Below are 57671 nucleotides of genomic sequence, written 5' to 3'. Positions count from 1 at the left end.
CCGTTCAGCAAAGAATTGCAGATCGTCGGCACGTTCATCCAGCACCGCCTGGAAGACATACTTCAGCATGCTTTCGGCCAGCCCGGCAACGTCGTCCAGGGTAGCAAAGGCGACTTCCGGCTCAATCATCCAGAATTCCGCCAGGTGACGGCTGGTGTTCGAGTTTTCGGCACGGAAGGTGGGGCCAAAGGTATAAATTTTTGACAGTGCACAGGCGTAGGTTTCGCCGTTCAACTGGCCGGATACGGTCAGGAAGGCTTCTTTACCGAAGAAATCCTGGCTGAAATCGACCGCACCTTTATCGGTGCGCGGCAGGTTTTCCATATCCAGCGTGGAGACGCGGAACATTTCACCGGCACCTTCGGTGTCAGAGGCGGTGATCAACGGGGTAGAAACCCAGAAATAACCGTTCTCGTGGAAGTAGCGGTGGATAGCCTGTGCCAACGTGTGGCGAACGCGGGCAACCGCGCCAATCAGGTTGGTACGTGGGCGCAGGTGGGCAACTTCACGCAGGTATTCGATGCTGTGGCGTTTGGCCGCCATTGGATAGGTGTCCGGATCGTCAACCCAACCAACCACCTTGATGGCCGTGGCTTGCAGTTCGAAACTCTGGCCTTCACCCGGCGATGGCACTACGGTACCGGTCACTTCAACGGAACAGCCGGTGGTCAGGTGTAACACTTCGTCCTGATAATTCGGCAGAGAATCATTAACGACGGCCTGTAACGGATTAAAGCAGGAGCCGTCATAAACGGCGAGGAAGGAGATACCAGCTTTAGAATCTCTCCGGGTACGTACCCAACCGCGCACGGTGACTTCACTGTCAACCGCAGCACGACCTTGCAGTACGTCGACTACAGGCACTACGCTCATAGATTTCTCTCTTATAAGTTTTTCAGAAATAGGCTAACAACCCAAGAATTTGGGGATGTTGCTATGTTACTTGCCGCGTTGCAGAGCACAAGCAGAAATCATCAGAATGGGACAACATTTATTGCAGTGGGATAAAAAACAGGAGGTATATAAAGGAAGAGAGGGATCGCTGGTGAGAAATGCCACACGGTTTGTATCACCGGTTGGCTCCTGTTCCTTAATGCACCTCCGTACAGTTCCCTCTCCCAGAGGGAGAGGGGGCACCTTAACTGGCTTTCTTCACCAGTGGCAGATCGAAGGCTTTGCGCAGTGCTTTGACAAACGCAGGGTCCTGGCAGATGGTTTTGCCTGGGCTATCGGACAGTTTAGCCACCGGCTTGCCTTTACACTCGACCAGCTTGATCACGATATTCAATGGCTTGACGCCGGGGATATTGCAGGTCAGACGCGTGCCGATACCGAACGCCAGGTTGATACGCCGATCAAAGTGGCGATACAGCGCCAACGCCTTATCCAGATCCAGATTGTCTGAAAACACCAGCGTCTTGCTCATGGGATCGATACCCAATTGCTGGTAATGGGCAATGGCTTTTTCACCCCATTCGATCGGATCGCCAGAGTCGTGGCGCAACCCTTGATAACGCTGGGCAAACTGCTTGCCGAAATCACGCAGGAACGCATCCATGGTGATACAGTCGGTAAGGGCTATGCCGAGCTGATCGGGATATTCATCCAGCCAGGCCTGCAAGGCGGCACGCTGGCTGTTGGCCAGCACCGGGCTAATCTGTTGATGAGCCTGGAACCATTCATGGGCTTGTGTGCCAACCGGTATCAGATCCAGTCGATGCGCCAAATCGTAGTTACTGGTGCCAACCAGATAGGGGAATTCGTTTTTCAACGTGCTGACAATGGCTTGTTGCACATCGCGGGAGAAGCGACGACGGCTGCCAAAGTCCATCAGCTTGAAGCGTGAGATATCAATATCTCCGCTCAGTTGCTTGAACTGTGCCAGGTTCTGGCGCAACTGGCTGATTGCCATCTCTGGCGTGGCCTGTGGAGAGCGCTGGCGGTGCACGACTTCGCTGATCACTGCCAATAACGGCACTTCCCACATAATCACTTCGCGCCAGGGGCCAGCGATACGGATATGCAATTTGCCGTCGTGATTGCTAATGCTGACCTGTTGCGGATCGTAGCGAAACTCCCGCAGCCAGCTCAGGTAATTCTGATGGAAGAAAGGCAGGCTGGAGAGATAGCGGTGTTCGGCTTCGGTTAGCGCCAACTCGCTCATCATGGCAACCTGCGCGCGGATCTCGTCGGCATATTCGCCTAGCAGTTCGTCGCCACGGCAACGAAACTCCGCCGCAACGGTAATTGCGGGGTAGCGATGGAACACTGCTTGCTGCATATGAAGCTTGTAGGCGTCAGTATCAAGCAGTGAAGTCAAAATCGGGGAAGCGTATAGAGTCATATCGCGTTACAGCATCCTCGTCAGGCGCGTGTCCAAATCCGGATAATCAAAAAAGTGGGGGGAGTATACCCGGATTATCCTGTTATTGAAGCCTCATCACACCACAAATGGCCTGAACGGGTCGAGGATAAAACGTGCCTTTATTTTACTGGGGGCGCAACCTCAGACAGAAAAAGCCATTTAATCCAATAAACTGAATGGCTTAGTTGATTTACTCATAAAAATTATGAGGTTAATTATTTTAAACACCGATTCAGATAAAACCGGTTGGCGTATAAATACTGACCCGATTGCGCCCGCTCTTCTTACAAAAATAGAGCGCTTCGTCGGCCTGCTTGATGGCTGGATGCAGTTCTGCCAGGTTGCCTACGGCAGCGATGCCACAGCTGATGGTAAAGCGCACCCGTTTTCCGTTGACCAACTCCAGGCACATCTGTTGGGTTTGCTCACGCAGGGCTTCCATCATGCTGCGGGCATTTTCCAGGGAACAGTGACCGAGCAGCAGGGCAAACTCCTCACCGCCATAGCGGCAAAAGATATCGCTGGAACGGAAGGTGTTACTTAACGACTGGGCGAACATCACCAGCACTCGGTCGCCGACATCGTGGCCATAGGTATCGTTAAGACGCTTGAAGTTATCGATATCGATCAGACAGAACGCCAGCGGATAGCTACTCTGGGCGAGCATCTCACACTCGAGGAAAAATTTGCGGCGGTTATAAATGTTGGTCAACGGATCGAAGAATGACGAGACTTCCAGCTCTTTGATTAGCTGTTGCTTTTCGTTTTCCAGCGCGAGCTTGACCTGATTGTATTGTTTGAGCTGGGTGATGGCATCACTGATGGCGATCAGCTCTTTGCTGTAAAAAGCGTCGTTGTCATCAATATTCGTATCGCCTTGTGACAGGCGCAGAATATTTTTATGCGTTTTGGTCAGCCAGCGGGTAATGTTGGAACAGAAGATCATGGAAGGCAGCAGGATGAACAGGGCAATCAGCCCACTCAGAGAAATCATGCCGTAGATGGCCGTCTGGCTATCATACTTTTTGGCTTCGGAAGCGGCCATCTCCAGCTCAAAGCTGCGCTCATAGAGTCTTTGGGAAAGCTTGTCCATCTCCTCGATATAGCTGGCGATCAGGTTGATGTCATAGACGGTATTGTGGGTAATGGCTTGATATAGCCCGTCTGAAATGCTGCTGATCCGGTTGTTGGAGATGTTACGCAGTATCTCATCCACCAGTTCGGCAATCTGCGGATCGTTATAGGCCAGCTTTAAGAACGCCAAACGGGTACCGAGCGGGGTGAATACCCCGGTCAATTGGATGGCCTTCAGATAAGCATTCTTGCGTTCCAGGCTGCTGAGATTGACGTCGATAATCTGATCGATCAGTTCGGTCAGCGACATATTCAGCCGATTATTAAGGCGAACAGCCTCCAAAAACAGAAAAGAGTCCGCATTGATCAGCCGGGTGTCGTAGGTATAGCGGTAGAAGGCTTTGGTGGTCTGGACGATATAATAGGCGCTGTTGATATTGAACAGATTGCTGTTGGCAGTGTCGACTTGCGTGACCTGACGTGAATCGTTATCCAGCAGCCTTTCCATCCAATCGAGCATGGACAGTATGGCAATCTTTTGCCGAATGCCCAGGCGCAGGGCGAGATCGGCGTCAACATTGGATTTAACAATCGCGATTTTTTCACGCGCCTGTTTATCGGCCTGTTGCCATTGGGCTTGGGTCACGGATTTATCCGCCAGGCCTAATCTTTTTAACCGGTGTGCCAGCAGCGTAGCCTGAAAGGCCTCGGCCACTTCTTTGGTTCTGCTGATTTTATACAGATTTTCCAGACTTTGGTGATAGCTAGCCCGGGCTTTTATCAGCCCATTGGCGATAAAAACCGCAAAAGACAGCATGATGGCAAAGGTGAAGAAATAGATAAGGTATTTTACTTTCATGCCAATCCGTTTCTCCTACTGGCTCTTGGATAATTATATCATTGCTAGCGCTGGTTTTCCTCCGCAATTCGGTTGCCAACGGGGATGGAACCGCGCCTGTTAAAGCATAAAATGCTGAGTTTGACGTTAAGCGAAGCGCCAGGGTAGCTGGAGCATAGCAAACAACAGCGAATGTCTGCGTGAGTCGCGTGATTTCTTGGTGCGATTTGCTGCCATTTCTGGGTTTTTTTTATAGCTGTGATACAGTTTATTCACAATCGGGCCATTGAGATACCACGTCGTCCTGCACGGCGGTACGCTCCGAGTCCGGGATCTGTAACTCACTGAGACGTCAAAGGGTTTTTATGACACAACAGCCACAGGCGAAGTATCGCCACGATTATCGCGCCCCAGATTATACCATCACCGATATCGACCTGGATTTTGAACTGGATGCAGACACCACGCGCGTGACCGCCGTCAGCCAGATCAAACGGCAGGGTGCCGCTGGCGCCCCGTTAACGTTGAATGGCGAAGACCTGACTCTGGTGAGTATTCAAGTGGATGGGCAGCCTTGGAGCGCCTATCGTCAGCAGGAAAACCAACTGGTCATTGAACAGCTACCGGCTCAGTTTACCCTGACGATCGTCAACGACATTCATCCAGCCAAAAATAGCGCGTTGGAAGGGCTATACCTGTCTGGCGAAGCGCTGTGTACCCAATGCGAGGCCGAAGGCTTCCGCCATATCACCTTCTATCTGGATCGCCCAGACGTGCTAGCCCGTTTTACTACCCGCATCGTCGCCGATAAAGCACGTTATCCTTTCCTGCTGTCGAACGGCAACCGGGTGGCTGAAGGTGACCTGGCAGACGGCCGTCACTGGGTACAATGGCAGGATCCGTTCCCGAAACCTAGCTATCTGTTTGCGCTGGTGGCGGGGGATTTTGACGTGTTGCGTGATAGCTTCACCACCCGTTCTGGTCGTAAGGTGGCCTTGGAGCTGTTTGTCGATCGCGGCAACCTGGATCGTGCCGATTGGGCCATGACCTCGCTGAAAAACTCGATGAAGTGGGACGAAACCCGCTTTGGCCTGGAATACGATCTGGATATCTACATGATCGTCGCCGTGGATTTCTTCAACATGGGGGCGATGGAGAACAAAGGGTTAAATATCTTTAACTCGAAGTATGTGCTGGCCAAGGCCGAAACCGCCACCGACAAGGATTACCTGAATATTGAAGCGGTGATTGGCCACGAATATTTCCATAACTGGACCGGCAACCGCGTGACCTGCCGTGACTGGTTCCAACTTAGCCTGAAAGAAGGGCTGACGGTGTTCCGCGATCAGGAGTTCAGCTCCGACCTGGGCTCCCGTTCGGTCAACCGCATCGATAACGTACGGGTGATGCGTGGGGCGCAGTTTGCCGAAGATGCCAGCCCGATGGCGCACGCGATCCGGCCGGATAAAGTGATCGAGATGAACAACTTCTACACCTTGACGGTGTATGAGAAAGGATCCGAAGTGATCCGCATGCTGCATACGTTGCTGGGAGAACAACAGTTCCAGGCGGGGATGCAGCTCTATTTCGAACGCCACGACGGCAGTGCGGCCACCTGCGATGATTTTGTACAGGCAATGGAAGATGCTTCCAACGTCGATCTGTCGCTGTTCCGCCGCTGGTACAGCCAGTCCGGCACGCCGCTGCTGACGGTGCGTGATGACTATAGCGCCGAGGATCAACAATACCGCTTGCACGTCAGCCAGAAAACCGCGCCGACGGCCGATCAGCCAGAAAAACTGCCGTTGCATATCCCGCTGGATATTGAGCTTTACGACAGCGAAGGCAACGTCATTGCCTTGCAGAAAGACGGTTCACCGGTCAATAACGTGTTGAACGTCACCGCCGCCGAACAGACTTTTGTGTTTGATGGCGTCGCGCATAAGCCGGTTCCTTCGCTGCTGCGTGAGTTCTCGGCACCGGTCAAGCTGGATTATCCGTACAGCGATCAGCAACTGACCTTCCTGATGCAGCATGCACGCAATGAGTTTTCTCGCTGGGATGCCGCGCAGAGCCTGCTGGCCATCTACATCAAGCTGAACGTGGCCAAATATCAGCAGAAGCAGCCATTGTCGCTGCCGCTGCACGTGGCAGATGCCTTCCGGGCGGTGCTGCTGGATGAGAAGCTGGATCCGGCCCTGGCCGCGCAGATCCTCACGCTGCCATCGGAAAACGAAATTGCCGAGCTGTTCGCCATTATCGATCCACAAGCCATTTCGGCGGTGCATGAGGCGATCACCCGTTGCCTGGCTAAAGAGCTGGCCGATGAGTGGCTGGCGGTGTATCACGCTAATAAAACCGATGGGTACCGGGTTGAGCACGGCGATATTGCCAAGCGTTCACTGCGTAATATTTGCCTGCATTATCTGGCCTTCGGCGATGCAGAACAGGCCGACAGGCTGGTGGTGCAACAGTTCCAGCAGGCCGACAACATGACCGATTCGCTGGCGGCACTGGCCGCGGCGATGGGGGCACAGCTGCCTTGCCGTGATGCCTTGATGGCCGAGTTTGATGAGCGCTGGCATCACGATGGTCTGGTGATGGACAAGTGGTTCATCCTCCAGGCCACCAGCCCGGCGGCAGACGTACTCGGTAAGGTGCGTGCGCTGCTGCAACACCGTTCATTCAGCCTGAGTAATCCAAACCGCACCCGCTCGCTGATTGGTGGATTCGCCTCGGCTAACCCGGCGGCGTTCCATGCAGCAGACGGCAGCGGTTATCAGTTCCTGGTGGAGATCCTCAGCGATCTGAACAAGCGTAACCCACAGGTTGCCGCGCGGCTGATTGAACCTCTGATCCGCCTGAAGCGCTATGATGCCTCTCGTCAGGCGTTGATGCGTCAGGCGCTAGAGCAGTTAAAAGGGCTGGAGAACCTGTCTGGCGATCTGTTTGAGAAGATCACCAAGGCGCTAGACGCGTAAAAAGCAAGGGGACGGCATTTGCCGTCCCCTGATTAATTCGCCACCCGGCGGGAGTTCTCGACAGCTTGCGGTGGTGCCAACACTCTTGCCAATACCTCTGCTTCCAGCTCCGCCAGTTTTGCCGAGCCTTTACGACGTGGCCGTGGTAAATCGATGGTCAAATCCAGCCCGATACGTCCTTCTTCGATTAACAGCACCCGATCGGCCAGCGCGATCGCCTCACTAACGTCATGCGTGACCAGCAATACGGTGAAACCATGCTGTTGCCAAAGCGTTTCGATCAGCCCCTGCATTTCAATACGGGTTAACGCGTCCAGTGCCCCCAACGGTTCATCCAACAGCAATAGCCGTGGGCGATGGATCAACGCACGGGCCAGGGCGACACGCTGTTTCTGCCCGCCAGACAGCGCGGCTGGCCATTCATTGGCACGATCGGCCAGCCCAACGGTGGTTAACGCCTGCAATGCAGCATCACGCCAGTTGCCGCGCAGGCCAAGCCCCACGTTATCGATCACCTTTTTCCACGGCAGCAGGCGAGCATCCTGAAACATCAGACGGGTATCGTCTTTGGCGTGGCTGAGCGGGGCATTCCCACTCAACAGTGTCCCGCTGTTGGCCGTTTCCAGCCCTGCGAGCAGGCGTAATAAGGTGCTTTTACCACAGCCGCTGCGGCCAACCACGGCCACAAACTGGCCTGCGGTGATGCGGAGTTGCAGATCGTCCAGCACGGTGCGATTGCCATAACGCTTGGTGATGGCTTCCAGGGTAATGGGGGTGCCTTGCGGGATGCGAGTCGGTGCCGTCATTATGCTTCTCCTGATTTCAGTTGATAGGCCGGATGCCAGCGTAACCAGACACGTTCGAGCAATTGTGCGCAGGCATCGGCCAGTTTGCCGAGCAGGGCATATAGAATGATGGCGACCACCACCACGTCGGTCTGTAGGAATTCACGGGCATTCATCGCCAGGTAACCGATGCCCGAGTTGGCGGAGATGGTTTCGGCGACGATCAGTGTCAGCCACATAAACCCGAGGGCGAAACGCACGCCGACCATGATCGAAGGCAGAGCGCCGGGTAGCACCACCTGCGTGAACAGGCCAAAGCCGCTCAGGCCGTAGCTGCGTGCCATTTCCAGCAAGCCACGATCGATATTCTTGATACCGTGATAGGTATTCAGATAGATCGGGAATAGCGTACCCAGAGCCACCAAGAAGATTTTGGCGGACTCGTCGATGCCGAACCATAAGATCACCAGCGGGATCAGCGCCAGATGCGGCACGTTACGGATCATCTGTACCGAGCTGTCGAGCAGACGTTCTCCCCAGCGGGACAGGCCAGTAATGAATCCCAGCACCAGGCCAATGCTGCCACCGATACTGAAGCCAATCAGCGCGCGCCAACTGCTGATGGTCAGGTGTTGCCACAGCTCGCCACTCTGGGTTAAAGCCCAAAAGGCAGCCACTACGGCGCTCGGCGCGGGTAAGATACGGTTAGATAACCAGCCAGCCTCAACGGAGATCTGCCAGCCAATCACCAGCGCGACCGGCAAAGCCCAGGGGGCTAGCCGGTGCAGAATTTGTTGTGCACCGATCGCCATCACTGTTCTCCTCAGCTTTGTGACACTTTTTGTGGGACATAGATATTGGCGACCACTTCACCCTGCGGTTTGATCGCACGCAGTTGGGTCGGTAGTTCGCTGGCCGCCAGATCGAGATGCGGGAACAGCAGTTCACCTACGCGATAGGCCTCTTCCAGATGCGGGTAACCGGAAAGAATAAAGGTATCGATACCCAGATCGGCATATTCCTGAATGCGTTCCGCCACCGTTGGGCCATCTCCCACCAAAGCCGTGCCAGCACCGCCACGCACCAATCCGACACCGGCCCACAGGTTAGGGCTGATTTCCAGATTGTCTTTCTTGCCGCCATGTAAGGCCGCCATTCGCTGTTGGCCAACGGAGTCGAAGCGGGCAAAGGCTTTCTGTGCATCCGCAATGGTTTGATCATCCAGATTGGCGATCAAACGATCGGCCGCTTGCCAGGCTTCTGCGGTGGTTTCGCGCACGATGACGTGCAAACGGATACCGAAGCGGACTTTACGCCCCAGGGCTGCCGCTTTGGCTCGTACTTCCTCTATTTTTTCTTTTACCTGGGCAGGGGGTTCTCCCCAGGTCAGATACAGTTCAACCTGCTCGGCTGCCAGATCCTGTGCCGCCTCTGAAGAACCGCCAAAATACAGCGGTGGGCGAGGTTGCTGCACCGGGGGAAACAACAGCTTGGCGCCTTTCACCTGAATATGCTTACCGGCGAAATCGACGGTTTCACCTTCCAGCACTTTGCGCCACACATGGGTAAATTCGGCGGAGGCCTCATAGCGTTCGGTGTGGTTAAGGTGCAAACCTTCCGCTGCCAGCTCTTCCGGATCGCCACCGGTCACCAGATTGAAGAGGGCGCGGCCATTGGAAAGGCGATCCAGCGTGGCGGCCTGCCTGGCTGCCAACGTCGGGGAGATGATACCAGGGCGAAGGGCCACCAGGAATTTCAGCCGTTGCGTGACAGGAATTAATGACGCGGCAACCAGCCAAGAATCTTCGCAAGAGCGCCCCGTTGGGATCAGCACGCCGCCGAAACCGAGCCGGTCAGCAGCCTGGGCGATCTGCTGAAGATAACCGTAATCGACCGCACGTGCCCCTTCCGAACTTCCCAGATAGTGGCCATCTCCGTGAGTCGGTAAAAACCAGAATACGTTAATGCTCATAGGGTTCTCTCCTGATTATTGTGCGGCTGGATGCCAGACGCGTTGAGAAATATCGACCTGCACCGGAACCAACCGGTTGGCGAAAAAGAGATCGGCGGTTTTTTGCTGGGCAGCAATGGTGGCGTCCCCCAAGGGTTTGATGGCCGTTGGCGGGCGATGATCCAGATAGCTGGCAATCACCGCTTCCGGTAAGCCCATCGCCTTGGCCAGCAGGGTAATGCTCTGCGCCCGATCGCTATGCGTCAGCGCATCTGCCTGGGTCAGTACCGCCAGCACCTGCTGGATGAACGGGCCGTTGGCTTCGGTATAAGGGCGAGCGGCCAGGTAGAAAGAGCCGGTCTGGTTCAATTCGCTGCCATCGGTCAATACCCGCACACCGCCTTGCAGCAACGCGGCAGAATAGTAGGGATCCCAGATCACCCAGGCATCGACGTTGCCCTGTTGGAAGGCTGCTCTGGCATCGGCGGGCGTCAGATAAACCGGTTGGATATCGGTAAACTTCAGGCCGTCCCTTTGCAGTGCCCGCAGCAGCAAGTTGTGTGAGCTGGAGCCTTTCTGGAAGGCTACTTTGTGGCCTTTCAACTCGGCGACGCTGTGGATCGGGCTATTTTCCGGCACCAGGATCACTTCCGCCTTGGGTTTTGGCGGCTCTACGCCGACGTACAGCAGGTCGGCCCCGGCAGCTTGGGCAAAGATTGGCGGGATATCGCCGGTGCTGCCCAGATCGATGCTGCCGACGTTCAGCGCCTCGAGCATCTGTGGGCCCGCCGGGAATTCGATCCAACTGATGTTGGTCGTGGGGAAGCGTTGTTCCAGCAATTGATGGGTTTTGGCCAACACCAGACTCACCGAGCCTTTTTGGTAGCCGATACGAAACTGAGCAGGCGCGTTATCTTGTGCGACGACGGTATTGGTCAGCGCCAGCGCCATGATGGCGGCCAGCGCACCGGTGCTAAGCCAACGGCGGAAAGAGAGTGGCATGATGATTTCCTTAGGCGGTTAGGCAGTTTGCCGGGTTAACAGAGAGGCGGCGGTGTTTAGCGCCGGCGGTTTACGGCGGCTGAGCGCCAGATAAAAACTGTCCAACGCTTCGTTCAGACGCGCGGCCACCCCATCGGATAGCTGGGCCTGTTCACCGTTAAGCACTATCTGGCCGTCATCGGCAAACACGCCGTGCAGCACTTCCTGGGCTTTCAGCGCCGTTAGTACCGGTTTCAACGCATAGTCCACCGCCAGCATGTGGCCGATGGAGCCGCCGGTGGCCAGCGGTAGAACCACTTTGTGTTCCAGCGCTCGTTCAGGAAGCAGGTCGAGTAAGGTTTTCAGCGCGCCAGAAAACGATGCCTTATAAACCGGCGTGGCGATCAAGAGGCCATCCGCAGCGGCCAGTTGCGCGGCAAAGGCTTTAATATCAGGGCTGTTAAAATTGGCGCGCAGCAGGTCTTCAGCCTGGAAATCGTGCAGGGTATAGGGGATCACTTCTACCTGCTGCTGTTGTAGCCAGCGTTGGCTCAGTTGTAACAGCGCCGCCGAGCGTGAGGGGAGCCTTGGGCTGCCAGCCAGAGAAATAACGCGCATCGCCACTCCTTATATCGAAAAGTTATCAATGTTAAATTAATGTTCGAAAAGTGTTTTAAAGCTAACAGCAAAAGGGGGCGTTATTTAAATCTCTTTTTTTGATTTTGATATGCGCAAAGGGGGAAAAGCAGGGAAGTAGCTCCATACAAGGGAAACGATTGCGCTAAACGCGCTTTTTTTGCCTTTAATCAATTCCAATTGGCGAGGGGATACCGGATAATACGCCCCCGGTCGACAGGCCTATCCTGCTGACTTGAGGTTGTCGCTAAATAACCGCAACACCTGTATCCACATCAGGCACAGCGATTTACTTGCGACCTCAAGTCAGCAGGATATCACCGGGAAATCAGGAGAGTACATGTACTACCCCATCGTCAGGAAAGCCTTGTTCCAGCTCGATCCCGAGCGCGCACACGAATTGACCTTCAGTCAACTGCGACGTATTACCGGCACCCCACTAGAGTTTCTTATCCGTCAGTCGGTGCCGAGCAAACCGGTGAGCTGCATGGGGCTCTCCTTTAGCAACCCATTAGGTTTGGCTGCCGGTCTGGATAAAGACGGCGAGTGCATTGATGCCTTTGGCGCGATGGGCTTTGGCTTTGTTGAGGTCGGTACCGTTACACCGCGTCCGCAAGCGGGCAATGATAAACCGCGTCTGTTCCGCCTGGTCCCGGCCGAAGGGCTGATCAACCGCATGGGGTTCAATAACCACGGCGTAGACAATCTGGTTGAAAACGTTAAAAAATCCCATTTTGGCGGCGTGCTGGGGATCAATATCGGCAAGAATAAAGACACGCCGGTCGAGCAGGGCAAAGACGATTATCTGATCTGTATGGATAAGGTTTATCCGTATGCCGGCTATATCGCGATTAATATCTCATCACCCAATACTCCGGGATTACGATCCTTACAGTATGGTGAAGCGCTGGACGATCTGCTAGCGGCGATAAAAAATAAGCAGGCCCAATTGCAGGCTCGCCATCACAAATATGTGCCGGTTGCGGTAAAGATCGCGCCGGATCTTTCAGAGGAAGAACTGATCCAAATAGCGGACAGTTTAGTGCGTCATAATATAGATGGGGTCATTGCCACCAATACCACCCTCGATCGTAAACTGGTTCAGGGATTGAATTACTGCGATCAGGCAGGGGGATTAAGTGGCCGTCCGGTACAGTTACGCAGCACCGAAGTGATCCGTCGTTTGTCGCAGGAGTTGCAAGGGCGCTTGCCGATTATCGGCGTTGGTGGAATTGATTCCCTGACGGCGGCACGGGAAAAAATGGAGGCCGGGGCAACTTTGGTACAAATTTATTCCGGTTTTATCTTCCACGGACCGCGTTTGATTAAAGATATCGTTACCCATATCTAATATTTTGCCTTTCATTTTCGACCGGGGGTTTATTTCTGCCCCCGGCTCGTCTATATTTTGTTCGGTAGCGGAATTATCCGATGTTTAAGCAACCTTTCTGGTGATAAAATCGCCCTTTGCGTAATACTGCGTTGGCATGTGGTGAGAAGGATAAGTAATGAAGATAAAACCTGATGACAATTGGCGTTGGTATTTTGACGCTGAGCACGATCGACTGATGCTCGATTTAGCCAATGGTATGATCTTCCGTTCACGCTTTCCGGCAAAAATGCTAACCCCGGATGCCTTCGCTGAATGCGCATTCTGCGTCGATGATGCGGCGCTTTATTTTGATTATGAAGAACAGTGCAAACAGATAAAGCTCAGCCATGAACAACGTGCCGAGTTGGTATTAAATGCGCTGGTGGCCTTTCGTTTTCTTAAACCTCTGATGCCCAAGAGCTGGCATTTTGCTCAGCAACACTATCCGCTACGCCCTAAAAATGGCGAGTTGGCGGCGGTGAAGGTGATGGATAGCGGTGTCGATGCGCGTCTGCTGGTGGTGGAAGCCGGGGATAATGCCAGCCTGTGCTTGCTGGCACAAAATCAGCTGGTGTTGGCTGGGCGAACCATGGTGCTGGGGGATGCGATAAAAGTGATGCACGATCGCCTGAAACCCTGCATCCCGGATGAACAGTCTGCCCCGGCTTACGACAGGGCAGTGTAATAAGCGTTACGCCAGCTTCACATCGCTTTTAGGAATACAGCTGCAACAGAGGATGGTGCCGTTGGCAGCCACTGCGCTTTTCTTTAGCGGCGCAACTTCGCCCTCCACCAGCGTTATCTTGCAACTACCGCACAGACCAGCCCGGCAGGAGTAAGGGATGCGAATGCCTTGCTGCTCCAACTGTTCTAACAAGATCTGCTGGTTATTACCGGCAAACACCTTTCCTTGATATTCAATGCTCACGCTGGTGGTGCTGTCCTGCGGTGCTTGCAGGCTTTCGACGACCTTGCCAGCCCCATAAGGTCGCGGCGGTTTGGTTGACAACACTTCAACACTATCGCCGACGCGGATAATACCGCTGTTACGGGCAATCATGTTTTGACCAAAGTCGACGTCACCATTATCGGCAGTGCGGAACTGTTGCAGCGTACTCAACGGCTCGCCGCTCGGGTGCTTGCGGCCACGCTCGACGCTGACCGTGGTCAATACGCAGCGGCTGCAGGGTTTTACCAGATCGAACATCACGTCGCCGACGCGGATCACCTGCCACCCATCTTCTGCCCAGGCCGGGCTACCGGTCACCACCAGGTTCGGGCGGAACTGCTCCAGCCTGATGCTGCTCGGGCAACGTTGTTGCAGATCCTGGAATGAGGCTTCATTAATCAGCAGATAAGGGTAACCGTCGGCAAAGGAGAGCGGAATTTCCGGGTGTTTCTTTACCCTGCGGGTTAATTCAGGCCCAACCCAGCGTAGCTGGACCTCGCGCTGAAAATAACCGCTTAACCAACTGTTGATGGCCATCGGCGCGATCAACGCGGTGAAATGGTTACCCCACACCTCGGTCGGCTGCGCATCGGGTGCGAAATCAATGAAGCGGATCGCCGCGCTTTCACCGTCCGGCGCGGTCAGAAACAGACCATCGGCCAACAACGCCGGGGTAAACAGCACCATCTGCGGGTATTGGCGGGCGGTGATGAAGGTACCGTCTGGCTCGGTGATCATGAAGGAGCGATCAAAAGCCAGGCCGTGACTGGCCACCTGGGCGTGAGAAAGCTGTAAACCCCGTAGTGATTTGACCGGATGAACGTAAAGTCGGGAGAGCGTGATCACCCCTGCCTCCGTGCGATAAATGAAATAGAAGGGAGCAACTTTATGACAAGCGGTCTGGATTAGCTATAATGCGCAACAATTTTCTTTTTGGTGATAAGCACGATATGAACACTCTGTTTGCCAGCACGGCGCGTGGATTGGAAGAACTGTTAAAAAGCGAACTGGAGCGGCTTGGCGCTCACTCCTGCAAAGTGGTGCAGGGGGGAGTACATTTTCAGGGTGACGATCGTCTTCTGTACCAAAGCCTGCTCTGGAGCCGCCTGGCCTCACGTATTCTGTTGCCGCTGAATGAATTTCGCGTGCACAGCGATTTGGATCTGTACCTCGGTGTGCAGGCCATTGACTGGCCATCGATATTTGGCCTGGATAAAACCTTTGCGGTGCATTTCAGCGGCCTCAATGAAGAGATCCGCAATAGCCAATATGGCGCGTTGAAAGTCAAAGACGCCATTGTGGACAGCTTTACCCGCAAGCTCAACGATCGGCCAATGGTAGAGAAACAGCAGCCGGACATTCGCGTGAACGTTTTTCTGCAGCGCGATATGGCCAGCGTAGCGCTCGATCTGAGCGGCGAAGGTTTGCACCAGCGCGGCTATCGCGATCTGACCGGCCAGGCTCCGCTGAAGGAAAACCTGGCGGCGGCGATTGTCCAACGTTCCGGTTGGCAGCCAGGGACGCCGATGCTGGACCCGATGTGCGGCTCCGGTACGCTGTTGATCGAAGCGGCGATGATCGCCTCCGATCGTGCGCCTGGCCTGCATCGCCAACATTGGGGCTTTACCGCCTGGAACGGCCACAATGCCGAACTGTGGCGTGAAGTGATCACCGAAGCGCAGGTCCGGGCGAAACGTGGTCTGCAGGAAACCCCGTCACGCTTCTTCGGTTCGGATATCGATCGCCGCGTCATTGAAATGGCGAAGGGGAATGCCCGCCGCGCTGGCGTGGCCGAATTGATCACCTTTAACGTTAATGACGTCAGCAAACTGACCAATCCACTGCCGGAAGGCCCGGTAGGCACGGTGGTCAGCAACCCGCCATACGGTGAACGCCTCGAGAGCGAACCGGCACTGATTGCGCTGCACAATATGTTAGGGCGCATCATGAAGAGCCACTTTGGTGGCTGGCAGCTTTCGCTGTTCAGCGCCTCACCAGAATTGCTCAGTTGCCTGCAACTGCGCGCCGAGCGCCAGTTCAAAGCGAAAAATGGCCCGCTGGATTGCGTACAGAAAAACTACCAACTGGCAGAAAACCCACAGGGTGCTGGTGGCGTACAGGTGGCGGAAGACTTCGCCAACCGTCTGCGCAAGAATCTGAAGAAATTGGACAAATGGGCAAAGCAGCAGGGAATTGAGTGCTATCGCCTGTATGATGCCGATCTGCCAGACTATAACGTGGCGGTGGATCGCTATGGCAGTAAGGTGGTGGTACAGGAGTACGCGCCGCCGAAAACCATCGATGCGCAGAAAGCCCGCCAGCGCCTGTTTGACGTGATTAACGCCACGTTGGCGGTGTTAGAGCTGCCTTCGAATCAGCTGATCCTGAAAACCCGCGAACGCCAGAAGGGCAAGAATCAGTATGAGAAGCTGGCGCAGAAGGGTGAGTTCCTGCTGGTAGAAGAGTTCAATGCCAAGCTGTGGGTCAACCTGACGGATTATCTCGATACCGGGTTATTCCTCGATCACCGCATCGCTCGCCGTATGCTGGGTGAAATGAGCAAAGGTAAAGACTTCCTCAACCTGTTTGCCTACACCGGCACCGCGAGTGTACATGCCGGGTTGGGGGGCGCACGTAGCACCACCACGGTGGATATGTCGCGCACCTATCTGGAATGGGCAGAAAAGAACCTGCGGGTTAACGGCCTGACGGGTAGACAGCACCGCTTGATCCAGGCAGATTGCCTGTCCTGGCTGCACAATGCCGACGAACAGTTCGATGTGATCTTTATCGATCCGCCGACGTTCTCCAACTCCAAGCGTATGGAGAACACCTTTGACGTACAGCGCGACCATCTGGCGCTGATGAAAGATTTACAACGGATACTGCGGCGTAACGGAACCATCATGTTCTCCAACAACAAACGCGGTTTCCAGATGGATCTGGCAGGTCTGAATGCACTGGGTCTGGAGGCGAAAGAAATTACCGCCAAGACGCAGTCAGAAGACTTTGCCCGTAACCGTCAGATCCACAACTGCTGGCTGGTCACCCACGCCGGCGAAGGAAAATAATTACTATGTCGTTAATCAGCATGTCCGGTGCCTGGCTCTCTTTCAGCGATGCACCTTTGTTAGACAACACCGAAATTCATATTGAAGACAATGAACGCGTCTGCCTGGTTGGGCGCAACGGGGCCGGTAAATCGACCCTGCTGAAGATCCTCGGAAAAGAGATCCCATTGGACGATGGGCGCATCATTTACGAGCAGGATCTGATTGTGGCGCGTTTGCAGCAGGATCCCCCGCGCAATATCGGCGGCACAGTGTTCGACTTTGTGGCCGAAGGCGTGGCGGAGCAGGCGGAACATCTGAAGGCGTATCACGCCATCTCGCATCAGGTGGAGCTGGATCCGAGTGAAAAGAACCTGACGCGTATGGCACAGGTCATGGAGATCCTCGATCACCAGGGCTTATGGCAGCTAGACAGCCGTATCAGTGAAGTCCTGTTGCAACTGGGCCTGAACGGTGATGCGGAACTGTCCTCTCTTTCCGGTGGTTGGCTGCGTAAAGCGGCACTGGGCCGGGCGTTGGTCAGTTCACCGCGCGTGTTGCTGCTTGATGAACCTACCAACCACCTGGATATCACCACCATCGACTGGCTGGAAGGGTTCCTGAAAGAGTTCCAGGGCAGCATCGTCTTCATCTCGCATGACCGTTCGTTTATCCGCAATATGGCCACGCGCATTGTCGATCTCGATCGCGGCAAGCTGGTGTCATGGCCGGGTAACTACGAGCTGTACCTGGAAAGCAAAGAAGAAGCGCTGCGGGTCGAAGAGCTGCAGAACGCCGAATTTGACCGCAAACTGGCGCAGGAAGAGGTTTGGATCCGTCAGGGCATCAAGGCGCGCCGTACGCGTAATGAAGGCCGGGTGCGCGCTCTGAAGGCGTTGCGTAACGAGCGTTCACAACGTCGTGAAGTGATGGGCACCGCCAAGATGCAGGTGGAAGAGGCTGTGCGTTCGGGCAAGATTGTGTTCGAAATGGAAGACGTCAATTATCAGGTCGCCGACAAAGTGTTGGTCCTAGGCTTCAGCGCCCAAGTGCAACGCGGTGACAAAATCGCGCTGGTGGGGCCAAACGGCTGTGGTAAAACCACCTTGTTGAAATTGATGCTCGGTCAACTGAAAGCCGACAGCGGGCGAGTGCACTGCGGCACCAAGCTGGAAGTCGCTTATTTTGACCAACACCGTGCCGAACTGGATCCAGAACGTACGGTGATGGACAACCTGGCGGAAGGGAAGCAGGAAGTGATGGTCAATGGCCGTTCGCGCCATGTGCTGGGCTATCTGCAGGACTTCCTGTTCCACCCTAAACGGGCAATGACGCCGGTCAAAGCGTTGTCTGGCGGGGAGCGTAACCGCCTATTGCTGGCCAAGTTATTCCTCAAGCCTAGCAATTTGCTGATCCTCGATGAACCAACCAACGATCTGGACGTCGAAACGCTGGAACTGTTGGAAGAGATGATCGATAGCTACCAGGGCACCGTATTGCTGGTGAGCCACGATCGTCAGTTCGTTGATAACTCGGTGACCGAATGCTGGATTTTCGAAGGCAATGGCGTGATCGACACTTACGTCGGGGGCTACTACGATGCACACCATCAACGTGCCACCGCCAAGCCGATCCGCACGGTTGCCGCCAGCCAAACCAAGGCTGTGATGGAGAAAAAAACCGAGCAGCCCAAGAAATCAGCGGCCAAACTGAGTTATAACCTGCTGCGTGAACTGGAGCAGTTGCCACAACGCCTTGAACAGTTGGAAAAGGATATTGAAGCCTTGCAGGCGCAGGTGAGCGACGCAGGATTCTTCTCGCGCCCGCACAGCGAAACCCAGCAGGTGCTGGCCGATCTTGCCACCGCTGAGCAGGCACTGGAACAAGCCTTTGCCCGTTGGGAAGAGCTGGAAGCAATGAAAAACGGCTGATTGGAAACAGGGTTGCCCGCACGCTGCTGCTGTGGGCAACCCAGGCTGTACCGATGAGCGACACGGTTAAGGAGGATAATGGTGTGTTCCCACGAAAGTCATAAGCAGCAGAGTCATGCGATGCATGGCGAGCATCAGCAGGATAACCTGATACTGTGCCCACAATGCGATATGCTGGTGGCACTGCCACCTTTGCAATCAGGCTCCAAGGCCGTTTGTCCCCGTTGTAAAACGACACTCAGCGCCCGCTGGGCAGAACCGCGCAAACAGCCGATTGGCTTTGCCCTCAGCGCGTTATTCATGCTGGTGTTAGCCAATATATTTCCGTTTATCAATATGCGCGTTGCCGGTCTGGGCAATGAAATCAAACTGATCCAAATTCCTCAGGTGATGGTGGCAGAAGACTATGCCAGCATGGCCACCCTGTTTATGGTGTTTGTACAACTGATCCCGGCGTTTTGCATGTTGGCGATTATTCTGTTGTGTGCCAGGGTGCGGCTGCCACGACAATGGAAGGTCTGGATGGCCAAGGTGCTGTTCCAGCTGAAGACCTGGTGCATGGTCGAGATCTTCCTGGCTGGCGTACTGGTCAGCTTCGTTAAACTGATGGCCTATGGTGATATCGGCATTGGTGCCAGCTTTATCCCTTACTGTCTGTTTTGCCTGCTACAGGTGCGAGCCTTCCAATGTGTCGATCGTCGCTGGCTGTGGCAGGATATTGAACCGGCCCCGTTGATTGAACAACCGTTGCAGATTGGGCGTACCGGATTGCGGCAAGGCGTTCGTTCCTGCTCCTGCTGTACGGCCATCTTGCCCGCCCAGCAGTCCAAATGCCCGCGCTGTCACACTGTGGGCTATGTACGCCGTCGCCACAGCTTGCAATGGACGATGGCGTTATTGGTTACCTCGATCATATTGTATATTCCGGCGATGCTGATGCCGATTATGATCACCGAGGCGTTGGGCAATAAAATGCCGTCAACGGTCATGGCCGGGGTAGTGCTGCTATGGGGCGAAGGGTCCTATCCGGTGGCGATGGTGATTTTCATTGCCAGTATTATGGTGCCCTCGCTCAAGATGTTGGCGATTGGCTGGCTTTGCCTGGATGCCAATGGCAAAGGCAAGGCCAATGCCGATAGCGAACGTATGCATCTGATTTATGAAGTGGTGGAGTTTGTTGGCCGTTGGTCAATGATCGACGTGTTTGTGATCGCCGTGCTTTCGGCGTTGGTACGTATGGGACAGTTGATGAGCATTTATCCAGACATTGGTGCGCTACTGTTCGCCATGGTGGTCATTCTCACCATGTTTGCTGCTATGGCGTTTGATCCCCGTTTAACCTGGGATCGCGCAAATGAAACAACAAAAAAGGAGCCGCAAGGTGACGGAAAGTAATCATGGCGTCGCGGATGTTGAGAAGATCAAGCGCTGGTCGCCGGTGTGGATCATTCCCATTGTCACGGCGTTGATCGGGGCGTGGATCCTGTTTTATCACTTCAGCCATCAAGGGCCGGAAGTGACGTTGGTGACGACCTCTGCCGAAGGGTTGGAAGCGGGAAAAACCAAGATCAAAAGCCGCAGTGTGGATGTTGGGACGGTGGAAAGCGTCACCTTGAGCGAAGACCTGAGCAAAGTGCTGGTGCAGGCTCGCCTGAATTCCGGCATGGAAAAGCTGCTGCGCGATGACACCGCCTTTTGGGTTGTGAAACCCCAGATTGGCCGCGAGGGTATCTCCGGGTTGGGAACCTTGTTATCCGGTGCCTACATTGAATTGCAACCGGGCAACAAGGGCAAGGCAGGCAAAGAGAATTACAAGTTGCTTGATGCTCCGCCACTGGCCTCGCCAGATGCTAAAGGGTTGCGCGTCATACTGGACAGCGATAAATCCGGCCAGTTGAACGCTGGCGATCCGGTGCTGTTCCGTGGCTACCGCGTCGGCTCAGTGGAAACCAGCTATTTCGATCCCAAGCTGCGCGCCATGCGCTATCAGCTGTTTATTTCTGCGCCTTATGATCAACTGATCACCAGTAACGTGCGGTTCTGGAAAGACAGCGGCGTTGCCTTCGATATGTCCGCACAGGGTATGCGTGTGGAAATGGGATCCTTGGCGACGCTGTTCAGTGGCGGCGTGAGCTTTGACGTTCCAGAAGGTTGGGATCGTGGCGACGCGGTGAAAGAAAAGGCCGAGTTTGCCCTGTTCGATAACCAGCGCAATATTCAGGATTCACTGTATACCGAGCATACCGATTATCTGGTGTTCTTCTCCGAATCGATCCGCGGGCTGCAACCGGGTGCTCCGGTCGAGTTCCGGGGTATCCGCCTGGGTACCGTAGGGCAAGTGCCATTCTACAAAGAAGGTATGCGCCAGCGGTTGGATAACGATTACCGTATTCCGGTCCTGATCCGTATTGAGCCTGAGCGCTTTAATCAACAGTTGGGCAAGAACTTCGATATCGCGCAGCATTTGAAAGATGCTGAGTCGCGTGGCCTGCGTGCCGCGCTGAAGTCCGCCAACCTGCTGACTGGTGCGTTGTATATCGATCTGGACTTCTATCCACAGGAGAAAGTGTGGAAGGGGCCGCGTGAGCTGTTCGGCTATCCGCTGTTGCCAACCACAAGCGGTGGCTTGGCGCAGATCCAACAGAAGCTGATGCAGACGCTGGATAAGATCAATTCGATGCCGATCAATCCAATGATCAACGAAGCGACCAAAACGTTGGCAGAAAGCCAGAAGACCATGAAAGAAACGCAGAAAACCATGCAGTCGCTCAATGACATCATCAGCAGTAAAGAGATGAAGGCATTGCCTGAAGATATGCAGAAAACCCTGCAAGAACTCAATCGCAGCATGAAAGGGTTCCAGCCAGGTTCACCGGCCTACAACAAAATGGTTGGTGATATGCAACGTCTCGATCAGGTGCTGCGTGAGCTGCAACCGGTGCTGCGTACCCTGAACGATAAGAGCAACGCCCTGGTATTTGAAGCCGCGGGCAGTAATGACCCTCAGCCGAAGAAGGCCAAAAAATGAAAAAGTGGATCCCGGTAGTTCTGGCACTGATGCTGAGTGCCTGTAGCAGTACGCCCAACAAGACTTACTATCAGTTACCGGCGTTGGGGACCCCGGCTCCGGTGAGTGGTACCCAGGCGTCACGCCAGCTGTGGCTGGAGCACGTTAGCGTGGCGGATTTCCTGGCGCAGAGTGGGGTGGTCTACCAGACTAACGACGTGCAGTTTGTGATTGGGCAAAACAACCTGTGGGCCAGCCCGTTGGATCAGCAATTGCAACAGACGTTGGTGACCAACCTGGGCAGCGCTTTGCCGGGGTGGGTGGTGTCATCACAGCCGATGAGCAGCGATCAGGATGTGCTTAACGTCACTATCAGCGGCTTCCATGGCCGCTACGATGGTAAAGCGATCGTTCGGGGTGAATGGGTGCTGAGCCATCAGGGCAGGCTTATCAAGCGGCCATTCAACCTGGAATTGAAACAGGGTGAAGATGGCTATGACGCCTTGGTCCGCACCTTGGCTCAGGGCTGGTTGCAGGAAGCACAGGAGATTGCCGCACAGGCAGCTCGCCTTTAATCATAACTTGTAATAATTCGTTCTAAAACCATCCCGGTGAGGCAAAGCAAAAGCCTCGCCGGGATTTTTTTAGTTTATTATCATGGATTTATATCCTGGCTAGCAATATCAGCCACTTAGCTTATGCGCCGTGCATAGCTCACAAATATGACAACGGTATGAAATTTGAACGTTGATCTTCTCGCCATTTAGGGCTATTCCTTAAATGTGGCTGTATTTCGTGCGGCCATTGTTTTCTTTCCACAAAGTAACAACGAGGGAAATGAGGCATGAAGAGACAGAAAAGAGATCGTTTGGAACGGGCTGAATCACGTGGTTACCAAGCAGGTATTGCAGGGCGTTCAAGGGAACTTTGTCCCTACCAATCTTTAGACGCCCGGGCTAACTGGCTGGGAGGTTGGCGACAAGCCATGGAGGACAGGGCTGTGACCGCTTAAGCGGCTCTCTGTCATGAATTAAGGAATGACCTCCGCCAAACAAGCGGAGGTTTTCGTTTTAAGCGTACAATTATTCCTGCCAGCGTTTTAGCAAAATACTCGCGTTGACTCCCCCAAAACCAAATCCGTTCGACAGGGCATAGGTCATGGCCATCGGTTCCGCCTTATTGGCTACCAGATGTAAACCTGCGGCGGCGGGGTCAGGGTTATCCAGATTCAGGGTGCCCGGAGCGATTTGATCGCGCAGCGCCAGAGCGGTGAAAATGGTTTCCAGGCCACCTGCGGCCCCCAGCAGATGGCCGGTGGCCGATTTGGTGGAGGTGATGGCAATATGCCCATCGGTGCCGAACAGATGTTTGATGGCGTTGATTTCACCCAGATCGCCAACCGGGGTTGAGGTGGCGTGCGCGTTCAGATGCTGAACCTGATCTGGCGTGACGCCAGCCTGTTTCAGCGCAATCTTCATCGCTCGATAGGCACCGTCGCCATCTTCGGCCCCGGAAGTCATATGGTAGGCATCCGCACTGGTGCCGTAACCGACAATCTCTGCTAACGGCTTGGCGCCGCGTGCCAACGCATGTTCCAGCGTCTCTATCACCAACATCCCGGCACCTTCACCCATCACAAAGCCGTCGCGGGCACTGTCAAACGGGCGTGACGCTTTGGTTGCGGCATCCGCAGGCGTGGTTGACATGGCTCGGGCAGCGGCAAAGCCCCCCAGGCTAACGGTATCGATAGCGGCTTCCGTTCCGCCGCATAAGGCGATATCGGCTTCATCGTTGCGGATCATCCGCACCGCATCGCCAATGGCCTGTACGCCTGCTGCACAGGCGGTGACCGGTGCGCCAATCGGCCCTTTGAATTGATGCTTGATGGAAACATGGCCGGCGGCCAGGTTAACCAAGAATGAGGGAATGGTGAAAGGAGAGAGGCGCTTTGGCCCGCGGCTATCCGTGGTGCGCACCGCATGGGCGATAGCGGGGAAGCCACCAATGCCGGAGGCGATCACGGTGGCCGTCCGCTCCTGTTTCTCCTCACTATCGGCGTTCCAGCCAGCCTGCTTGATGGCTTCGTCAGCGGCGGCCATTGCCAGCAGAATGAAGCGGTCCATTTTCTTTTGGTCTTTCGGTGCCACGCTCAGGTCTGGATTAAAACCGGCAGCGGCATCCTGCTCCAGCGTGGGCACCTGGCCGCCGATCTTGACCTGCAAATCCGCCACCATCTCTTCGGACAGTGGGCCGATCCCTGACTGACCAGCCAACAGGCGTTGCCAGATCGGCTCTACGCCGCAACCCAAAGGAGAGACGGCCCCCATACCGGTGATAACTATACGACGACTGCTCATAGTGACTCCTTGGATGATTCATTAAGTAAGGCGTAGTGATGCTGCATCAGAGAAGCACGGCGTGACATGGCTTCTCCGGCCGCAGGACCTGCCGCCAACGTGATGTGCTGTAGGGCGATAGGCTGCTGGGTTAGTGCATCGATTAATTGAGGCTGTATCGGTTGACCGCTGCGCCGATCAACCAGTTCCGCGCTGTGCGCCCCTTCGGTCAGATGGGTATTGCCCCACTGGAACAACGTCACCAACACCGGGAAGAAATCCTTGCCGCGATCGGTGAGCAGATATTGATAGCGTACCGGGCGTGTCTGGTAGCGTTGCTTATACAGAATGCCGCTTTCCACCAGAAATTTAAGCCTGCGGGTCAGCAGCGTGGGGGATAGCCCCAGGCTTTGCTGAAACTCGTCAAATTTGCTCAGGCCATGAAAGGCATCGCGCAGGATCAGGATGCTCCACCATTCCCCCACGCGCCCCAACGAACGGGCGATTGGGCAGGGGGTCGTTGCAAAACTGGTTTTTTTCATGCTGCCCTCTTAGTGGATACATTTATTGTAGTCACTGAGCGGCGATTAAACGACCGGAACAGTAATAACACAGGGGAAATAAACGGCGACCGAGAGAGGCCGCCGTAAGGCGTTAGAACGCCGCAGCGTCCTTGAACAGGCCCACTTTCAGATCGCTGGCGGTATAGATCACTTTGCCATCGCACAGCACTTCGCCATCAGCCACGCCCATAATCAGCTTGCGGATGATCACGCGTTTGAAGTTGATGCGGTAGGTGACCTTTTTGGCGGTTGGCAGTACCTGGCCGGTGAACTTCACTTCGCCGACGCCCAGCGCACGGCCTTTGCCTTCGCCGCCCATCCAGCCGAGGTAGAACCCTACCAACTGCCACATGGCATCCAGACCCAGGCAGCCTGGCATGACCGGATCGCCAATAAAGTGGCAATCGAAGAACCACAGATCCGGATTGATATCGAGCTCAGCTTCTACGTAGCCTTTATTGTGGCTACCACCGTCTTCGGTCATCTTGACCACGCGGTCCATCATTAACATGTTGCCTGATGGCAACGGTGGGCCACCGGCGCCAAACAGTTCGCCACGGCCCGATGCTTCGAGATCTTGTTTCGTATAGGATTCGCGTTTATCTACCATGTTCTCAGTAAACCTTATTTTGATGAAGGACGCAGATTAACGTACACGTGTACGCTGAACAAGTCCGATCAGCCACGGCTGAACCAGTTAAGCCAGCGCAATGGCCACGGCAACGGACGCCGTTCTGGCAACATAGCCTGTGCAATTCGCTCCTGGATGGCGGCCAGCAGGCTAGGCTGCTGCTCATCGGCGAACGGATAGCCGGTCAATAACGGCAAGGCTTCCGCAACGCTATCTACCGCCCACAGATGGAATTGCCCTTCACGTACCGCTTCGACGACGTCTGGGCGCAGGCAAAGGTGCCGCACGTTGCTGGCTGGCAGGATCACGCCCTGTTTACCCGTCAGGCCGCGGCGTAGACAGACCTCGAAGAAACCTTCGATTTTTTCGTTAGCGCCACCGATTGGTTGCACATTACCAAACTGGTCAACGGAGCCAGTTACGGCGATTTGCTGGGTGATCGGCTGCTGTGACAATGCGCTGATCAGGGCGCAGAGTTCCGCCAGCGAGGCGCTGTCCCCGTCAACTTCGCCGTAAGATTGCTCAAAAACGATCGAGGCGGAGAAGGGGAGTTGCTGATCGAGATCCAGTTCGGCGATCAGGAACGCCTGCATGATCATCATGCCTTTGGCGTGCAGGTTGCCTCCCAGCTCGGCTTTGCGCTCCACATCGGTGAATTCGCCATCACCCAGGTGAACCACGCAGCTGATGCGTGAAGGTTCGCCAAAGCTGCGCGGATGTCCTGGATAATCCAGCACCGACAGACCGTTAATCTGACCAATCACCTCACCTTCGGTTTCGATCATGATCTGACCCAGTTCAATCTCGTCCTGCATGCGTTCTGCCAGATAGCTTTCACGCCACTCGCGGGCATTTAGCGCCGCTTCTAACGCTTTAGCGGTGATCTGTTCCTCTTCGGCATACAGAGCGGCCTCAGACAGCTGCTGGCTGACCCACAACGGCGATAGCGGCAGGTTACCCTGGTCACCGGTATAGCGCACCGCCTGGACCATCAGAGGCTGCCAGGCGTCGGCTGCCAGCGGTGGTAATTGCTGCTCGGCGACCACGCTATTGATATAGCCGCACCATTGCACCATATCGTCTGGCTCGGTGAGCTGCAGATCGTCTTCATATTCACCGTAGACGGCCTGCTCGCAGACTTCAGGCTCCATATCGTGGAAATCAGCCAGGCCATGGCGATCGCCCACCACAATCAGACGTAACTCCAGCGGCATAGGAGGGATGGAGACCGGCAACGGCCGGGTTTCATCTGGCGTCAGCCACTGGAATTGGCGCTGGGTAATCATCTGCTTGAGACGCAGCCACAATAGCGGTTGTGCCAAGAGGGCTCGCGCCGACAGGATCAGCACGCCGCCGTTAGCCTGATGGACCAGGCCCGGCTGTAAGGCGATCGCACCGTTGTGCATTCTGACGCAGCCAAATAACTGCTCTGGCTCAACCCATTCCTGGTAAACGCAAGCCCCGCCGGCGGCAAAAGGTTCATCGCCGCGCATGGCATTTTTAATGCTGACGGTGTCGCCTTCAATCACGTAGTGACTGCCTTTAACGGTATTCTGCGGTTGCAACTCTTCTGCCGCTCGGGCGATCAACGCCAGATACTCACGTGTTTCCTGTGCTTTCAACAGCATAAAACGTGGCAGAGACAGCGGATGCAAAAACAGCGTCAGCGCATTCTCCAAACGGGGCTGGATTGCAGAAAAGGCCACGGGTGCCAATTGAGCAGCGGAATCGAAAATCGCCTGATAAGGCGTAGCAGCAGGCAACAGAGATTGCCATTCAAGTCGGTTATTGGTCAAAGTGTTAGATGCAATCGTCAAAAAGGGAAAGCGCGATTATACAAGAATAACGCCAGCTTGATACCTCCAGAGTCATTGTTGAGCATCGGAGTTTGACATTGCCCGATGACTGTGCAAAAAACAGTCAAAAACGGAGGGTAATTGCCGAGGAAAAGTTGGCTAAAGCTGTTATGCTTATTAAAGTTACACGGTCACAGCAGAGTTCACGATGAAATATCAGCAACTGGAAAATCTGGAGAGCGGTTGGAAATGGAAGTACCTGGTGAAAAAGCACCGGGAAGGTGAGGCGATCACCCGCTACATTGAAAACAGCCTTGCTCAGGAGGTCATTGACGAACTGCTGAAGCTGGAAAATGAACCGGTAAAAGTGCTGGCGTGGATAGATGAGCACATGAATCCGACGCTGGATAACCGGATGAAACAAACCATCCGTGCTCGGCGTAAGCGTCATTTTAACTCGGAACATCAGCATACGCGCAAGAAATCGATCGATCTGGAGTTCCTGGTCTGGCAACGTTTGGCTGCGCTGGCGCATCGCCGTGGTGTCACCCTGTCGGAAACCGTCGTACAGCTGATCGAAGATGCCGAGCGCAAAGAGAAGTATGCCACCCAGATGTCATCGCTGAAACAGGATCTACAGGCGATCCTGGGTAAGGATGATAAATAGCCTTACCTAACGTTTAGGCCAAAAAAAACCCCGCAATGCGGGGTTTTTTACTAAGAAGCGCTTACTTAGCCCTGAGGCTGAGAAACAACTTCTTTGATACCTTTAACTTCGATCTCTACGCGACGATCTGGAGCCAGACATGCGATCTGAGCTGCAGTTGCGCGGCCTGAACGATAGCCACAGGTGTCACCAGTGATTGGGTTAGCTTTACCCATGCCACGTGCAGAGATCTTGTCTGAAGGGATACCTTTAGAGATCAGGTAATCCACAACGCTTTGTGCACGTTGCTCAGACAGGCGCAGGTTATATTCTGCTGAACCTACTGCATCGGTGAAGCCCAGAACTACAACAGAACCGTCTTTCGGATCCAGTGAGCTCAGTTGGGTGTACAGCTGATCCAGAGCGTGTTGGCCTTCTGGTTTCAGGGTCGCTTTGTTGAACGCGAACAGAACGTCAGAAGTCAGAGTGAACTTCTTGGTTTCAACAACTGGAGCTGGGGCCGGAGCTGGAGCTACTACTGGAGCAGCAACTTCCTGGCCAAAGCGGTAGGAAACACCTACGCTCAGCATGCCGTTGTCTGGACGTGCACCAACGGTACCTGCGTCACCGATGTTGTTAACCCACTGGTAGTCCAGGCGGGTAGCCCAGTCACGAGTCAGTGCGTATTCAACACCCACTGCTGCCAATGGAGAAACGCCAGTGTCATGGTTGCTCAGGCGCTGATCGGTTGCACCGTAGTGAGCGCTGGAGTCTGCACGCCAAACCATACCACCCAGACGGGTGTAGATGTCCAGATCGTCCATGATTGGGTAGCTCAGTTTAGCTGCCAATTGAACGCCTTGAGCTTTGAAAGCACCGTTGTTCACGCTGCCTTTGTAAGGCATACGGCCAAGCCAGTCGTAGCCCATTTCGAAGCCCAGGTATTGGTTCGCTTGGTAACCCAAGAACGCGCCTGCACCCAGTTGGCTTTTATGAGTAGGACCGTTGCCGATACCATTCTCATAGCCGTTACCGTAGAAACCGGTGTCATGATACTGGGACCAACCCAGTTTGGCACCAGTGTACCAAGTGTCGTCTTTTGGTGCGGCTTGCGCTACTGTAGCGAAACCTGCCAGTGCCACTGCTAATGCGATAGCTGTCTTTTTCATTTTGCGCCTCGTTATCATCCAAATAGGCAATGAGCTTTAAAGCTGCTTTAAGCCCTTGGTTTAAATTCCTTCGCCAAGGTTTGAGCCCTCGTTTGTTACTCTGCCAGTTTTTCTGGCGTTATAGAGCAACCTTGGCGATGTAAAGTCTACAACGTGGCGCGAAAGTTACAAGTGTGATGTGATAAAGCTCTAAAAAAAAACATGGAATTAGACATATCCTCTAACATATCGGGGTGCTAAACGAGTCTTTTTTTTACATGGAAGGCGGCGCCGAACCGCAGCCAACCTCGCTTCGCGCCTGATCTGTCTGCGGTTGCCAGACCAAGCGATAAAATTGATGGGAAAAGTCCTAAATTTACTTAATGATACAAAGAAGAGTGAATTTTTAAGGTTGAACAGTGTCTGTCGGCAGCAACGATGTCACGTTGGGGTCGCATAATGAACCCATAGGCATTCCCCAATTCTGCCGCTCGACTCAGCCTTAGGCGATCCTCTTGTGTCAATTCTGGTAACCAGCCTAGCACCACACTGTAATTTCCCGTCAATAAAGCCTTCTCCATGGCGTCTACGGTAGCCAGTGGATTGATCTGATTAAGCTGTACAACCTTATCAACCGGCAGGCTGGCCTGTTGCAGCCAGGTTTTGCTCAGTTTCTGCTGCGGGGTCAACCACAGTAACCAACGTGATTGCTTGCCTAACTGCTGCAACAAAGGCACCAATAACTGGGCTACGGCGGGTTGCCGCTCATTGTAAACAAGCTCACTGATTAGGCCATTTTCGGTGCCCGCTTGCGCAGGGATCACCGCTTGCTCCGCCGGCATTGAGGATTGGCTAAAATGAGGTTGATAAAGTGATTGAGTACGCATGTCGTCTCCCGCCCGTAGTGTTACTGTATGTATATACAGTATAGCCATCGAAACAGAAGATCAACCCAAATTTTCGTAACGCTTCGCATAATTGAGATTATTTATTGTACGTCTTGAATTTATGATTGGCACGACTAGGGATAATGCGTATTTTTTTTAATTAGTTGTTCCAGTTACGTTTATTCCAACCAAAACATGCCTAATGGCTGTGGCTTCATATAAGGAGAGGTAAATGAATGGAGGATCGTTAAGGAGGATCGAGCAGGCAAAGTCCTGCTTTGCCGCCCTGGGAAATATTGCCATACGCTCGCAGTTTGGCGGCTATGGCCTGCTGGCGGACGGCACAATGTTTGCGGTCATTACCGAAGGTGAGCTGTATTTGCGTGCAACAGAAAGCCTGGAAACCGCGTTCCGTGAGCGTGGCATGGTGAATATGACCTATTTAAAGCGGGGAGTTCCCATGGTCATGCGCTATTACTGGGTGAATGAAGATCTGTGGCGGCAGCGTCGCGAACTGTGTGCGCTTGTCTGGCAGGCTATCTGTGAGACGCGTAAAGAGATTAAGGTAAAAAAACGCTGCAATGGCAGATTGAAAGATTTACCGAATATTGATGCTTCATTAGAGCGGCAGCTGTGGCGAGCAGGCATATGCAATATTTATGATTTTCGCCTGTTGGGAGTCAGAGATAGCTATCTGAAGTTGCTGCAACAGCAAAAAAATCTGGGCATGAAAGTGCTGATGTCACTGGCGGGGGCCATGGCGGGCTACCACCATGCCGCCTTGCCTAATCTACAAAGGGAGGCGTTGATCGAGTGGTTCGAAAACAACGCGCTCTTTCCCTCCTTTGAGGCGCGGTCAGAAGACCGCGCTTGCGGTCCACATCTTTGAACTATCAACCGGCTTGAGTAATTTGTGTATTAAGTGCCGTCAGCTCTGGTAGCAATTCGAGCACCAGGCCAATTTGCTGCAACACCAGCTGTTCTTTGCTTTCCGGCTCCGGAACCAGCGCAGTAATACGCTTGGAGAGGCCTTCCAGTGCCTGCGTGATACGCTGACGATCATGAGCGTCGAGGTGTAATGCACCATCAACATAGCAAACCGCATCGTTGAGCAAGTCCAGCACGGCGGCACTTTCCAGGCGCTCACGGTGGGCACCCAGGGCGGAAATATAGCTCAGCAAGGTATGGTTAAGGCACAGCAGGCGGAATGCCGCTTCCTGAATGGTTTTATCGGCCTTGGGATCAACAGACATGTTAGAGATCACCGACGCCAATTCGGCATCGCTATTATGGGCATCGCGGCGGGCAATACGATAAGGCAGGCTGTTATCCTTGCCCTGATGGTACTGCACCAGAATGGCATCCAGATAGCGGCAGTCGGCATTCAGTGTCTTGCGCACCATGGCCGGTAACTGACGGAACTTCCAGTCTGGCCAGATAAAACTCACCGCTGCCCAGGCGATGGCACAACCCAGCAGGGTATCGTAGACGCGCGGGGCAGCCACTTCGAACCCTTCGCCCAGCAGGTTAAAGCATAGCAAGACCAACAGGGTGATAAACATCGTGGCGTGGGCATATTGCACGGTTCGGAAGGCGAAGAACAATACTCCGGAGATCACGATCAGGATCAATTGCCCTTCCAGTGAGGGCACAAAATACAGGATCGGCAGGCCGATCAAAATGCCAGCCAGAGTGCCGATGATCCTTAACGCCAAGCGCCTGCGTGTGGCGTTGTAGTTGGGCTGGCAGACAAACAGGCTGGTCAGCAGGATCCAATAACCGTGCTGCATTCCGGTCAGTTGAATAAACGCATAGCCCACGCATAACACCACGGACATACGGATGGCGTGGCGGAATAGGGCGGATTGTGGTGTCAGGTGGCGGCTGATACGCAGGCGAATATCACTCCAACCGGTGAGCCGGTCGTCTGACAGGTTGTTTTCCTCGGCCTGGCCACTCGCCAGGGACTGCTCAGACTCGATATTGGCCAACTGGGCGTCAATTGCCCGTAAATTCTTGAGCAGATGAGATAGCGCTCTGGTCAGTTCGCGATTTTCTGGAGTAACGGTAATCCGGGTCAGCGCCTCTTCCAGGCGCGAAAAAGCGGGTTCAAAACGCGGGCTATGCAGATATTTCTGCCGTAGCAGTATTGATTGCGCCAGTTGCTGGCAGGCACGGGCCTGCTTGGCCAGTAGCCGCTGGAAGCGAAACAGAATATCGCTGTGGCGAAACTGTTGGCTTAGCGCCTGATACTGTACGTGAGAAGAACTGGCGCGTTCATGGATATCCTGAGCGACAAAATAGTAGTGTAGCGTTCTGCGGGTGCCGCGTTGGCCACGGTCGCCTTTCAAGCGGGTCAGCAGTGAAGCCTTGGTCAGGTTAAGCGTGGTGACCAGCGTGCTATTGGCCATTGCCACGTCCACCCACGGCAGATCGGCGTCCGATTCGGCATCTGGATCGAACAGGTTGGCCTTGGCATCCAGGTAGTTGGCCAACTGTTCATAGCAGCGGGCCAGGTTTTCCTGCAGGGGCTTGATAGGAAATAGCAGATGGCCGATCAGCGTCAGCAAGTTGTACCAAATGGCACCGATGATCAACAGAACCGGTTGCTGGTACCAGGCGTCATACATGGAGGTGCCAAGCATGGTGTAGACGGCGATCAGCAAGGCACCGAAGGCGATAGTGGCGTAACGCTGTCCTAATGCCCCCAGCAGAATAAAGCCGCAGGTTGAGGTCGTCAGCCCGAGGGCAAACAGCCAGGGGTAAGGAAACAGCAGTTCAATCGATGTCGAGGCCACAAAAAAGCAAACTAGCGTAATGAGCAGGTTTCGCAATCTTCCTGCCAGCCGGTCGTCAAGATCCGTTAGCGCCGCAGCAACGACACCCAGCGTTAGCGGAATGGTCAGTGTAGGGACCCCCAACCACCACGGCACCGCAGAGGCCCCGGCCAGCGCGATAAAAATACGCAGGTTATAAAGCAGGTTGCTGTTATAGGTATAACGCCGAATTTTGGGTGCAAAAGAGAGCACGACAAGCTCCTAAATGGGAGAAAAGTTAACGCGATTAAAAGCGGCGGCGGGCGTTCTCGATCCGCGCCTGTTGTGCAACCTCAACGGGAACGACGCGGCGGCCAACTGGCCACAGGGCGATAGCGGCTATCTTGAAATTGGCGATGCCTACCGGAATACCAATAATGGTGATGCACTGGGCTATGCCCGCAATAATGTGTGACAGGCACAACCACCAGCCGAACAGGACCAGCCAGACGATATTCAGCAAAGAACCGCCGGCAGCCAGCAGGGCATTGCTTTTCTCAGGGTATAATTCATCGACATGGATCGCTTCGTTGCCAAATGGCAGCAGGGAGATTTTGGTAATTTCCCAGCAGGAGCGGGTCAATGGCAGGGTGAAAATCAGCACGACGCTGAAAAAGGTGGCAATCAGCCAGCCAAGCGTGGTGAAAAAACCACCCAAAACGAAATTAAGAATGTTCAATACAGTACGCATAGTCGTCATTCTGCTCTAATGATGGCCAAACGGCACGAGGGGGAAGTATTCATCAGCATAACGCAAAAACTATTCTACCCTTTTTTTAACGCTAGAGTGCCATTGCTTAACGCGGGTAAACTGGTAGCAATGCTACCCTATGGATTTCAAGCTGCAGCTTGAAAGACGACGGGTATATCTCAACATGATTATGGCGTGGGTATATGGAACTAAAGGCGACATCGCTGGGTAAACACCTGGCACAGCATCCTTACAACCGCGTACGGTTGTTGCATGCCGGCGTTGAGGTGAGCGGCGAGAAGCATGAATACCTGATCCCTTTCAACCAGTTGATTCAGGTGCGTTGTAAACGCGGGATCGTCTGGGGGGAGCTCGAGTTCGAACTGACGGATGAAAAGGTCGTACGCCTGCACGGTACCGAATGGCAGGAAACCCAGCGCTTTTACCACTATCTGCAGCAGTCCTGGCAGCAGTGGAGCAGCGAGATGAGTGAAGTGAGCGCCGAGGTATTGCAACAGCAGGTCGATCATATCCGGCAAATTGAGCAACAGGACAAGTGGTTCAAGCGTGCCGAATTGAGCAACCTGCAGCAGCAGATCCGCCAGTCGTTTGGCGCCTTGCCAATGCCGGTGGCGCGGCTGGAAGAGTTTGAAAACTGCCGTGAAAGTTATCACTTGTGCCTGCAGTGGCTCAAGTCTGGCCTGCGCAGCGTGGCGCAACGTAATCAACGGTGGTGCGACCGGATGCTGGAAACCCACCAGGATTTCTTCCAGAGCGTTGAAACGTCACCGTTGAATGAATCGCAAAGCCGGGCCGTGGTGAACGGCGAGGATGCCGTGCTGGTACTCGCAGGGGCTGGCAGTGGCAAGACCTCGGTGTTGGTGGCGCGGGCGGGTTGGCTGCTACTGCGTCAAGAGGCCGAGCCGGAGCAGATCCTGTTGCTGGCATTTGGGCGTAAAGCCGCCGAAGAGATGAACGAACGCATCCAGGAACGTTTGGGCAGCGTGGCGATCCAGGCGAAAACGTTCCATGCGTTAGCGCTGCAGATTATCCAGCAGGGTAGCCGCAAAGCGCCGGTGATCAGCAAGCTGGAAAGCGACAGTAAAGCGCGCCGGACGTTGCTAATCACTCACTGGCAACAGCAGTGCAGCGAGAAGAAAGCGCAGGCCAAAGGCTGGCGGCAATGGTTAACTGAGGAGCTGGAGTGGGAATTGCCCGAGGGCGATTTCTGGCATGACAAGCGTCTGGCGGAGCGTTTGAGCGGGCGCCTGGAGCGCTGGCTTGGCTTGATGCGCACCCACGGAGGTAGCCAGGCAGAAATGATAGAGCAGGCCGACGAAGAGATCCGCGATCTGTTCAGCAAACGCATTCGCCTGATGGCACCGTTGCTGAAAGCGTGGAAAACCGCGCTGAAGGATGAGGGAGCGGTCGATTTTGCCGGGCTGATCCATCAAGCCGTTAATCTGTTGGAAAAGGGGCGTTTTATCAGCCCGTGGAAGCATATTCTGGTGGACGAGTTCCAGGATATCTCACCCCAGCGTGCGCAACTGCTGGCGGCACTGCGTAAGCAAAACAAGCAGACCAGCCTGTTTGCCGCCGGCGATGATTGGCAGGCGATTTACCGTTTCAGCGGGGCAGAGCTGTCGCTGACCACCGCCTTTGCCGAAAACTTTGGCGTAGGCGATCAGTGTGCGCTGGATACCACCTACCGCTTTAACGATCGGATCGGTGAAGTGGCCAACGGCTTTATACAGCAGAACCCGCACCAGTTAAAAAAGCCGCTCAATAGCCTGACCAAGGGCAACAAAAAGTCGGTGGTTATCTTGCCGCAGGAGCAGTTGGAAGCGTTGCTGGACAAGCTAAGTGGCTATGCGAAGCCGCAAGAACGGATCTTGGTGCTGGCGCGCTACCACCATCTCAAGCCGGAGGTGTTGCAAAAGGCGGCGACGCGTTGGCCGAAGCTGAATATCGAGTTTATGACCATTCATGCCAGCAAAGGCCAACAGGCCGACTACGTGATCATTGCCGGGCTGTATGAAGGCAAGGATGGATTCCCGGCGGAGGTCCGTGAATCCGTGCTTGAAGAGGTATTATTGCCTCAGCCTGAGGATTTCCCGGATGCGGAGGAGCGGCGTTTGCTCTATGTCGCTCTCACGCGGGCCAGGCATCAGGTTTGGTTATTACAAGATCGCGAGCGCCCGTCGGTATTTATCGAGCAGTTACAAGATATTGGCGTGCCGTCGCAAAGAAAGCCGTAAACCACAGGCCTGGCACTACACCAGGCCTTGGGCATTATTTCAGGCGTTCGGCAAGGTACTTTTCGTAATCCGGAATGGCGATCACCACTTCGCTCTTGAACAGCGAGGAGTCGATCAGGAAATCGGCGGTGGAGCGGTTGGTCGCTACCGGGATATTCCAGACAGTGGCCAGGCGCAGCAAGGCTTTGACATCGGGATCGTGGGGGACGGCGTTTAGCGGGTCCCAGAAGAAGATCAGCATATCAATTTTGCCTTCGGCGATCAGAGCACCCACTTGCTGATCGCCGCCCATCGGGCCACTCAGCATGCTTTGCACCGGGATACCGCTAGCCCGCTGGATCAAATTACCGGTGGTACCCGTGGCATACAACTGATGCTGGGCAAGTATCTCTTTATTGTCTTCAACCCATTTCAGCAAGGCCTGCTTGCGGTGGTCGTGAGCAACGAGCGCAATATGCTTGCGGGTTGCGATGGTGCGGGTGGTTTGTTCCATGTCGCTATCCTTGGAAAATCGAATGATGCGCCACAGATTACTGAAACTGTATTTCACTGCCTAGTGCTAACGTGGGAAATTGCGAACAAACCACGCCTTTACGGCATAAAGGCGTGGTTGGCAGCCTTTAACGGTTGCGAGATTGGCCAGTCCAGGTGATAAACCGTTTTTGCGTTTCGGGATCGGCGCGCAGGAACCAGTATTGCAGCATTTTCTCGGCAACGTTGTCGCCGTTCAGGGGGATAATCGCTGGGCTACCCTGTGCCGCCGAGATCACGCTGGCACGCAGATGTGCTAACGCCGGAACGGAGGCCTGGCGATTTTGAGCGTTATAATCGGCAACGATCTTTTCCAGGTCATTCTCATTGGGTGCGTTGGTTAGCGGTAATACATCACGTTTGATCGCCAACGGCTTGCCGTGGTTACCCAGAATTTTATAATTTGGCGCTTTATCAAAGCGCAGGGCATCCTGCTCATTCTCGATACGCGGTAGCTCAATAGTGACGGCGCTGACGTTTTGGCTGTTGAACACCACAATCTGCGCGGATGAAGTGTAAAGCACCTGAGACCGTGGCTCTTTACGTACGGATTTGGTGACTTTGAACAATAGCTGATGCTGCCCGTCATTCAATTCCAGACTATCGGCCCCTTTTAACAACGAGCCCGTCATTTGCTTGCCGTCGACCACCATCAGCTCGATGTCCGGGGAAAGCTTCAGGGTCGTAGCTGCGGCCGAAACGCTCAGCGATATTCCAAGCAGCCCCGCAACCACCAGACCAAATTTCATCGTTACTTCCTTTTCGTGGAACAGATGACTAGTGTTGGATACGCCACTAGTTATGTCAAATCTTTTCAGAATGCCGTTTAATTTACATTTACACATATTTAGATAACATTTGAAATGGTGCACTAGGTCAAACCTACCTGCGAATAGTATAGCCGCGGACCGATAACAAGTTTTAACCGATGCTGGCGTTTCGGTTACACTGATGAAAAGGCATTCCCGGCAAAATATCAGGAGCAAAAAATGCAAGACCTAGCAATTGCAGAGGTACTGACGCAGGTCAAAACCATTGCGCTGGTGGGCGCCAGTGATAAACCGGCTCGAGCCAGCTATGGCGTAATGGCTTATTTATTGGCGCAAGGCTATCAGGTCATTCCGGTGAGCCCGAAGCTGGCCGGGCAGACGCTGCTTGGCCAGGCGGTTTATGCCACATTGGAGGATATTCCTCACCCTGTCGATATGGTGGATGTGTTCCGTAACTCGGAGGCGGCGTATGGGGTGGCACAGGAGGCCATTGCGATAGGTGCCAAGGTGTTGTGGTTACAAATCGGGGTGATCAACGAACAGGCGGAAGCGTTGGCCAAACAGGCCGGGTTAAAGGTGATTATGGATCGTTGCCCGAAGATTGAGATCCCGCGACTGGGGTTGGCACGCTGATTGAATGAAAACGCCAGGGTTGGCCCTGGCGTTTGAGACTGCTGATAGACTCCAACCCGTTACGCTACGGGGGCGCTATACGCTGCGCCCGCTCGGCGTTGGTTTCTCAGGCTTGACGCTTAGTTACGCAGCCGTGGGGCTTGCAACTGGCTGCGAATGGATTCCGCCAGCTCATCCAGAGAAGGCTGTTCAGGGTGTGCATCCTGTGCTTCTCCCGCCAACTGCGCTTCGGCCAGATAAGTGTGAACCGGCTGGCCTTCATCGTCTTCCATCACCACGTGATACCACGGGGCGAGGCGCAACTCGTCGTTGGCTGCAATCTCGTCTGCTTTTGGGTGTTCCAGAGAGTATTCTGGATCGACATCAATCACTACCCCCAAATACCCCAGCAGCCGGTGGCGAACCTGCTGACCGATACCGAATTTGCTGGCTATCATATGACCTCCTGAGAAACAGTACATTGAACTCTATATGAGGACAAAAACAGCGCATTTCAAGTTACATCACCCGGCACGCAAACCCTTTCAGATACAAGCCTTCAGGATAAGTCGCAATCACCGGGTGATCGGCAGCCTGTCGGAACTGCTCTACAAATTGTACATCACGCCCGGCATCTACGGCAGCATCGGCCAAAATTTTCTGGAACAGATCGGTCGGCATCAGGCCAGAGCAGGAGAAGCTGAGCAGAATGCCGCCTGGGTTCAGCAACTGGAAGGCTAACATATTGATGTCTTTATAACCGCGACAGGCGCTGGCCAACTGATTTTTATTTTCGACAAACTTCGGTGGATCCATGATGATCAGGTCAAATTTCTCACCCTGTGTGCGGTAGTTGCGCAGCAGTTGGAATACGTCATCACGTACGAACTCGGCCTTGCTCAAATCCAACTGGTTCAGTTCGACGTTCTGCTTGGCGATGTCCAACGCAGCCTGTGAAGTATCTACGCTAATGACCTGCTCACATCCGCCCATCAAGGCTGACACGGCGAAAGCGCCGGTATACGAGAAGCAGTTGAGCACGCGACGGCCTGCGGAATAGTTACGTGCTGCCAGGCGGCTGTCACGCTGATCGAGATAAAAACCGGTCTTGTGGCCTTGTTGAATGTCCACCAGCAGTTTCATACCATGCTCGGTGATTGGCAGCAGGGCTGGGGGCAGATCGCCCAGTACCGGGCCTTGGGTGAGCGGCAAGCCTTCTTTCTTACGTACGGCAACGTCTGAACGATCGTAGATCGCGCATTCTGGGTAGCAGTGCTGGAGAGCAGAAAGCAGCGGGGCGCGCTGATATTCGGCACCGGCCGAAAGTAGCTGTAAAACCAGGAAGTTCTGGAAGCGATCGATGGTGATACCCGGCATACCGTCAGATTCACCAGCGATCAGGCGGTAACCGTCCAGCCCATCACGCTTTGCAACCCAATCACGCCAGCTCTGCGCTTGCTGCAAGCGGCTGATAAAGAAGGCGATATCAATCTCTTCATCCTGCTTGAAGGTCCAGACGCGTGCGCGAATTTGCGATTCTGGTGAATAGGCACCGCGTGCCAGCCATTTACCCTGGCTGTCATGGATATCGATGGTTTCGCCGGACTGGGCTTTACCTTCGACACGGAGAACAGCGCCAGAGAAAATCCACGGATGGCGACGGAGTAAGGACTTTTCACGTCCTTTGGCAAGGATCAAGCGTGCGGTCATAATTAAGTATGCTGCCAGATAGAGAAAAAAGAGTGACACACTCTGGGCATCAGCGCAGAGAATGCCTGTAATGAAATCGATCAGGAGCCGATTATGACACAAGTTTGTATTGCCGCGTATGTCTATGGTGTGGTGCAGGGGGTAGGATTTCGTTATAACACCCAACACCAGGCCACGGCTTTGGGGTTAACCGGTTATGCACGTAATCTGGATGACGGCAGCGTGGAAGTGTTGGCCTGTGGAGAGCAACAGGCCGTTGACCAACTGATGGCGTGGCTGAAAAGCGGCGGCCCTCGCAGCGCCCGCGTTGACCGCGTGCTGGTGGAGCCGCGTGGGGTTGCCGAATATAAGGGCTTCAGTATCCGTTATTAACCCGTGGCTAGATACACTTCACCGGCTTTGGCAACCCGGCGATCTTGGTCGCCTGTTTGGCCGGGCCTTTCGGGAACAGGCGATACAGATAGCGGCTGCTGCCTTTCTCTTCGCCGTATTTTTGCGCCATCGCCTTGACCAGCATGCGAATGGCCGGTGAGGTATTAAATTCCTGATAGAAGCTACGCACAAAGCGTACGACTTCCCAATGCGCTTCGCTCAGTTCAATCTCTTCCTGTGCCGCTAACAGTGGGGCCAGCCCTTCGTGCCAGTCGGCGCTGTTTTTCAGGTAACCCTGGGCGTCAGTTTCAATCGTCTGACCTTCAAACTCCAACATACAGCCTCGGTGATCGGTAATTCATTGCGGCCCACAGTCTAGCAAACTTTTGCCCCGGCAAAAATAAAGCCCCGCATTGCGGGGCTCAGGTCAAAACAAAAGCGCTGTATCAGTTGCTGCGGGCGAAGCCCAGAATGCTCAGCAGGCTGATAAACATGTTGTACAGCGAAACATACAGGCTGACGGTAGCACGGATATAGTTGGTTTCACCGCCATGAATGATGTTACTGGTTTCCCACAGCATGGCACCGGCAGAGAACAGAATAAACAGTGCGCTAATGGCCAGGTGCAGGGCAGGGATCTGCAGGAACAGGTTGGCGATAACCGCCACCAGCAGCACCACGAAGCCAGCCATCATCATGCCAGACAGGAACGACATGTCTTTACGGGTGGTCAGCACATAGGCCGAGCAGCAGAAGAACACCACTGCGGTACCGCCCAGCGCCAGCATGATCAGGTCACCCGCGCCAGCGTTCAGGAACGAGCTCAGGATCGGGCCAAGGGCGTAGCCCATAAAGCCGGTGAAGGCGAAGGCCGCCAGAATGCCGGCAGGGCTATTGGCCAGTTTATGGGTCAGGAACATCAAACCATAAAAGCCGACAAGCATTAACAGCAGCCCAGGAGCCGGTAAGCCCAGCATGGTGCTGGCGGTTGCGGTCAGTGCTGAGAAGGCCAGCGTTAACGACAGCAGAAAATAGGTGTTACGCAGGACTTTATGCGTGCTTAGCAAAGAGTCGCGCGAGGAGGATGAGACGACAATGCGGTCCATATGATCTCTCTTATCAGGTCATCACAAAATTGATCATGATGATAGTGCAGTGCAAGCCATTGATTAAAGATTGTTTACCATTCTTTACCCTACGTGACTACTAGGGTATTGCCGTACCCTGATTGCTGATTTCTTCATCGGTCAGATTGCAGATGCCGTTTTTTCGTTCGGTTGAACGGTTTCAGGCTTTACAACGGGATCGGCTGTGTTTATAGTTCGCTGCATTACGGAGGGGTGGCCGAGTGGCTGAAGGCAACGGTCTTGAAAACCGTCGACGGGAAACCGTTCCAGAGTTCGAATCTCTGCTCCTCCGCCATATTATGAATGACCCCAAGCTCAAAAGGCTTGGGGTTTTTCGTTTTTGGTGATTCTGGGTATGCTATCCAGTAAACATAGTATCCGCTCCAGACCGGCCAATAGTAGGGATAAGACGGTATCTGGAAGTAACGTCATCAAGCCGGCGATCGCCATCAAAAAACCCATCCAAAGCGGCGATCGCGGACTGAAACAAAAGCTGACGCACAGGCCGCTGAGCAAGGAATCAACGACATTACCCTGCGTGATGACGGAAATGTGTAAGGTATTGACCCAGGGCCTTTCGTTCGCAGTACGCATTACGCGTGAAACCATGACGGGGCTCATCGTGACGCCCAACAAACCTATATCCCCACCAACGCTAGAGCGGCTATCAGTTTACTGTCTGCGAACAAGGCAAATAACACCAGGTTTTGAACAAGTGGTTTGGGAAGTAACGGAACCAGAAACGTTGTTAATCGCTAATTCAAATAACTAATGATTTTAAAATCATCTCACTAGTCTTTGTTAAATGCTGTTGGTTGTAGTGATTCGGCCAGAGAAGAGGGTTCGCAGCATGAAGAAATAACAGCTAGGATATTGTATGGGATGAGATCACGTGTTTGCTCATCGACTCCTGACTCCTTATTCGCCCCGCATAGGCAGCCCCAAGCGCTGTGATGGGAGGTTCAACGTCAGGCTAGCGACATATTGAATATATTGTGGGGTAACCTCATGACTAACGGAAAGAAAACCAAAATCGTACCCGCAGCCAGTCTTTCAAAAGAAAAGAACCCCAAGCGCATATCAGGCAACGGTGTGCCACAAAGAAAAGGCACGGCAAAAATACCGGAAAAAAAATATCAGCAAGAGCTCAGGTTGTTACACGAAGAACTTGTCCATTTACAAAGTTGGGTGATAGCCAAGGGGCTGAAAGTATGCATCGTATTTGAGGGGCGCGATGGGGCTGGCAAGGGCGGCACGATAAAAGCACTGACCGAAAGGGTCAGCCCGCGAGTGTTCCGTGTTGTTGCCCTTCCTGCCCCAACCGAACGTGAAAAAACCCAAATGTACCTGCAACGCTACATGCCATACATGCCAGCAGCAGGAGAGGTCGTTATCTTCGATCGTAGTTGGTATAACCGAGCTGGCGTCGAGCGAGTTATGGGTTTTTGTACGCAAGAGCAGACGCATCAGTTTTTGGAGACGGTTCCGATGGTGGAACGATTAATGGTGGAGTCTGGCATCATTCTCATCAAATACTGGCTGGATGTCAGCCCAGAGGAACAAGAACGTCGATTGCGTGCACGTATTGATGATGGCCGCAAGACATGGAAGCTTTCAGAGATAGATATCCGTTCTTTCGAACTCTGGGACGACTATTCCCGAGCCAGGGATGACATGTTCGCCGCCACAGACAGCCTTTGGGCTCCTTGGTTTGTGGCTAATTCAGAAGACAAAAAGCGGGTTAGACTAAATGTTATCCACCATTTTTTGCAGCATATTCCCTACAAGCGGTTGCCGAAAAAGAAGATTAAATTGCCTAAACGCAAAATCGGAAAATATCATTCACCAGACTATCCTTTGAAACATATTCCTGAGATTTTTTGAACAAAGCAGCCATTCTAATTCATGGTGATTTGCTGTTTAAAAACGCATGGCGTTTTTATCCATTGAGTAGCAAAAACTGACGGCGAAAACGATGAGCCTGTAAAATCAGAGGGCTGACGGGTAGTGACGGAATATGGCTGATATAATGGGGATTGTTATGGAATGATGCTGGTTATTCTAACCTCGGCAGGCGAACCATTCGCGACTTTCCCACATTTTTTATGTCCTCTGATCACATCCTGCAAAAATCCTCGTACACACCAGCCAGACAATAATCGTCCGAAGCACAAAGGTTGCTGGTGCGGATCGCGTCATAAAGCCCTAGATGCCGCTTACCCTCAGGCTGTTCGCTGAATCGCTGCAATAATCATCCCTCCTTAAAGAACACAATTGGATCCCTCAAGTAATCGTGATTGGCACTCGTTTATAGGGCCGTACACTGTATAACCAAGTGATGTTGTTTCATATTTGTGAACAAAAAGTAACAACTAACCCTCTAGACGCTAACTTTTCCTGGTCATTAACGCTACCGGGTATCAAAGGATGATATATGTCTTGCGAAAACATCGGCATTTCCCCGGCATTAGCCGCAGGGGAACGGACTTTTGCACCCGTCAAATCACTGACTTTTCTTGAAGGGGTAGCAATGATAGTCGGCACTAATATCGGTGCAGGCGTGCTTTCTATCGCGTACGCTTCCAGTAAGGCGGGTTATTTACCTTTGCTATTCTGGTTGGTACTGGTTGGCTGTGTAACCACCATCACTATGCTGTATGTCGCTGAATCCACCCTTCGTACCCGAGAACATCTGCAACTAAGCGGCTTGGCACGGCGGTATGTCGGTGGTTTTGGTTCATGGGTCATGTTCGCTTCAGTATGTGTCAATAGTGTCGGTGCGCTTACTGCTTACATGTCAGGTAGCGGCAAATTATTACAGTCTCTGCTTGGTATTTCACCTGCGCTCGGCAGCCTGCTGTTTTTTATCCCGGCGGCGTTGGTGCTGTATCTTGGCTTGAAGGCGATAGGCCGTGGCGAAAAGTTTATCAGTATTGGCATGGTTGTCATGCTGAGTGCTCTGGTTATCGCGACGCTATTGAAAGAGACCACCCAGATGCGCAACCTGCTTGACGGTGATTGGCTCTTCATGGTGCCCGTGTTCAGTGTGGTGGTGTTCTGCTTCTCTGCCCAATATATTGTGCCTGAGATGGCGCGCGGTTTTGCGGATAAGCCAGCACAGCTTCCCAAGGCCATTATTGTCGGGATGGTAACGACTTTTGTGTTGTTGGCGGTGGTGCCGATGTCGGTGATCGCGCTCAGTGGGTTGGGTAATATTTCTGACGTGGCGACGATCTCGTGGGGGCAGGCGCTTGGCCAATGGGCTTTCTTTTCTGCCAATATCTTTGCGCTATGTGCCATGCTGACATCCTACTGGGGGCTAGGTGGCAGCTTCGTGAGCAATATTTTCGATAAGTTCAGGTTAGGGGACGATGAACGGCCGTTGCGACGCTTCGGTGTGTTGATGGTGGTCGTTTTGCCACCGTTCGCGCTGGCCTACAGTGGTCTGGTTTCATTCGTCAATGCGTTGTATTTCGCCGGTGTATTCAGTGGAGTGATCTTGTCGATCATGCCGATACTGATTTTGCGCGGTGCCCGCAAGCATGGCGACCAGGTACCGCTCTGGCAGTGTAACTGGATCACGCATCCGCTGTTGCAGGTGAGTATTGTACTGCTGTATCTGGGAAGTGCGGTCTATGCGATTGCGTCACTGTTTGGATATTTGCCAGCTGGCTGGTGATTGTTGCAAGGCTAGTGGCAACGATTGCTGCTATGGTTATCTTTGCCATGTTCGGCCAGGATGTTAGATAAAACAGTCGAGGTACAAGATGGAAGAGAAAACGGAAATAAGTACTCCTCAGCGCGATGCCTTTTTGGATGAGAGAACCTTCAAGTCGCGAACTATCCTGCTGTTTGGGCAGATCAACGACACGGTGGCCTACAATGTCGTCAAGCAACTGGTGGCGCTGTCCGACGAATCCTCCGCGCCGATTAATTTCCTGATTTGTTCACCTGGTGGTCATGTAGAGTCGGGTGATGTGATCCACGATGTCATACGCTTTATTAGCGCTCCGGTAAATATGATCGGCAGCGGTTGGGTAGGGAGCGCCGCGGTTAATGTGTTCTTATCGGTGCCCAAGGAGCGTCGCTTCTGCCTGACCAATACCCGTTTTCTGATCCACCAGCCAAGCGGTGGTATCGGTGGTCAGGCTACCGATGTGGCGCTTCAGGCCAGAGAAATTATCCGCATCCGGGAAAGAATCGCTACCTTGATCGCCAAGGAAACCGGGCAAAAGCTGGAAAAGGTCTTGAACGACATTGACCGCGATTTTTGGATGCCGGTGGCAGAAGCGATCGACTATGGCCTGGTATCAAAAGCCATTGTCAGCGAAAAAGAAATAGTCTGAACATAGCGCAACAGCCCACCGCATCATCCAATCCACAAATTACCCCATCAGGCCATTTTGTTCAGTTCCATAACCCACAAGCTGTGCGGGTTATGGACGCTGTAAACGGCCTGCGTATTATCAAGCCCAATAGCCCACTCGCGAGGGATGTCACCAAGGCCGTGAACCGAACATAGAGAGGTTAAAAGTGGCGGTTTGTGACCCGAATCACTGCCCCGTGTAAGCGTAGAGGGTGTTTTCTTTTAATTCTGTATATTAACCACATGATAACAAAACGTTATCCGATAGATGGCGGTAAAACACTGTGCTAGGATGATTAATCACCACCTCTGGCACCAACGCCAACTTGAAAAGGATATGACCATGCCTTTGAATAATAAAAATATTTTTGTAGCTCTCGCCGCTGCCTTATTTGCAGTCAGCAGTTACGCGGCTGCGCCGAAATCCGTGGCGATCCTCTCTATCGTTGACCATCCGGCATTGGATGCCACCCGTGATGGGGTGATTGATGAGCTAAAGGCTGCGGGGTATGACAAGGATAAGGTCAAGATCCAGTTCCAAAGCGCGCAGGGAAATACGGCCACCGCTGGGCAGATTGCACGTAAATTTATCGGTGACAAACCCGATGCGATAGTGGCGATCTCAACACCTGCGGCCCAGTCCGTGGTGGCGGCGACCAAGACCATTCCGGTGGTGTTCACTACGGTAACCGATCCGGTGGCGGCCAAGCTGGTGAGTAGCTGGCAGCCGAGCGGCACCAACGTTACCGGCGTTTCAGACAGCGTAGCCATCGGCCCCCAGGTCGATCTGATCTTGAAGGTTAAGCCCGATGCCAAACGAGTCGGCATGGTCTTCAGCCCAGGGGAAGTCAACTCGACGGTGGTGGTCAAAGAGCTGAAAGAGGAATTAACCAAGCGTGGGATGACGTTGGTTGAGGTTCCTGCCGCACGTACTATCGACGTAGCCCCAGCGGCGAAAAGCCTGGTAGGCAAAGTCGATGTGATCTACACCAATACCGATAACAACGTTATCTCCACCTACGAGTCGCTGGTTGGCATTGCCAATCAGGCAAAAATCCCGTTGATCGCCGGTGACAATAGCGTTGCCAAACGTGGTGCGGCTGCGGCGTTGGGGATGAGCTATTACGATCTGGGCCGTCAGACCGGTAAAATTGTTGTCCGCCTGTTAGAGGGCGAAAAGCCCGGCACTATCGCACCTGAGGTAGGTAACAAGCTCAGCCTGAGCGTCAACCCTGCTGCTGCTCAGAAGCAGGGTGTCACTCTGCCGGCGGAACTGGTGCAATCAGCACAAGAAGTCATCAAATAACGATCTGCGTTGAATGATGGTTTACATCGGGTGTAAATGGCCTGCCGCAGGTGGCGGGCCAAGATGTTTATGAGGTACGCATGTCGTTAATTTCCCTGATGGGCGCTTTGGAGATCGGCCTGATCTTTGCGCTGGTCGCGTTGGGCGTATTGATCTCCTTTCGCTTGCTCAATTTTCCCGATCTGACGGCCGATGGCAGCTTCCCTTTAGGGGGGGCAGTAGCCGCGGTGATGATTGTCAGCGGTTATAACCCTTGGCTGGCGTGTTTACTGGCGGCTATCGCGGGTGCCGGTGCTGGCTGTTTGACGGCTTGGCTGCACGTGCGGCTCGGTATTTTGCAACTGCTAGCCAGCATTTTGGTGATGATTGCCCTGTATTCCATCAACCTGCGCATTATGGGGGCGCCAAACCTGGCCCTGATCGGCTTACCTAGCGTTTTCACTCCCTTCATCAGTCAGGTTGAGGACAACGCGTGGCTCATCCAGCCGCTATTGCTGCTGGTGGTGGTCGTCGTCGTCAAACTGGCACTCGACGCGTTCTTGACCTCCGAGGTGGGCCTTGCGCTGCGGGCTACCGGAGCAAATCCGCGCATGGCACGTGCTCAGGGGATTGCGACCAGTCGGTTGACGGTGATCGGCATGGCGGTGTCCAATGCGCTGATAGCGCTGGCGGGGGCACTGTATGTACAGACTCAGGGGGGCGCCGACATCTCCATGGGGATCGGCACCATCGTGGTTGGGCTGGCGGCGGTGATCATCGGTGAGACGCTGTTGCCTGCCCGTAGCCTGTTCCTGATTACTATGGCGACCCTGTTAGGGGCATTGCTGTACCGCCTGATGATCGCTCTGGCCTTGAATGCAGACTTTATCGGCTTGCAGGCGCAGGATCTGAATCTGATCACCGCGCTACTGGTTACGTTGGCGCTGGTCCTGCCGAAGTTGAAACAAAAATTGAAAAGCAAGCGGGGGAGGCAGCCATCATGATGCGTGCCGAGCAGCTGTTTAAAACCTTTAACCCTGGAACCCCGCTGGAGAACCCGGTATTACGTGGCCTGTCGTTGAACATCGAGGCAGGGCAGTTTGTGACGGTCATTGGCAGTAATGGGGCAGGGAAGTCTACCTTGCTCAATGCGGTCAGCGGTGATATTACCCCCGATCGCGGCCAAGTGTTTATTGGCGAACAGGACGTTACCCTGATGCCCGCCTGGCGCCGTGCCGGTATGGTCGCCCGTGTGTTCCAGGATCCGCTGGCGGGAACCTGTGAAGGGCTGAGCATTGAGGAGAATCTGGCACTGGCTCTGCAGCGCGGCCAAACCCGAGGATTTCAGCGTGCCGTCAAGAGCAAACAGCGGCAGCTGTTCCGTGACAAGCTGGCCACGTTGGAACTGGGGCTGGAAAATCGTTTAGGGGATCACATGGGCCTGCTGTCTGGCGGGCAGCGTCAGGCGGTCAGCCTGCTGATGGCGTCGCTGCAGCCTTCTCGTCTGCTCTTGCTGGATGAACATACCGCCGCGCTCGATCCTAAAACGGCGGCCTTTGTGCTGGCACTAACCGACCGTATTGTCGCCGAGCAGCAATTGACCGTACTGATGGTGACGCACTCCATGCGCCAGGCGCTGGATCATGGCCATCGAACCGTGATGTTGCACCAGGGGCGGGTGGTGCTGGATGTTGTCGGTGAGCAGCGGGCCAACATGCAGGTCACCGATCTGCTGGCGATGTTTGAGAAAACACGTGGTGAAAAGCTGGATGATGATGGGCTACTGCTGAGCTGAGGTTGCTCACTTTGTTGGGGCGCGGCATGCTGCGCCCACGCAGCTGAATAAAACAGCAAAAACAACGGTTTTGGCATAACCTGAGAGCAATTGGTTATTTGCCTGGGTTCCCTGTCCGTGCTGAGATTGTCGCCTGATAAAAAAGTCAAACAAGGCGATGACCATGTCTACAGGGAAAACGCTGCTCGCGCTGGCGCTGAGCACACTCTTACCGGCAAGCGCTGCTATCGCGGCAGCTAACGATACGCTGATTTATTGCTCCGAGGCGTCACCGGAGTCGTTCAACCCGCAGATTGCCAGTTCTGGCCCAACGTTTGTTGCCAGCTCGCAGGTGCTGTATAACCGCTTAATCAATTTCGATCCGGTTAACAACACGCCAACGCCGTCATTGGCAACCGAATGGAAGATTTCTCCGGATGGTAAAACCTACACCTTTACCCTGCGCCAAGGGGTGAAATTCAACAGCAACAAAAACTTCAAGCCGACCCGCGATTTTAATGCTGACGACGTAGTGTTTTCGGTGTTACGCCAGAAAGATCCAAATCACCCCTACCACAAGGTATCGCAGGGTAATTACGAATATTTCCACGACGTAGGTCTGGATACGCTGATTAAGGAAGTGAAAAAGCTGGACGATTACCACGTTCAGTTCGTTCTGAGCGAGCCGAACGCCGCGTTTCTGGCCGACTGGGGGATGGATTTTGCGTCGATCCTTTCCGCCGAATACGCCGATGCGATGCTGAAAAAAGGCACGCCAGAATATGTGGATACCTGGCCAATCGGCACCGGCCCTTACGTCTTGCAGCAGTATAAAGTCGATTCACTGATCCGCTATGCTGCCAACCCCAATTACTGGGATGGTGAGGTACCGACCAAGCATCTGATCTTCTCCATAACGCCGAACGTACAGACGCGCCTGGCGAAACTCCAGACCAACGAGTGCCAGATTATCCCCGCACCGGCTCCGGTACAGTTTGATGAAATCAATAAAAACCAAGATCTGACCCTGCATAAGGTAGATGCGCTGAACGTCGGTTACCTGGCGTTTAACACCGAGAAAAAGCCGTTGGATAACGTGCTGGTGCGCCAAGCCCTAAACTATGCCACTGATAAAAAGGCGATAGTTAACGCGGTGTTTTTAGGTTCGGCCACGGTGGCGAAATCGCCGTTGCCGCCAAATATGCTGGGCTTTGATAAAGACCTGCAGGATTACGGCTACGATCCGCAAAAAGCCAAGGCGTTGCTGAAACAGGCCGGGTTGGAAAAAGGCTTTGAGATCACGTTGTGGTCGATGCCGGTTCAGCGCCCGTATAACCCGAACTCCAAGCGTATTGCAGAGATGCTGCAAAGCGATTGGGAAAAGGTCGGCGTGAAGGCGAAGATCGTCTCTTACGAGTGGGGGGAATATCTTGCCGGGATGCGTAAGGGCGAGCATGACACCGCGCTGTTTGGCTGGATGTCCGATAATGGCGATCCGGATAACTTTGCCGAGGTATTGCTGGGCTGCAACAGTATCAAAACCGGCTCGAATGCCGCGCGCTGGTGCGACAAAACCTATGATGGGCTGGTACAGCAGGCCAGGTTGACTAGCGTCCCTGCCGAACGTGCGAAACTCTATGGCCAGGCGCAGGAAATCTTCTACCAGCAGGCTCCGTGGATTGCGCTGGCGAATGGTAAAACCTTCTATGCCACGCGCAGCAACGTCAGTGGTTATAGCGTCAGCTTGATGGGCAGTGATTTCTCCAAAGCCAAACTGAATTAACCGCAGGCCAGATTGAAAACGGGGGGCTGCAACGGCACCCCCAGAATACAATGAGACGGTTGAGGTTATTTAGGCTGCCGAACAACTCTGGAGCCAGCAAGTACGGCGGCCAACACCATAAACAGATGCCCTTCGGCGGAATCCAGCAGGAACGAGTTGAACAGGTGGCAGGCCAGATAACTGCCGAGCACGGCAACCAGCAGGTTGCGGCAGGCTGTTGGTTGCTGCCAGGCCGCTCGGAAGCAGCACCACATCCAGCCCAAAAACAGCGCCAACCCCAGCAAGCCATTTTGTACCGTTTCCAGCAGGTACTCATTGTGCGGGTTATGCACGCCGTAACCGGTCTGCGCGTTGCCATACCAGAAGCTCCCGGCCCCGTTCCCCAGCAGCGGGGCCTGTTTTATCAGGCGTAGTGATTCGCGGGCAAAGGCGGTGCGTTGCCCCATCGAGTTGTCGCAAGCTTGATAGGCCTGGTCTGCCGGGGCCAGCACGCAATTGCGCACCTCCGCAAGGCCGAGCGTCAGGCGCTCCGTCGCTCTATTGGGGATAAAAATCAGCATAATGGCCAGCAGCAAGCCACAGGCTAGTACCCCCAACCGCTGCCAGCGGGGCAGCGTCAGCAGCAACCAAAGCCCCACGCCGACCAATAGCGCCACATAGCCGGTGCGCCCCTGTACCATCAGCAGCACGTTCGCCGTTGCCAGCAGAACCCATGCCCCATAACACCAGCGCAGCACGCCTGATTGCCCAAAAGCACGGGTTAGCCATATCAACGCAGCAAACGCCATAAACACGTTCTGGGTTATCTGCAGTTTAAACACCGTTGGATTCTGCGGATCGAGGCCACCCAGCGTCACATGCCCGCCCCCCGAAGCCAGGCTGATCGCCAGTATCACGGCATTGGCGAGCAGAAAACCGCTGATAAACCGGGTGATAAGCCTGGAGTCGCTGAGAAAGAACAACGCCAAGGGCAATACATACAGCAGTTTTTGATACTTGCCGACCATCTTCGGGCCGTATTCGTGGTGCTGGGTCAATAACGAGGCGGCCAGCAGTGCGAACATCAATGCGGGCAGCCACACCAGCGGTTGTTTGAGCAAAGGTATCAACTGGCGAAAGTCGCGCTGCCACAGCAGACATATCGCCGCCAACACCAGCGAAGCATTCATCAGCGCATTGGACGTCGGTAGGGACGCACCGAGCAAAAACGCCGTGAAGCCAAACAGCCGAAGGCGGGCAGGGGAGAGTAACGATACAGAACACGGTTCGGTGGATGACATGAAGTGGCTCAAATCAGGGTTAATTAAACACGGTGTCATTCACCGTGCGGGAAGTTGGTATTTCCAGGCAGGTAAGCTGGCGGTTTATGGCCCGGATAACCTCATTGGCGGGAATAGCGTCCAGATAACGTTCCGGGGTAGCGGTGTCCACCTCGTCGGGTTGCGGTAATGAGCGGTAGTTGCCTGCCCATAACAGGATGTGCTGAGCCTGCCAGGGGGACCACTGTTGCAGATTGCTGGGGCCGAACAGCACGACGGAAGGCGTCTGCAAGGCGGCGGCCATATGCATTGCTACCGAATCCACACCGATAAACAGCTTCGCCCGATCGATCAAGACGGCAAGTTCCGGCAGGTCCAGGCGACCGGCCAGATTGACCACCCGTTGTGGCATGGAACAGTGGGCCAGAATAGCGGCTATCATGGCGATCTCATCGGCAGAACGCCCGCAGGTCAGCACCACGGTTTCTCCGCTGGCGGTGAGATAGTCGATAATCCGTGTGAATCCCGCCACCGACCAGGTTTTGAACGCCCAGCGCGCGGTAGGCTGGATCAGCACGAAATCCGTCAGGTGATGATGTTGGCTGAGGCGGTCGATCTCATCGACATCGCGCTGTCGGTAAGCCTGAGTGACCTTGGTCACCAATGTCGGTAATGCCAGCGGGGCCAGAATAGCGAGGTTATTGAGCACGGTGTGCCGTTGGTCATGCCCGTCCACCGGCACCAACAACGAATGGCAGGCACGCCACAGTCGGTTATTACGCTTGGGGTAAGCAAATCCCAGGCTGAACGTCGGTTTGAGAAAGCGGCAATACAACGCAGCCCGCCACTGGTCGGACAGATTAATCACCAGGTCGTAGTGTCCAGTGTTGAGGCTGTTCCACAGGGCTTGCTCACCGCGATACTGTGCCTTGCAGCCCTGCCGTTTTAGGCTTCGATCGACGGTATAGGTCAGATAGACATCTCGATTACCTGCCAGCATCGCCTCGGTGCCGTCATACACCAGCACGTCAATCAGGGCGTTGGGGTAATTGGCGCGCAGCGTACTGAGCAACGGAGTAGTTAGCAGGACGTCACCAAAGTGACGCAGCTTGATAACCAGGATGCGCTGTACCCGTTCGCGGTGCAGTAATCGGTTGGGCAAGCGGCGATCGGGTAACCCGGCTTTGCCAGCACTCGTCACGAACGTCATATTTTGCTGATGTATCCCAGAGATCGATAATCTGCCGTGCGGACCTTTTCATCTGTCATCTTCACTTTTCCTGTTTATTGAAAGCCCGTGATTTCGACGCTTGTGGCCGACGTGTTATGCATGGGGTTCAAGATGCAGCAAGCCTCACGACACCCAAGGCGATCTTATAGGTGGCGGAAAGACAAAGATAATTGGTTGTACAGATCAATACGATCAGACCGATCGTTGAAAACGATCAATCCTTGACAAAGTAAGGGGGTATTGTGCGGGGTTGCTAGCCACGGGATAAATCGGGTATTGGGAGTTTTAGTATGGCAGCCACTGGCAGAAGTGTGGGGATGAATAGCGGGTGGTGAGAGATGCGTGGAAAGCCGAACCTCGTCCCTGAGGTTCGGCTTTTACAGATTAGCCTGCAGCGGCCTCGCGTAGGCGCTGTTTAATCTTGCTGTACTCCTGCTGAACATAGTGTTCTGCCTGCCCTTGATCCTTAATCGGCTCAATCTGCACGGCGCAGTATTTGTATTCCGGCGTTTTGGTTATCGGGCTGAGATTTTCCGCCACCAGCTCGTTACAGGCACCGATCCACCATTGGTAGGTCATGTAGATCGCACCCCGGTTAGGGCGTTCGCTGACGTTGGCACGGGTAATGACCTTGCCCTGACGTGAACGTACCCACACCAATGCCTGATCCTCAATCCCCAACCGTGCGGCGTCTTCCGAGTTGACTTGCACATAGCCCGGCTCATCGGCCAACGCGACCAGTGCCTTACAATTGCCGGTCATCGAACGGCAGGAGTAATGGCCCACTTCGCGTACCGTCGACAGCACGAACGGGAACTCATCGCTGAGCTGATCGATCGGCGGAGCCCACTCACAGGTAAAGAACTCCGCTTTGCCACCGGGCCGAGAGAATTCCCCGCCTTCGTACAGATAAGGCGTACCCGGGTGATCCAACGTTGGGCAAGGCCACTGAATGTAGGCCAGGTCCGCCATTTTCTCGTAGGTAGCGCCGTAATAGATCGGGCACAGCTCGCGCAGTTCATCCCAGATTTCCTGCGTATTGTTGTAGTGCATCGGATAACCCATGGCCGTCGACATCAGGCTGATGATTTGCCAGTCCGTCTTCACATCGCCCACCGGCTCCACTGCTTTATAGAAGCGTTGGAAGCCGCGGTCTGCCGCGGTATACACCCCTTCATGCTCGCCCCAGGAGGTTGCCGGGAAAATAACGTCGGCAATCGCGGCGGTTTTGGTCATGAAGATATCCTGCACGATCAGCAGATCCAGCTTCTCAAAGGTTCTGCGGATGGTGGCTAAATCCGGCTCCGTTTGCAGCGGATCTTCCCCCATGATGTAGTGCGCTTTGAGTTTGCCATGGTCGATATTGTGCGGCACTTCGCTCAACGCATAGCCGATCTCGGCGGGCATTGCGTCGATCCCCCAAGCGTTGGCAAACCTTTCCCGCGCCTCGGCATCCGTTACCTGGAAATAGCCGGGCAGGGTGTTAGGCAACGCGCCCATATCACAGGCACCCTGAACGTTGTTCTGTCCGCGTACCGGGTTGACCCCGACGTTCGGCTTGCCCAGGTTACCGGTCAGCATCGCCAGGCTGGTCAGCGCACGCACGGTTTCCACGCCCTGATAGAACTGGGTGACGCCCATGCCCCACAGGATGGTGGCCGTTGGCGCACTGGCATACATGCGTGCCGTTTCACGGATCTGCTGGGCATTGAGACCCGTGGTTTTTTCAACCGACTCCGGTGGGTAGCCCGCCACGATGGCGCGATACTCATCGAACTGCTCGGTCTGCTGTTCAACAAACGCCTGATCGTACAGATTCTCCTCAATCATCACATGAGCGAGTGCGTTGATCAGGGCGATGTTGGAACCGTTTTTCAACGGCAAATGGATATCTGCAATACGCGCCGTTTCGATGTAGCGTGGATCGCAAACAATGACCTTGGCCCCTTTCTCCTTCGCCTTGAGAATGCGGCGGGCGACAATAGGATGCGAGTCCGCAGCGTTATAGCCGAAGACAAAAATACACTGGGTATCCTCAATCTCGCAGATGGAGTTACTCATGGCGCCGTTACCGACCGATCGCTGCAGACCTGCAACCGAGGGGCCGTGTCAGACGCGTGCGCAACAGTCGATATTGTTGGTACCGACGGTGGCGCGAGCAAATTTCTGCATCACATAGTTGGCTTCGTTACCGGGCCCGCGCGAGGAGCCGGTCGTCATAATCGCATTCGGGCCGTATTTTTCTTTAACGGCCAGCAGGCGCGAACTGGCGAACTCAATGGCCTCTTCCCAAGACACCGATTCCAGTTTGCCACCCCGTTCCCGGCGGATCATCGGCGTTTTCAGCCGTGGCGTCAGGATCTTGGTATCGTGAACGAAATCCCAGCCGTAATACCCTTTCAGGCATAGCTCGCCCTGATTGGTCACGCCGTTAGCGCCTTCGGCCTTAACGATCCTGCCGTTGTCGACTATCAGGTTGATTTTGCAACCTGAAGCGCAATAAGGGCAGACCGTGATGACTGTTTTCATCTCCTGCACTCCTTGTTAAACCTGTTCGACATTGCTCAACACGCCACTGGACTAGAAAATCTCCCCGGTGACGAAAAATGTGTCTCACTTATTTGAAGCATAAATTGTGCCACGCTGACTTGATGTGGATTAATGACTGGCATTTATTGTCATCATTTCCCCCCCCCAAGCTTTCGTGCTGCGGTATTAGGCGCTGCTATTCAGAGCCGCTCAAAGCTTTCCCCCGTATCCCATATTGATAACCGTTGATAAATCACCCGTACCGCCTGCGTCACTTTCTCCGTCATCGGGAAATAAAACATCACCACGTCCGGCTGAACGCCGAGAAATATCACTTCCTCAATATCCTCACGTAGCTGATCGATCAGGAAATTGAGCGGCATATTGTGGGTGCTCATAAAGAACATCTCGGCAATATCGTCAGGATTGACGATGCGGATCTCGCCGGGCGCCAATTCCATATCGGTGGCATCGACAATCACCAGCCGGTTGGGCTTAAGATCGCGGATCTGATGGGTCACGTTTTCCGGTGTGGAGCCGCCGTTAACGGCGATCCAGCCCTTGATCGGCGTTTCGGCCATCATCTCGGCCAGCAAGGGCCCGGCACCGTCGTCCCCCATCATGCTATTGCCTACGGTAAGTACCACATTCATGGGTTCGTCACCTTCTTCACAATCAGATAGATAGCAGGCTCCCGCTCAATCTCGGCGAGCAAGCCGAGCAGCTTGCTACTCCATTCGCTAAAGGGCACCGGTTGGCTATCAATCAACGGGGCCAGGGCATTGGCCAGCAGGCTGGTGTGGGTGGAGTCGATGGTGATTTCGCCGAAGGTCAGCAGGCCACGCATCTTGCGTTGGGCCTCACCCTCCGGGAACTGCTCAACCCAGGTTTGATACTGCGGCAATGGGCAGCTCAGCTCGGTATTCAGGCAGTCAATCACCCCTACGTGGTGGCCAATTGCCAGCGAGTAATACATCACTTGCTGCGCCTGGGCAGGCATGTCGTCATCGCTATCAAGGAACTTCTGGCGTAATGACCAGAACACCGCTTTACCTTCATTTTGCATGGGTAAGCTCCTGTTGCAGGCAGTCAACCAGGCAAGCGACAATCTCGCGCAGGCGAGGATCGCTTTCCTGTTGCAACCATTCCTCCAGGCGCAACGTGGCCGCATCCATGCTGGCACCGGCCAACAGAGAGAGGAAACGGTCACTGATGATGCGGCCTTGGTAGTAGCCCGCCAGACGGCGTGCCTCGCGTTCAATCAGGACGCGGGTATGCAGTGGGATGCCTGGCAGCAGCAATGCAGCCTTTTCGTCTACCTGCTCAAGGTGGTTTTCTCCCTTCAGCTTTTGCTCCAGCAGGCCCAGGGCCACGGCAAAGCCGTAGATCGTAGCGGCAGGTGTCGGTGGGCAGCCGGGGATCCACACGTCAATCGGCACGATTGACTCGCTGCCGCCCCAGACGCAGTACAGATCGTGGAAAATCCCGCCGCCGCAGCCGCAGGCCCCGTAAGAGATACAGATTTTTGGATCGGGGGCTGATTCGTAAGCTCTGAGCGCGGGCACGCGCATGGCTCGGGTGACCGCGCCGGTAAACAGCAGAATATCGGCATGGCGCGGTGAGGGGACTACCTTGATACCAAAGCGCTCGGCATCAAATACCGGCGTGATAGCGGAGAAGATCTCAATCTCACAGCCGTTACAGCCGCCGCAGTCCACGCGATACACATAGGCCGAGCGTTTGATATCCTTCAGCAGCTTGCTCTTGAGTTTGGCGGTCTGTTCATCAACGGTGATCGGCGTGCTGCGGTGATGATTAACCTTGATATCGGGCATCGTCATATTATTTCGCTCCCGTCGGCTGGCTCAGTTTCATCGGCCGATGCTGACTCAAAGTCTGTTTACGCTTGCAGGCGGGGCAGGTTTCGAACTGGGGCCGTAAGGCCTCAATGCTGTCTGCCCCCATGCCCGCGTGGGCCAGCAACGCCAGGGCGTAATTCACCGATTTGGTTGGCGTAAAGGGCTGCTGGCAACTGCGGCAGTTGAGCAGGGTAAAGGTGGCGCGGATATACAGATCGGGCTTGTGCATCACCGCCATTTCAAACTGTTCCGACAGCCTGATTGCCCGCGTCGGGCAAACCTCTTCACAGCGTGCGCAGAAGATGCAACGGCCAATGAACAACTGCCAGACGCGCTCGCCGCTGGCTTCATGGGTTTCCATGGTTAACGCATTCGCCGGGCAGGCCACGGTGCAGGCGCCGCAGGCGATACACTGCTCAGGATCGTACTCTGGCTTGCCACGAAAACCCGGGCACACCTCTAGCGGCTTAAACGGGTATTTCACCGTGACTTCACCGGCCTTCAGGATGGTTTTAAACAGTTTCAGCATGATCCCTCCCTCACTTGCACGGTGAATTGGTGCGTTCGATCCCGTAACGTTCAATCTCCTTGTACGGCACGGTCTTCGCCTTACGCTTGTTGATATCGATCAGCGTGACGCGGTCGGTACAGGAGTAGCAGGGATCCAGGCTGCCGATAATCAGCGGGGCATCGGAAACCGTATTGCCGCGCAGCATATAACGCAGCACCGGCCAGTTGGCGTAGGTGGCCGCCCGGCAGCGCCAGCGGAAC

51 protein-coding genes, 1 tRNA gene and 1 pseudogene (1 of these 53 running past the window's edge) are annotated in these 57671 nt (G+C 54.3%); 22 read left to right on the top strand and 31 right to left on the bottom strand.

Features of this window, described 5'->3' with window-relative positions:
• From asnS to JHD74_RS04565, 3 genes are all read right to left on the bottom strand, one after another.
• Nucleotides 1–873 carry the 5' portion of an asparagine--tRNA ligase gene (gene asnS / locus JHD74_RS04575; protein ID WP_024530376.1) on the bottom strand. The gene continues 528 nt to the left of window position 1, outside the view, so only the first 873 of its 1401 coding nucleotides appear in the window; it begins with the start codon at nt 871–873; its stop codon lies off the left edge, out of view.
• A gap of 265 nt (nt 874–1138) precedes the next feature.
• Entirely contained in the window at nt 1139–2344 is a 1206-nt protein-coding gene (gene pncB / locus JHD74_RS04570; RefSeq protein WP_199061828.1) for a nicotinate phosphoribosyltransferase, read from the bottom strand.
• Nucleotides 2345–2597: 253 nt separating this feature from the next.
• Complete coding sequence (locus JHD74_RS04565; RefSeq protein WP_199061826.1) at nt 2598–4298, bottom strand: GGDEF domain-containing protein; 1701 nt, start codon at nt 4296–4298, stop codon at nt 2598–2600.
• Between the two features lie 344 nt (nt 4299–4642).
• On the opposite strand from JHD74_RS04565, the gene pepN reads away from it, so the two are divergent.
• Nucleotides 4643–7258: an aminopeptidase N gene (gene pepN, locus JHD74_RS04560; RefSeq protein ID WP_199061824.1), complete on the top strand. Its 2616-nt coding sequence runs from the start codon at nt 4643–4645 to the stop codon at nt 7256–7258.
• Between the two features lie 32 nt (nt 7259–7290).
• Here the strand turns inward: pepN and ssuB are convergent, their stop codons facing one another.
• From ssuB to ssuE, 5 genes are read right to left on the bottom strand one after another with little or no spacing between them, the layout of a single operon-like run.
• The gene (gene ssuB, locus JHD74_RS04555; RefSeq protein WP_024530379.1) at nt 7291–8064 is read right to left on the bottom strand and encodes an aliphatic sulfonates ABC transporter ATP-binding protein; all 774 of its coding nucleotides are present in this window, start codon (nt 8062–8064) and stop codon (nt 7291–7293) included.
• Nucleotides 8064–8855: an aliphatic sulfonate ABC transporter permease SsuC gene (gene ssuC, locus JHD74_RS04550; protein WP_199061823.1), complete on the bottom strand. Its 792-nt coding sequence runs from the start codon at nt 8853–8855 to the stop codon at nt 8064–8066. The genes ssuB and ssuC overlap by 1 nt, the downstream gene beginning before the upstream one ends.
• An 11-nt stretch (nt 8856–8866) precedes the next feature.
• Nucleotides 8867–10015: an FMNH2-dependent alkanesulfonate monooxygenase gene (gene ssuD, locus JHD74_RS04545; RefSeq protein ID WP_199061822.1), complete on the bottom strand. Its 1149-nt coding sequence runs from the start codon at nt 10013–10015 to the stop codon at nt 8867–8869.
• Nucleotides 10016–10030: 15 nt separating this feature from the next.
• Nucleotides 10031–10996 carry a sulfonate ABC transporter substrate-binding protein gene (locus JHD74_RS04540; protein WP_199061821.1) on the bottom strand — a complete coding sequence of 322 codons (966 nt, stop codon included), beginning with the start codon at nt 10994–10996 and terminating at the stop codon, nt 10031–10033.
• An 18-nt stretch (nt 10997–11014) separates the two neighbouring features.
• Nucleotides 11015–11593: an NADPH-dependent FMN reductase gene (gene ssuE, locus JHD74_RS04535; RefSeq protein ID WP_074028991.1), complete on the bottom strand. Its 579-nt coding sequence runs from the start codon at nt 11591–11593 to the stop codon at nt 11015–11017.
• 358 nt (nt 11594–11951) lie between these two features.
• Here ssuE and pyrD point away from each other — a divergent pair, with 358 nt between their 5' ends.
• Together pyrD and JHD74_RS04525 are read left to right on the top strand one after the other, a co-directional pair.
• Entirely contained in the window at nt 11952–12962 is a 1011-nt protein-coding gene (gene pyrD, locus JHD74_RS04530) for a quinone-dependent dihydroorotate dehydrogenase (protein WP_021804888.1), read from the top strand.
• Nucleotides 12963–13119: 157 nt separating this feature from the next.
• Entirely contained in the window at nt 13120–13668 is a 549-nt protein-coding gene (locus JHD74_RS04525) for a cell division protein ZapC (RefSeq protein ID WP_161712262.1), read from the top strand.
• A 6-nt stretch (nt 13669–13674) separates the two neighbouring features.
• On the opposite strand, the gene JHD74_RS04520 is transcribed toward JHD74_RS04525, so the two are convergent.
• A complete protein-coding gene (locus JHD74_RS04520; protein WP_199061820.1) occupies nt 13675–14778 on the bottom strand; it encodes a YcbX family protein in 1104 nt (367 codons plus the stop codon).
• Between the two features lie 104 nt (nt 14779–14882).
• Between JHD74_RS04520 and rlmKL the strand changes: the two genes are divergently transcribed.
• The 6 genes from rlmKL (at nt 14883) to rmf (ending at nt 22932) form a co-directional block, all read left to right on the top strand.
• Nucleotides 14883–17003, top strand: a complete 2121-nt coding sequence (gene rlmKL, locus JHD74_RS04515; RefSeq protein WP_024530387.1) for a bifunctional 23S rRNA (guanine(2069)-N(7))-methyltransferase RlmK/23S rRNA (guanine(2445)-N(2))-methyltransferase RlmL — start codon at nt 14883–14885, stop codon at nt 17001–17003.
• A 5-nt stretch (nt 17004–17008) separates the two neighbouring features.
• A complete protein-coding gene (locus JHD74_RS04510; RefSeq protein WP_199061819.1) occupies nt 17009–18913 on the top strand; it encodes an ABC transporter ATP-binding protein in 1905 nt (634 codons plus the stop codon).
• A 120-nt stretch (nt 18914–19033) separates the two neighbouring features.
• Nucleotides 19034–20308 (top strand): membrane integrity-associated transporter subunit PqiA, encoded by a 1275-nt coding sequence (gene pqiA, locus JHD74_RS04505; protein ID WP_233169444.1) that lies wholly within the window; start codon nt 19034–19036, stop codon nt 20306–20308.
• Complete coding sequence (pqiB, locus tag JHD74_RS04500) at nt 20268–21941, top strand: intermembrane transport protein PqiB (RefSeq protein WP_233169440.1); 1674 nt, start codon at nt 20268–20270, stop codon at nt 21939–21941. The genes pqiA and pqiB overlap by 41 nt, the downstream gene beginning before the upstream one ends.
• The gene (gene pqiC / locus JHD74_RS04495; RefSeq protein WP_074028999.1) at nt 21938–22495 is read left to right on the top strand and encodes a membrane integrity-associated transporter subunit PqiC; all 558 of its coding nucleotides are present in this window, start codon (nt 21938–21940) and stop codon (nt 22493–22495) included. The genes pqiB and pqiC overlap by 4 nt, the downstream gene beginning before the upstream one ends.
• A 269-nt stretch (nt 22496–22764) precedes the next feature.
• Nucleotides 22765–22932 (top strand): ribosome modulation factor, encoded by a 168-nt coding sequence (gene rmf, locus JHD74_RS04490; protein ID WP_071784464.1) that lies wholly within the window; start codon nt 22765–22767, stop codon nt 22930–22932.
• A 70-nt stretch (nt 22933–23002) separates the two neighbouring features.
• Here rmf and fabF read toward each other — a convergent pair whose 3' ends face one another.
• The 4 genes from fabF to JHD74_RS04470 all read right to left on the bottom strand — a co-directional run bounded on the left by fabF (nt 23003) and on the right by JHD74_RS04470 (nt 27246).
• Entirely contained in the window at nt 23003–24277 is a 1275-nt protein-coding gene (fabF, locus tag JHD74_RS04485) for a beta-ketoacyl-ACP synthase II (protein WP_199061818.1), read from the bottom strand.
• The gene (locus JHD74_RS04480) at nt 24274–24798 is read right to left on the bottom strand and encodes a helix-turn-helix domain-containing protein (protein WP_065685302.1); all 525 of its coding nucleotides are present in this window, start codon (nt 24796–24798) and stop codon (nt 24274–24276) included. The genes fabF and JHD74_RS04480 overlap by 4 nt, the downstream gene beginning before the upstream one ends.
• Nucleotides 24799–24910: 112 nt before the next feature.
• Nucleotides 24911–25429: a bifunctional 3-hydroxydecanoyl-ACP dehydratase/trans-2-decenoyl-ACP isomerase gene (gene fabA, locus JHD74_RS04475; protein WP_024485665.1), complete on the bottom strand. Its 519-nt coding sequence runs from the start codon at nt 25427–25429 to the stop codon at nt 24911–24913.
• A gap of 68 nt (nt 25430–25497) precedes the next feature.
• Nucleotides 25498–27246, bottom strand: a complete 1749-nt coding sequence (locus JHD74_RS04470; protein ID WP_024530394.1) for a Lon protease family protein — start codon at nt 27244–27246, stop codon at nt 25498–25500.
• A gap of 208 nt (nt 27247–27454) precedes the next feature.
• Here JHD74_RS04470 and matP point away from each other — a divergent pair, with 208 nt between their 5' ends.
• Entirely contained in the window at nt 27455–27913 is a 459-nt protein-coding gene (gene matP / locus JHD74_RS04465; protein WP_024530395.1) for a macrodomain Ter protein MatP, read from the top strand.
• 65 nt (nt 27914–27978) lie between these two features.
• Here matP and ompA read toward each other — a convergent pair whose 3' ends face one another.
• Together ompA and sulA are read right to left on the bottom strand one after the other, a co-directional pair.
• Nucleotides 27979–29061: a porin OmpA gene (ompA, locus tag JHD74_RS04460; RefSeq protein WP_199061817.1), complete on the bottom strand. Its 1083-nt coding sequence runs from the start codon at nt 29059–29061 to the stop codon at nt 27979–27981.
• A gap of 359 nt (nt 29062–29420) precedes the next feature.
• Nucleotides 29421–29927, bottom strand: a complete 507-nt coding sequence (sulA, locus tag JHD74_RS04455) for an SOS-induced cell division inhibitor SulA (RefSeq protein WP_024530397.1) — start codon at nt 29925–29927, stop codon at nt 29421–29423.
• A 232-nt stretch (nt 29928–30159) separates the two neighbouring features.
• Here sulA and JHD74_RS04450 point away from each other — a divergent pair, with 232 nt between their 5' ends.
• Nucleotides 30160–30816, top strand: coding sequence for a TfoX/Sxy family DNA transformation protein (locus tag JHD74_RS04450; protein WP_199061811.1), 657 nt, complete (start codon nt 30160–30162; stop codon nt 30814–30816).
• 4 nt (nt 30817–30820) lie between these two features.
• Here JHD74_RS04450 and yccS read toward each other — a convergent pair whose 3' ends face one another.
• Together yccS and JHD74_RS04440 are read right to left on the bottom strand one after the other, a co-directional pair.
• Entirely contained in the window at nt 30821–32956 is a 2136-nt protein-coding gene (yccS, locus tag JHD74_RS04445) for a YccS family putative transporter (RefSeq protein ID WP_199061810.1), read from the bottom strand.
• A 34-nt stretch (nt 32957–32990) separates the two neighbouring features.
• The gene (locus JHD74_RS04440) at nt 32991–33434 is read right to left on the bottom strand and encodes a YccF domain-containing protein (protein WP_024529621.1); all 444 of its coding nucleotides are present in this window, start codon (nt 33432–33434) and stop codon (nt 32991–32993) included.
• 203 nt (nt 33435–33637) lie between these two features.
• Here JHD74_RS04440 and helD point away from each other — a divergent pair, with 203 nt between their 5' ends.
• Nucleotides 33638–35692, top strand: a complete 2055-nt coding sequence (helD, locus tag JHD74_RS04435; RefSeq protein ID WP_199061809.1) for a DNA helicase IV — start codon at nt 33638–33640, stop codon at nt 35690–35692.
• A 34-nt stretch (nt 35693–35726) separates the two neighbouring features.
• Here helD and JHD74_RS04430 read toward each other — a convergent pair whose 3' ends face one another.
• Together JHD74_RS04430 and JHD74_RS04425 are read right to left on the bottom strand one after the other, a co-directional pair.
• On the bottom strand, nt 35727–36185 hold the full coding sequence (locus tag JHD74_RS04430) for a methylglyoxal synthase (RefSeq protein WP_024529623.1): 459 nt from the start codon (nt 36183–36185) through the stop codon (nt 35727–35729).
• A gap of 127 nt (nt 36186–36312) precedes the next feature.
• Entirely contained in the window at nt 36313–36972 is a 660-nt protein-coding gene (locus JHD74_RS04425; protein WP_199061808.1) for a DUF2057 family protein, read from the bottom strand.
• A 240-nt stretch (nt 36973–37212) separates the two neighbouring features.
• Between JHD74_RS04425 and JHD74_RS04420 the strand changes: the two genes are divergently transcribed.
• Nucleotides 37213–37626, top strand: coding sequence for a CoA-binding protein (locus JHD74_RS04420; protein ID WP_024529625.1), 414 nt, complete (start codon nt 37213–37215; stop codon nt 37624–37626).
• A 119-nt stretch (nt 37627–37745) separates the two neighbouring features.
• Here the strand turns inward: JHD74_RS04420 and hspQ are convergent, their stop codons facing one another.
• Together hspQ and rlmI are read right to left on the bottom strand one after the other, a co-directional pair.
• A complete protein-coding gene (gene hspQ, locus JHD74_RS04415) occupies nt 37746–38063 on the bottom strand; it encodes a heat shock protein HspQ (RefSeq protein ID WP_021182046.1) in 318 nt (105 codons plus the stop codon).
• A 61-nt stretch (nt 38064–38124) separates the two neighbouring features.
• Complete coding sequence (rlmI, locus tag JHD74_RS04410) at nt 38125–39315, bottom strand: 23S rRNA (cytosine(1962)-C(5))-methyltransferase RlmI (protein ID WP_199061807.1); 1191 nt, start codon at nt 39313–39315, stop codon at nt 38125–38127.
• A gap of 93 nt (nt 39316–39408) precedes the next feature.
• Between rlmI and yccX the strand changes: the two genes are divergently transcribed.
• A complete protein-coding gene (gene yccX, locus JHD74_RS04405) occupies nt 39409–39687 on the top strand; it encodes an acylphosphatase (RefSeq protein ID WP_021181988.1) in 279 nt (92 codons plus the stop codon).
• A 7-nt stretch (nt 39688–39694) separates the two neighbouring features.
• On the opposite strand, the gene tusE is transcribed toward yccX, so the two are convergent.
• Together tusE and yccA are read right to left on the bottom strand one after the other, a co-directional pair.
• Nucleotides 39695–40024, bottom strand: a complete 330-nt coding sequence (tusE, locus tag JHD74_RS04400; RefSeq protein WP_024485653.1) for a sulfurtransferase TusE — start codon at nt 40022–40024, stop codon at nt 39695–39697.
• Nucleotides 40025–40133: 109 nt separating this feature from the next.
• A complete protein-coding gene (gene yccA, locus JHD74_RS04395; protein ID WP_021181987.1) occupies nt 40134–40793 on the bottom strand; it encodes an FtsH protease modulator YccA in 660 nt (219 codons plus the stop codon).
• Nucleotides 40794–41021: 228 nt separating this feature from the next.
• Between yccA and JHD74_RS04390 the strand changes: the two genes are divergently transcribed.
• The 8 genes from JHD74_RS04390 (at nt 41022) to JHD74_RS04355 (ending at nt 50022) form a co-directional block, all read left to right on the top strand.
• A tRNA-Ser gene (locus tag JHD74_RS04390) sits at nt 41022–41109 on the top strand.
• A 713-nt stretch (nt 41110–41822) separates the two neighbouring features.
• Nucleotides 41823–42698 (top strand): polyphosphate kinase 2, encoded by an 876-nt coding sequence (ppk2, locus tag JHD74_RS04385; protein WP_199061806.1) that lies wholly within the window; start codon nt 41823–41825, stop codon nt 42696–42698.
• Nucleotides 42699–43248: 550 nt separating this feature from the next.
• Nucleotides 43249–44493: an amino acid permease gene (locus JHD74_RS04380; protein ID WP_024529673.1), complete on the top strand. Its 1245-nt coding sequence runs from the start codon at nt 43249–43251 to the stop codon at nt 44491–44493.
• Between the two features lie 88 nt (nt 44494–44581).
• Nucleotides 44582–45160 (top strand): ATP-dependent Clp protease proteolytic subunit, encoded by a 579-nt coding sequence (locus tag JHD74_RS04375; protein ID WP_074031918.1) that lies wholly within the window; start codon nt 44582–44584, stop codon nt 45158–45160.
• Between the two features lie 363 nt (nt 45161–45523).
• Nucleotides 45524–46486, top strand: coding sequence for an ABC transporter substrate-binding protein (locus JHD74_RS04370; protein ID WP_024529675.1), 963 nt, complete (start codon nt 45524–45526; stop codon nt 46484–46486).
• An 80-nt stretch (nt 46487–46566) separates the two neighbouring features.
• Nucleotides 46567–47469: an ABC transporter permease gene (locus JHD74_RS04365; protein ID WP_021178435.1), complete on the top strand. Its 903-nt coding sequence runs from the start codon at nt 46567–46569 to the stop codon at nt 47467–47469.
• Nucleotides 47466–48260, top strand: coding sequence for an ABC transporter ATP-binding protein (locus JHD74_RS04360; RefSeq protein WP_024485284.1), 795 nt, complete (start codon nt 47466–47468; stop codon nt 48258–48260). The genes JHD74_RS04365 and JHD74_RS04360 overlap by 4 nt, the downstream gene beginning before the upstream one ends.
• Before the next feature lie 163 nt (nt 48261–48423).
• Nucleotides 48424–50022 carry an ABC transporter substrate-binding protein gene (locus tag JHD74_RS04355; RefSeq protein ID WP_024529676.1) on the top strand — a complete coding sequence of 533 codons (1599 nt, stop codon included), beginning with the start codon at nt 48424–48426 and terminating at the stop codon, nt 50020–50022.
• A gap of 65 nt (nt 50023–50087) precedes the next feature.
• Here JHD74_RS04355 and JHD74_RS04350 read toward each other — a convergent pair whose 3' ends face one another.
• The 8 genes and pseudogenes from JHD74_RS04350 to hycE all read right to left on the bottom strand — a co-directional run.
• Entirely contained in the window at nt 50088–51302 is a 1215-nt protein-coding gene (locus JHD74_RS04350; RefSeq protein ID WP_199061804.1) for an O-antigen ligase, read from the bottom strand.
• 19 nt (nt 51303–51321) lie between these two features.
• Complete coding sequence (gene rfaQ, locus JHD74_RS04345; RefSeq protein WP_199061801.1) at nt 51322–52491, bottom strand: putative lipopolysaccharide heptosyltransferase III; 1170 nt, start codon at nt 52489–52491, stop codon at nt 51322–51324.
• A gap of 405 nt (nt 52492–52896) precedes the next feature.
• On the bottom strand, nt 52897–55041 hold the full coding sequence (gene fdhF / locus JHD74_RS04340) for a formate dehydrogenase subunit alpha (RefSeq protein ID WP_199061799.1): 2145 nt from the start codon (nt 55039–55041) through the stop codon (nt 52897–52899).
• A 200-nt stretch (nt 55042–55241) separates the two neighbouring features.
• A complete protein-coding gene (hycI, locus tag JHD74_RS04335; RefSeq protein ID WP_024529680.1) occupies nt 55242–55694 on the bottom strand; it encodes a hydrogenase maturation peptidase HycI in 453 nt (150 codons plus the stop codon).
• On the bottom strand, nt 55691–56107 hold the full coding sequence (locus JHD74_RS04330; protein WP_199061797.1) for a formate hydrogenlyase maturation HycH family protein: 417 nt from the start codon (nt 56105–56107) through the stop codon (nt 55691–55693). Before JHD74_RS04330 ends, hycI begins: the two co-directional genes overlap by 4 nt.
• Nucleotides 56097–56882: an NADH-quinone oxidoreductase subunit B family protein gene (locus JHD74_RS04325; RefSeq protein WP_024529682.1), complete on the bottom strand. Its 786-nt coding sequence runs from the start codon at nt 56880–56882 to the stop codon at nt 56097–56099. Before JHD74_RS04325 ends, JHD74_RS04330 begins: the two co-directional genes overlap by 11 nt.
• Nucleotide 56883: 1 nt before the next feature.
• Entirely contained in the window at nt 56884–57429 is a 546-nt protein-coding gene (gene hyfH / locus JHD74_RS04320; protein ID WP_199061795.1) for a hydrogenase 4 subunit H, read from the bottom strand.
• 10 nt (nt 57430–57439) lie between these two features.
• Nucleotides 57440–57671: pseudogene (gene hycE, locus JHD74_RS04315) on the bottom strand (hydrogenase large subunit); the annotation flags it as partial.

Source organism: Serratia sp. ASV30, from assembly GCF_016428815.1.
GTDB classification, from domain to species: domain Bacteria; phylum Pseudomonadota; class Gammaproteobacteria; order Enterobacterales; family Enterobacteriaceae; genus Chania; species Chania fonticola_C.
The sequence above is the reverse complement of the archived record's forward strand: the minus strand, read 5'-3'. Positions and strand labels throughout refer to the sequence as shown.

What these genes read in the sequence shown, in the direction of transcription:
- tusE (WP_024485653.1), bottom strand. Translation starts at nt 40,024, where the DNA reads ATGTTGGAGTTTGAAGGTCAGACGATTGAAACTGACGCCCAGGGTTAC.
- ssuB (WP_024530379.1), bottom strand. Translation starts at nt 8,064, where the DNA reads ATGACGGCACCGACTCGCATCCCGCAAGGCACCCCCATTACCCTGGAA.
- pepN (WP_199061824.1), top strand. Translation starts at nt 4,643, where the DNA reads ATGACACAACAGCCACAGGCGAAGTATCGCCACGATTATCGCGCCCCA.
- JHD74_RS04330 (WP_199061797.1), bottom strand. Translation starts at nt 56,107, where the DNA reads ATGCAAAATGAAGGTAAAGCGGTGTTCTGGTCATTACGCCAGAAGTTC.
- ompA (WP_199061817.1), bottom strand. Translation starts at nt 29,061, where the DNA reads ATGAAAAAGACAGCTATCGCATTAGCAGTGGCACTGGCAGGTTTCGCT.
- JHD74_RS04480 (WP_065685302.1), bottom strand. Translation starts at nt 24,798, where the DNA reads ATGAAAAAAACCAGTTTTGCAACGACCCCCTGCCCAATCGCCCGTTCG.
- JHD74_RS04420 (WP_024529625.1), top strand. Translation starts at nt 37,213, where the DNA reads ATGCAAGACCTAGCAATTGCAGAGGTACTGACGCAGGTCAAAACCATT.
- JHD74_RS04350 (WP_199061804.1), bottom strand. Translation starts at nt 51,302, where the DNA reads ATGTCATCCACCGAACCGTGTTCTGTATCGTTACTCTCCCCTGCCCGC.
- rlmKL (WP_024530387.1), top strand. Translation starts at nt 14,883, where the DNA reads ATGAACACTCTGTTTGCCAGCACGGCGCGTGGATTGGAAGAACTGTTA.
- fabF (WP_199061818.1), bottom strand. Translation starts at nt 24,277, where the DNA reads ATGAGCAGTCGTCGTATAGTTATCACCGGTATGGGGGCCGTCTCTCCT.
- JHD74_RS04370 (WP_024529675.1), top strand. Translation starts at nt 45,524, where the DNA reads ATGCCTTTGAATAATAAAAATATTTTTGTAGCTCTCGCCGCTGCCTTA.
- ppk2 (WP_199061806.1), top strand. Translation starts at nt 41,823, where the DNA reads ATGACTAACGGAAAGAAAACCAAAATCGTACCCGCAGCCAGTCTTTCA.
- ssuD (WP_199061822.1), bottom strand. Translation starts at nt 10,015, where the DNA reads ATGAGCATTAACGTATTCTGGTTTTTACCGACTCACGGAGATGGCCAC.
- JHD74_RS04525 (WP_161712262.1), top strand. Translation starts at nt 13,120, where the DNA reads ATGAAGATAAAACCTGATGACAATTGGCGTTGGTATTTTGACGCTGAG.
- JHD74_RS04425 (WP_199061808.1), bottom strand. Translation starts at nt 36,972, where the DNA reads ATGAAATTTGGTCTGGTGGTTGCGGGGCTGCTTGGAATATCGCTGAGC.
- rmf (WP_071784464.1), top strand. Translation starts at nt 22,765, where the DNA reads ATGAAGAGACAGAAAAGAGATCGTTTGGAACGGGCTGAATCACGTGGT.
- JHD74_RS04430 (WP_024529623.1), bottom strand. Translation starts at nt 36,185, where the DNA reads ATGGAACAAACCACCCGCACCATCGCAACCCGCAAGCATATTGCGCTC.
- JHD74_RS04510 (WP_199061819.1), top strand. Translation starts at nt 17,009, where the DNA reads ATGTCGTTAATCAGCATGTCCGGTGCCTGGCTCTCTTTCAGCGATGCA.
- rfaQ (WP_199061801.1), bottom strand. Translation starts at nt 52,491, where the DNA reads ATGACGTTCGTGACGAGTGCTGGCAAAGCCGGGTTACCCGATCGCCGC.
- hycI (WP_024529680.1), bottom strand. Translation starts at nt 55,694, where the DNA reads ATGAATGTGGTACTTACCGTAGGCAATAGCATGATGGGGGACGACGGT.
- pqiC (WP_074028999.1), top strand. Translation starts at nt 21,938, where the DNA reads ATGAAAAAGTGGATCCCGGTAGTTCTGGCACTGATGCTGAGTGCCTGT.
- JHD74_RS04360 (WP_024485284.1), top strand. Translation starts at nt 47,466, where the DNA reads ATGATGCGTGCCGAGCAGCTGTTTAAAACCTTTAACCCTGGAACCCCG.
- matP (WP_024530395.1), top strand. Translation starts at nt 27,455, where the DNA reads ATGAAATATCAGCAACTGGAAAATCTGGAGAGCGGTTGGAAATGGAAG.
- JHD74_RS04355 (WP_024529676.1), top strand. Translation starts at nt 48,424, where the DNA reads ATGTCTACAGGGAAAACGCTGCTCGCGCTGGCGCTGAGCACACTCTTA.
- hspQ (WP_021182046.1), bottom strand. Translation starts at nt 38,063, where the DNA reads ATGATAGCCAGCAAATTCGGTATCGGTCAGCAGGTTCGCCACCGGCTG.
- yccX (WP_021181988.1), top strand. Translation starts at nt 39,409, where the DNA reads ATGACACAAGTTTGTATTGCCGCGTATGTCTATGGTGTGGTGCAGGGG.
- ssuC (WP_199061823.1), bottom strand. Translation starts at nt 8,855, where the DNA reads ATGGCGATCGGTGCACAACAAATTCTGCACCGGCTAGCCCCCTGGGCT.
- fabA (WP_024485665.1), bottom strand. Translation starts at nt 25,429, where the DNA reads ATGGTAGATAAACGCGAATCCTATACGAAACAAGATCTCGAAGCATCG.
- JHD74_RS04380 (WP_024529673.1), top strand. Translation starts at nt 43,249, where the DNA reads ATGTCTTGCGAAAACATCGGCATTTCCCCGGCATTAGCCGCAGGGGAA.
- JHD74_RS04325 (WP_024529682.1), bottom strand. Translation starts at nt 56,882, where the DNA reads ATGACGATGCCCGATATCAAGGTTAATCATCACCGCAGCACGCCGATC.
- pqiB (WP_233169440.1), top strand. Translation starts at nt 20,268, where the DNA reads ATGAAACAACAAAAAAGGAGCCGCAAGGTGACGGAAAGTAATCATGGC.
- JHD74_RS04375 (WP_074031918.1), top strand. Translation starts at nt 44,582, where the DNA reads ATGGAAGAGAAAACGGAAATAAGTACTCCTCAGCGCGATGCCTTTTTG.
- pyrD (WP_021804888.1), top strand. Translation starts at nt 11,952, where the DNA reads ATGTACTACCCCATCGTCAGGAAAGCCTTGTTCCAGCTCGATCCCGAG.
- yccA (WP_021181987.1), bottom strand. Translation starts at nt 40,793, where the DNA reads ATGGACCGCATTGTCGTCTCATCCTCCTCGCGCGACTCTTTGCTAAGC.
- helD (WP_199061809.1), top strand. Translation starts at nt 33,638, where the DNA reads ATGGAACTAAAGGCGACATCGCTGGGTAAACACCTGGCACAGCATCCT.
- JHD74_RS04440 (WP_024529621.1), bottom strand. Translation starts at nt 33,434, where the DNA reads ATGCGTACTGTATTGAACATTCTTAATTTCGTTTTGGGTGGTTTTTTC.
- hyfH (WP_199061795.1), bottom strand. Translation starts at nt 57,429, where the DNA reads ATGCTGAAACTGTTTAAAACCATCCTGAAGGCCGGTGAAGTCACGGTG.
- sulA (WP_024530397.1), bottom strand. Translation starts at nt 29,927, where the DNA reads ATGCGTACTCAATCACTTTATCAACCTCATTTTAGCCAATCCTCAATG.
- pncB (WP_199061828.1), bottom strand. Translation starts at nt 2,344, where the DNA reads ATGACTCTATACGCTTCCCCGATTTTGACTTCACTGCTTGATACTGAC.
- JHD74_RS04365 (WP_021178435.1), top strand. Translation starts at nt 46,567, where the DNA reads ATGTCGTTAATTTCCCTGATGGGCGCTTTGGAGATCGGCCTGATCTTT.
- JHD74_RS04450 (WP_199061811.1), top strand. Translation starts at nt 30,160, where the DNA reads ATGAATGGAGGATCGTTAAGGAGGATCGAGCAGGCAAAGTCCTGCTTT.
- pqiA (WP_233169444.1), top strand. Translation starts at nt 19,034, where the DNA reads ATGCATGGCGAGCATCAGCAGGATAACCTGATACTGTGCCCACAATGC.
- JHD74_RS04540 (WP_199061821.1), bottom strand. Translation starts at nt 10,996, where the DNA reads ATGCCACTCTCTTTCCGCCGTTGGCTTAGCACCGGTGCGCTGGCCGCC.
- rlmI (WP_199061807.1), bottom strand. Translation starts at nt 39,315, where the DNA reads ATGACCGCACGCTTGATCCTTGCCAAAGGACGTGAAAAGTCCTTACTC.
- JHD74_RS04565 (WP_199061826.1), bottom strand. Translation starts at nt 4,298, where the DNA reads ATGAAAGTAAAATACCTTATCTATTTCTTCACCTTTGCCATCATGCTG.
- ssuE (WP_074028991.1), bottom strand. Translation starts at nt 11,593, where the DNA reads ATGCGCGTTATTTCTCTGGCTGGCAGCCCAAGGCTCCCCTCACGCTCG.